Raw genomic sequence first — 57,206 nt, forward strand, 5'->3', positions numbered from 1 at the left:
CGCCGTAGAAGAACGCCACCCCCGGTGTCATCAGCAGCACCAGCGCGGTCGCGGTGATCACCCACGAGACGTTGCCTGTGGCATCCATGTCGAACCTCCTCCGTTTAACGAACGAGGTCAGTCTGGGCGCGTCATGTTTCGGGCGGCCGCGCGTCATGTTGCCGGCACGTTACGTGCCGGCTCGTGGTGTGACGATCGTGTTACTCGGCCGCGGAGTGGGTCAGCGCGTTGAGACGCGAGATGGCGCGCAGGTACTTCTTGCGGTACCCACCGGCAAGCATCTCATCGCCGAACACCGTGTCGAGCGCCACGCCGGTGGCGACGATCGGCAGCTGCGCGTCGTAGACGCGGTCGACGAATGCGACGAACCGCAGCGCCTCGGACTGATCGGTGAGGGTGCGCACGTCGCGAAGCCCTACCAGAGAGAGTCCGTCGATGAGGCGGATGTAGCGCGACGGATGCACCTGGGCCAGGTGATGGATGAGCGCGGGGAACTCGTCGTCGGACGCGGCTCCAGACGACGCCGCGGCCTCGATCGCCTTGGCGAAGCGCGCGTCGTCCGAGACCACTGCGCTGCCGTCGATCGCGCGCTGACGGTAGTCGACGCCGTCGATCCGCAGCGTCTCGAAGCTCTCGGACATGGCGTGGATCTCACGCAGGAAGTCCTGCGCCGCGAAACGCCCTTCGCCCAGTGCGTTCGGCGGAGTGTTCGAGGTCGCGGCCAGCTTCGTGCCCGACGAGACCAGTTCACCCAGAAGCCGGGTCATCACCATGGTGTCGCCCGGGTCGTCCAGCTCGAACTCGTCGATGCACAGCAGATCCGCGCCGCGCAGCAGGTCGACGGTGTTCTTGTAGCCGAGTGCCCCGACGAGAGCGGTGTACTCGATGAACGAGCCGAAGTACTTCCGCCGGGCGGGAAGCGCATGGTAGACGGATGCCAGGAGGTGGGTCTTGCCGACGCCGAACCCGCCGTCGAGATAGACGCCAGGCTTCATCGGAGCCTCTTTGGGGGCGCGACGGAAGAGCCCGGCCTTCTTCACCGGAGCCGCTCCGCCGCCGGCGAAGCGCTGCAGCAGCTGCTTCGTCGCCTCCTGCGAGGGGTAGCGGTCGTCTGAGCGGTAGCTCTCGAACGTCGCATCGTCGAACTGCGGCGGGGGTACGAGGCTTGCCAGCATCTCGGTTCCGGTCACGACGGGCGTGCGCTCGGTGAGGTGCACGACGCCCGTGCTGATCTGCTGGGTCATCACGTTCCTGAAGTCATAGTCTTACGATCCTGATGCGGGTGCGCGCCAGGGGATCTATCGTCATAAGGGACGGCTCAACTTTACGCCGTCGCCATGCCCACCCGATCCTGACCCCTGAGGAGCATCCGTGGCCGTCGATCACGACACGTCATCCGCCAAGTTCGCCGAGTACGCCGCACCAGGGCGGCTCGTCAGCACCGAGTGGCTGGCCGCCCATCTCGACACCCCCGGCCTCGTGGTCGTGGAGTCGGACGAGGACGTGCTGCTCTACGAGACCGGCCACATCCCCGGCGCGGTGAAGGTCGACTGGCACACAGAGCTCAACGACCCGGTCGTGCGCGACTACGTCGACGGTGAGGGCTTCGCAGAGCTGCTGAGCCGCAAGGGCATCTCACGCGACGACACCGTCGTGATCTACGGCGACAAGAACAACTGGTGGGCTGCCTACGCCCTGTGGGTTTTCTCGCTGTTCGGCCACGAAGACGTCCGTCTGCTCGACGGCGGCCGCGACCGCTGGATCGCCGAGGGCCGCGAGATCACCACCGCGAAGACCGAGCGGCCGGCCACCGAGTACCCGGTCGTCGAGCGCGACGACTCGACCCTGCGCGCCTACAAGGACGATGTGCTCGCCTTCATCGGCACGGGCCCGCTGATCGACGTGCGGTCGCCCGAGGAGTACAACGGCGAGCGGACCACCGCGCCCGCCTACCCCGAGGAGGGCAGCCTGCGCGCCGGCCACATCCCGACGGCGCAGAGCGTTCCGTGGGGCAAGGCGGTCGCCGAGGACGGCGGCTTCAAGACCCGTGCGGAGCTCGAGTCCATCTATCGCGACGGCGCAGGCATCCAGGACGGCGACGACGTGATCGCCTACTGCCGCATCGGAGAGCGCTCGAGCCACACCTGGTTCGTGCTGCAGCACCTGCTCGGGTTCGAGAACGTGCGCAACTACGACGGCTCATGGACCGAGTGGGGCAGCGCCGTGCGCGTGCCGATCGTCAGCGGCAGCGAGCCCGGCTCGCTCTGAGCGCCGGGCTCGCCGCAGGGTGGGATGATGGCAGGGATGACTGACACGCACGTCCCCGCCACTCTTGCCGAGTTCCGCGATGAATTCCTCGAGCTCCCCGAGCCCGATCGACTCGAGCTGCTGCTCGAGTTCGCGAACGAGCTCCCGCCCGTCTCCGATGAGATCGCGAGCCACCCCGAGATGTGCGAGCGGGTGGCGGAGTGCCAGTCCCCCGTCTACATCTACATCGAGGTCACCGACGGCGTCGTCGCCATGCATGCGACGGCGCCGCCGGAGGCCCCGACGACGCGCGGCTTCGCCAGCATCCTCGTGCAGGGGCTCACAGGCCTCACTGCCGAGGAGGTGCTGGCGATCCCGAATGACTACCCGCAGAGCATCGGCCTGACACGCCTCGTGTCGCCGCTGCGGATCGGCGGCATGACCGGGATGCTGATGCGCGCCAAGCGACAGGTCGAGGCGAAGCGCTGAGTCGCGGGCCCCTCACGCAGAGCCGTTCCGCGTCAGGCCAGACCCTTGGCCGTCATCCACTGGTCGATGGCCGCCGTCCACCCGTCCTGGTCGTAGTTCCAGATCTTCGTATGCCGCGCCACCCGGAACTCGGGCATGGTCACGAGATCGGGTCGCGCCTCAGCCAGCGCGTGCGAGGCGTCGGCAGGCACGAATCCGTCGTCTTCGCTGTGCAGGATGAGGATCGGAGCGCTGAGCTCTGATGCCCTCGCGACCATGTCGAGCCTGTCGAAGGGGATCGCCTCCTCGGCGCCGCTGAGCCGGGCGAGGAAGGTGTTCCCCAGCGCGCTCATCGCGAGTCCGGGCAGCGGCTCGCGCAGACCCGACTCGCGCGCCTGGAAGCGCAGCACGGTGCGCCAGTCGACGACCGGCGACTCGAGCACGATTCCGGCGATGGCGTCCCGGTGCCCGGACGACACGGCCGTCTGCAACACGATCGCTCCGCCCATCGACCAGCCCATGAGAACCACCCGCTCAGCGCCGTGGCGGAGTGCGTGACCGATCGCCGCATCGACGTCTCGCCATTCCGACGCGCCGAGAGCATAGCTGCCGCCGCGCGAGCGAGGCGCCTCGCCGTCGTTGCGATACGAGACGACGAGCGTCGGCAGACCGAGCGCATGCATCACGGGAACCGCGCGCAGGCACTCCGACCTGAGCGTTCCCCGTCCGTGCACCTGGATCACCCAGGTCGACGAGTCGGCGGGGAAGAACCACGCGGGGCAAGGCCCCGCCGGTGATCCGATGAGCACGCTCTCCCACGGCAGGTGCAGCTCGCTCGGGGTCACGTGGTACCAGCCGCTGAAAGCGGCGTCGCGGTCTACGCGTGCTCCTGGCTCGATCTGGGTGAGCAGCTTGCGGCGGACTCTGGTCCGGTCTGCGCTGAGCACCGCACCCAGCTTCACGTAGCCGTACGTCCCCGTGGTGAAGAGGCCGTACCGACCCGGCAGCTCGGTGTCCGGCGTACGTGAGAGCTCTATCGTCTGCGCCCCCGTGTCGACGGCGAGGATCTGCGTGTCGTTGCGACGCACCGACGGCGTCACCACCCGCCGGGCGGTCGCGAGGACCGCTGCGCCGGCCGCGATCCCCGCGGCGACGACAGCAGGGACGGCGAAGGCTACGGCGTGCCTGAGACTCTTCATCGCCTCCCGACTCTAGCCTGTCCACGTGAGCGCACACCCGGAGGCCGCAGCGCTGTTCGACGCAGCGGCGGCAGAGCTTCGTGAGACGGCGTTCCGCGCCGACATCGTCGTGCGGGAGATCCCGTCTCCGGCCGGCCTCGCGCCGTTCGCGCTGGCGCTGGCCGCCGATGTGCGTCCGGACGACCACGGCGACTCGGTCTACGGCACCGGTCGCTTCGTGCTGCTTCACGATCCGGATGAGCCGGATGCCTGGGGCGGTGCCTGGCGCATCGTCGCGTTCGCACAGGCGCCGCTCGAACCCGAGATCGGCACGGATCCACTGCTCGCGGACGTCACCTGGTCGTGGCTCGTCGACGCCCTCGACTCCCGACAAGCGCACTATCACTCGGCATCGGGGACGTCGACGAAGATGCTCTCGAAGGGCTTCGGCGCGCTCGCCTCCGAAGGCGACGGAGCGCAGATCGAGCTGCGCGCGTCGTGGACACCGGATGCCCCACTGCGCCCGCATGTGGAAGCATGGGCTGAGCTGGTCGGGATGCTCGCAGGTCTCCCGCCGGGTTCAGAGGATGTCGCCGTGTTCGGCGCGAGAAAGGGCGCACGTGGCTGAGTACTCCGTGATCGACGACCGGGCGGAGTTCGAGAAGGCTGCGGCAACCCTGGCGAAGGGCACCGGCCCCGTCGCCGTCGACGTGGAACGTGCTTCCGGGTTCCGGTACTCCCAGCGCGCCTACCTCGTGCAGGTCTATCGCCGCGATGCCGGCGTGTTCCTCTTCGACCCGCCCGCGATCGGCGATTTCACCGCGCTCCAGGCTGCCATCGGAGAAGCCGAGTGGGTCTTCCACGCGGCGAGCCAGGACCTCCCCTCGCTGCGCGAGCTCGACCTGGTGCCGGCGCGCATCTTCGACACCGAACTCGCGTCGCGCCTGCTCGGCAGCGACGGCTTCGGTCTGGCCGCCGTGGTCGAGCACGCACTCGGGATCACCCTCGCCAAGGCTCACTCCGCCGCCGACTGGTCGACGCGGCCGCTGCCCGACCCCTGGCTCGAGTATGCGGCCCTTGACGTGCTCCATCTCGTCGATGTCCGGGATGTGCTCACGGCTGAGCTCGAGGCGGCAGGCAAGACCGAGATAGCCGCCCAGGAGTTCGAGGCCACCCTCACGCGTCCGCCCAAGCCCCCGCGCGAAGAGCCGTGGCGGCGTCTGAGCGGCCTCCACAAGGTGCGTGGCGCCCGTCAGCTCGCCGTCGCCCGCGAGCTGTGGACGGAGCGCGAGCGGTATGCGGAAGAGGTCGACGTGTCGCCAGGCCGTCTCGTGCCCGACCGCTCGCTGCTGGCTGCGCTGCTCGCCGCGCCCCGATCGAAGCAAGAGCTCGCGGGCCTCAAGGAGTTCAACGGCCGCGCCAGCCGCACTCAGCTCGATCGATGGTGGGGTGCGATCGAAAGGGGTCGCACCACCGACGATCTGCCACGCGAACGCGTGCCCAGCGACGCGCTCCCTCCGCCCCGCGCCTGGGCAGACCGCAACCCCGAGGCCGACCTGCGCCTGAAGGCGGCTCGCCCCGTCGTGGAGGCGATCGCAGAGGGCCTGCACATGCCCACCGAGAACCTGCTCACCCCCGAGCACCTTCGCCGGGTCGCATGGCAGCCCCCGGCCGAGCTCACCGCGGACGCCGTCGGCGCGGCACTCGTCGAGCTGGGCGCACGCCCCTGGCAGGTTGCGCATACCGCACAGAAGATCGTGGATGCTTTTGTAGAGGGACCGCAAACCGCCGTCGAGGGCTTCCCGACCGCTTCGTAGGTTCGATCCAACCGATTCCAAGCGGTCGGAGCGCGATCCTAGGCTGGGTGGGAACCCCAACCTATGGAGGCAGAGTGGCCGAGATCTCGGACGTCTACTTCGTCGATGGAGTGCGCACCCCCTTCGGGCGCGCCGGCGAAAAGGGCATGTACTGGAACACCCGCGCTGATGACCTCGCCGTGAAGGCGACCATCGGCCTGATGGAGCGCAATGCCGCAGTGCCGGCAGACCGCATCGACGACGTCGCCATCGCCGCGACCTCGCAGACCGGCGACCAGGGTCTCACCCTCGGCCGGTCGGTCGCCATTCTGGCCGGGCTTCCGCAGACGGTTCCCGGTCTCGCCGTCGAGCGCATGTGCGCCGGCGCGATGACCAGCGTCACCACGATGGCGGCGTCGATCGGCATCGGCATGTACGACTTCGCTCTCGCCGGCGGTGTCGAGCACATGGGCCATCACCCGATCGGCGGCAACGCCGACCCCAACCCGCGGTTCGTGGCGGAGAAGATGGTCGACCCCGGTGCCCTCAACATGGGTGTCACCGCAGAGCGCATCTTCGACCGGTTCCCGCACCTCACCAAGGAGCGCTCCGACCGCTTCGGCATGCTGAGCCAGCACAAGGTGCAGGCCGCATACGACGCCGGCAAGATCCAGCCCGACCTCGTATCGGTGGCGATCAAGGGCGCCGACGGCGCCTGGGGCCTCGCGACCGAAGACGAGGGCCGCCGCCCGCAGACCACGATGGAGGATCTCGCCGCACTGAAGACGCCGTTCCGACCGCACGGACGGGTCACCGCCGGCACCTCCTCGCCCCTCACCGACGGCGCGACGATGTCGCTGCTCGCAGGCGGCGGCGCGGTGAAGGAGTTCGGCCTCACCCCGAAGATGAAGATGGTCTCGTTCGCCTTCGCCGGTGTGCAGCCCGAGATCATGGGCATCGGCCCCATCCCGTCGACCGAGAAGGCCCTGAAGAAGGCAGGGCTCACCATCTCCGACATCGGGCTCTTCGAGCTCAACGAGGCGTTCGCCATCCAGGTGATCTCGCTGCTCGATCACTTCGGGATCGCCGACGACGACCCGCGAGTCAACCAGTGGGGCGGTGCGATCGCGCTCGGGCACCCCCTCGCGGCATCCGGAGTCCGTCTGATGATCCAGCTCGCCGCGCAGTTCGCGGAGCGCCCCGACGTTCGCTACGGCCTCACCGCCATGTGCGTGGGCCTGGGGCAGGGCGGCTCGGTCATCTGGGAGAACCCGTTCTACGACGGCAAGAAGAGGAAGTGACGCGTAATGGCTGACACGATCCACGAGCAGTACGCCGGCGTCGACTTCACGCCGCTTTCCGCACTCGCCGACGGTGAGGTGATCACGCACTCCCCCGTGCGCGACATCCGCCTGGCCTCCGGCAAGGTGCTCGCCCTCATCACGCTCGACAACGGCCGAGACCACACGCGCCCGAACACGCTGGGTCCCGCCACCCTCACCGAGCTCGGCGATAGGCTCGACTCGCTCAAGGCTCGTGCTGCCGCAGGTGAGATCCAGGCCGTCGGCATCACCGGCAAGCAGTACATCCTCGCCGCCGGCGCCGACCTCTCCGACATCAGCAGGGTCGGCTCGAAAGACAACGCCCGCCTGATCGCGCAGCTCGGCCACAAGGTGCTCGGCTCGCTGTCTGAGCTGGGAGTTCCGACCTTCGCCTTCGTCAACGGTCTCGCGCTCGGCGGAGGAATGGAGATCGCGCTGAACTCCACCTACCGCACCGTCGACGCATCGGCGGCGGCGCTGGCCCTGCCCGAGGTCTTCCTCGGCATCATCCCCGGTTGGGGCGGCGCGTACCTCGTGCCGAACCTGATCGGCATCGAGAAGGCCCTCGAGGTCGTCGTCTCGAACCCGCTCAAGCAGAACCGCATGCTCAAGCCGCAGCAGGCTTTCGAACTCGGACTGATGGACGCCATCTTCCCGGCGGCCAACTTCCTCGAGAACTCGCTCGCCTGGGCGGACTCGGTGCTCGGAGGCAAGAAGGTCGAGCGCCGCAACGAGCCGGGTAAGATCGAGCGCACCGTCAAGTGGCCGATCGCGATCAAGATGGCCCGAGGCATGCTCGAGTCGAAGATCGGCACGATGCCCCGCTCGCCCTACGTCGCACTCGAACTGCTCGAGAAGGCCAGGAGCGGCACCAAGGCCGAAGGCTTCGCCCGCGAGGACGAGGCCCTCGCCGATCTCGTCACCGGCGACCAGTTCGCGGCGTCGATGTATGCGTTCGACCTGGTTCAGAAGCGTGCCAAGCGTCCCGTCGGAGCCCCCGACAAGGCTCTCGCGAAGAAGGTCACCAAGGTCGGCATCATCGGCGCTGGCCTCATGGCCAGCCAGTTCGCGCTGCTGTTCGTGCGCAAGCTGCAGGTCCCTGTGCTCATCACCGACCTCGACCAGGCGCGCGTCGACAAGGGCGTGGCCTATATCCACGACGAGATCGGCAAGCTCGAGGCCAAGGGGCGTCTCGACGCCGACACCGCCAACAAGCTGCGCTCGCTCGTCACCGGAACCACCGACAAGACGCAGTACGCCGACTGCGACTTCGTCATCGAGGCGGTGTTCGAAGAGGTCGGCGTGAAGCAGCAGGTGTTCGGAGAGATCGAGAAGATCATCGCCGACGATGCGATTCTCGCGACGAACACATCGTCGCTGTCGGTCGAGGAGATCGGCTCGAAGCTCGCTCACCCCGAGCGTCTGGTCGGCTTCCACTTCTTCAACCCGGTCGCGGTCATGCCGCTGATCGAGATCGTGAAGACGCCGCACACCGCCGAGGCCGCCCTGTCGACGGCGTTCGTCGTCGCGAAGGGACTGGGCAAGAACGCCGTGCTGACGGCCGACGCACCGGGCTTCGTCGTGAACCGGCTGCTCGCCAAGGTCATGGGCGAGGCGGCGCGCGCCGTCTACGAAGGCACCCCCGTCGCCGATGTCGAGAAGGCCTTCGGCCCTCTCGGTCTGCCGATGGGACCCTTCCAGCTCATCGATCTCGTCGGCTGGAAGGTCGCTGCACACGTGCAGGACACGATGGTGCGTCACTTCCCCGAGCGCTTCTATGCGAACGAGAACTTCCACGCTCTCGCCGAGCTGGACGCGGTGGTCGAGAAGGACAAGGGCGGTCGCGTCACCGGGTGGACCAAGAGCGCCGAGAAGGTTCTCAAGGGACACGTGGGCAGCGCCCCGGCATCCGCCGAGGCCATCCTTCAGCGAGTGCAGGACGGTCTCGCCCAGGAGATCCGTCTCATGCTGGACGAGGGCGTCGTGCCGGAAGTCGAGGACATCGACCTGTGCCTGATCCTCGGCGCCGGCTGGCCCTTCATCGACGGTGGCGCGTCGCCGTACCTCGACCGCGAGGGCGCGTCCGAGCGGGCCTTCGGCGGAACGTTCCACAACCCGCCGATCCGCGGGATCGCGCACAGCTGACGACTGCGCACAAAGGGGCCGCGCCTTCGGGTGCGGCCCCTTTTCGCAACTGCGCCGAACGCCGGGCCAACAGCGGATGAACAGCCGTCGCGATCGACGCGATTCCGGGTTCAGCCCGACCGGAGCGAGGCACGATGGAGGGCATGGACATGATTCTCACGATGATGGGTGGGAAGGGCATGTCGGGCCTGCTGAAGACGGGCACGGCGATCCTCACCGTCCTGCTGGTTGTGCCTGCCCTGCTGCGGCTGTTCGTCGTGACGGTAGACGAGGGCTGGGCCGCCATCCGCACGCGCAACGGCAAGCCGATCATCCGGAATCGCCCGCAGCGGCGACCCTCACGAGGCAGCGGTGCCGTCGGAGAGGTGGTCGTGCTGCATCCGGGCACCCACGGCGCGTTTCCCCTGTTCTACTGGTACAAGCTCGTCGACGTGCGCTGCAGGGCCACAGATCTCCCGGTTCGCGAGATGACGGGAGCGAACGGGCGCCAGCACCGCGTGCATGCCTCGTTCGAATGGCGCCCGATACCCAGCGGCCGCGATCTGCGGGTCTTCGAGCTCGACGTGGTCAACGTGAAGGAGCGCGCGTCGAACATGGTGGGCGCGGCGCTTCGAGACATCGTCCGCGGGATCGACGCGGTCGAGCTGCCGCACAACGACGAACTGAGCACTCGCGTGCTGTCGGCGTGCTCCGCAGACGTGCGCGAGGCCTGCGGCGTCGAGATCGTCCGAGTGATGATCACCGGCGATGCGCTGACCGACGGCTACCTGCTCGCGGGCGCGCTGCGTGACGGCGACCGCGCATCGTCCGGCGTCGCCGCTCTGCATGCGCTCAACTGAGAGGCATCATCGCCGCGGCACCATGACCACGAGGGCGTCGGGCAGTATGCCGATCTCGCACTCCCCTGCCCCGGTCCGCTCGCCGTCGGCGTAGACCACCAGGTCAGGAGCCGACACACGCACCCGCCGGCAGCGGACGCGCTCCACTTCGGGACGGGTGAGGTGCCTCCCGCGCAGCAGCAGCGGGAAGAGTCGAAGCAGTCGCGATCTGCTGAGCGGCGCGACGTGGACGGCGTCGAGCAGACCGTCGTCGGCACGTGCGCCGACGCACATCGGCATCCCGCCGCCGTAACTCGATGTGTTGCCGACGGCGAAGAGCGTCCCTGGCAGGCACACGGGCGGCGCACCGTCGATCGCGATCCGGAACCGGGTGGGGTGCAGCCGGAGCAGCTCTATGACCAGCGCGAGGTGGTACCTCAGGCGACCGCCCGGCCACCGGAGGCGGTTCGTGCGCTCGCTGACCTTCGCGTCGAACCCCATCGCGGCCACGGTGAGGAAGACGCGCGTGCGACCGTGCGAGGTCACGGTTCCGAGATCGGTCAGACGCCGGATGCCGGTGAGCACGGCCATCGCAGCCTCCGGAGGCGGCACATCGGCGATGCCGAGCGCGCGAGCGAAGTCGTCTCCTGTTCCGGCCGGCACGATCGCGACAGGCAGTCCTGCGTCCGCCACCAGGTCGACGATGCCGGCGAGCGTGCCATCGCCTCCGACCACCACGATGCCGTCCCAGTGCTGCCTCAGCGCAGCGATCACCAGCTCGCGCGCGCGATCTGCGGTCTCGGCCGTCACCGCATGCACGAACGCACCATGGGAGCGCAGCCCCTCTGCCGCACGATCGCCGGCGTGCGCTCCTCGGCCTCTGCCTGAGCGCGGGTTGATCACGAGCAGAAGGCGGGGCGCCCCGCTGCCCATGGCAGTGGCGTTCAGCGGCTCTCGCGCAGCGGGAGCTCGATCGCCCCGGTCTGCCCGGGAGCCTTCGCCACGGGGATGCGCGTGCCGCCGACCTGGGCGACGATGTCGGCCGTGATCTTGTCGACCGTGAGGCCGGCATCCTCGAGGATCTGCTCACGCGAGGCGTGCTGGAGGAACTGGTCGGGCACGCCGAGCTCGTCGACGCCGGTGTCGATGCCGGCCTCGCGAAGCACCTGACGCACCCGGGTGCCGATGCCGCCCACGCGGATGCCGTCCTCGATCGTGATCACGAGGCGATGACGCGCGGCGAGCGAGACCACAGAGGGCTGGACTGGCACGGCCCACCGGGGATCGATGACGGTCGCGCCGATCCCACGCTCGCGCAGGCGCTCGGCGATCTCGACCGCCATCTCGGCGAACGAGCCGATGGCGACGATCAGCACGTCCTCGTCATCGCCGCGGGCGAGTACGTCCGTGCCGTCCGACAGGCGCTCGACGGCGACCATCGTGTCGGGGACTTCGCCCTTCGGGTAGCGGATGACCGTCGGCGCGTCGTCGATCGCGACCGCCTCGGTCAGAGCTTCGTGCAGACGCTCCGCGTCGCGCGGGGCAGCGATCCGGATGCCCGGAACCATCTGCAGCATGGCGAGGTCCCAGACGCCGTGGTGGCTCGGGCCGTCGGGTCCGGTCACGCCGGCACGGTCGAGCACGAAGGTCACGCCTGCGCGGTGCAGCGCGACATCCATCAGGACCTGGTCGAATGCGCGGTTCATGAACGTCGCGTAGATCGCGACGACGGGATGCAGGCCGCCGAATGCGAGGCCGGCCGCTGAGGCGACGGCATGCTGCTCGGCGATGCCGACGTCGTACACGCGGTCGGGGTAGCGCTCTGCGAATGCCGCGAGTCCTGTCGGCCGCAGCATGGCTGCCGTCATGGCGATCACCGTGCGGTCGCGACCGCCGATCTCGACGAGCGCGTCGGAGAAGACCGAGGTCCATGAGGTGCCGGACGACGATGAGAGCGCGCCACCCGTCTTCGGATCGATGCGACCGACGGCGTGGAACTGGTCGGCCACGTCGTCGAGCGCCGGCTGATAGCCACGGCCCTTCTCCGTGATGGCGTGCACGATCACCGGCGCGCCGTAGTCCTTCGCGAACTGCAGAGTCTCGATCAGCGCACCGACGTCGTGGCCGTCCACCGGACCGAGATACTTGATGTCGAGATTGGAGTACAGCGCCACGTTGTTCGTGAATCGGGACAGGAATCCGTGGGTCCCGCCACGCACGCCGCGGAACACGGCACGCCCCAGTGGTCCGAACGCTCGGAAGAGCCGGTCGGACTTGCGGTGCATCTCGCGGTACACGCCCGCGGTGCGCACGCGGTTGAGGTAGCGCGACATGCCGCCGATCGTCGGAGCGTACGACCGCCCGTTGTCGTTCACGACGATCACGAGGTTGCGCTCGTTGTCGTCGCTGATGTTGTTGAGCGCCTCCCAGGTCATCCCTCCCGTCAGCGCCCCGTCGCCGACGACAGCGACGACATGGCGGTCGCTGCGCCCGGTCGCCGTGAGGGCGCGGGAGATTCCGTCAGCCCAGCTGAGCGAGCTCGACGCGTGCGAGGACTCGACGACATCGTGAACGCTCTCCGAGCGCTGAGGGTAGCCTGCGAGCCCGCCCCGCGAGCGGAGGCTCGAGAAGTCCTGACGGCCCGTCAGCAGCTTGTGCACATACGACTGGTGACCGGTGTCGAAGATGATCGGGTCCTCGGGCGACGAGAACACCCGGTGCAGAGCGATCGTCAGCTCGACGACGCCGAGGTTCGGTCCGAGGTGCCCGCCGGTGCGGGCCACGTTCTCGACGAGGAAGGCCCTGACCTCGGCCGCCAGCTCGACCAGCTCATCGTCGGAGAGGCGATCGAGGTCTCGGGGGCCGCTGATGCTCGGCAGGATCGGCATGGACGTCCTTCCGCGTCATGGGGCGCTCGCCGGAGACGACGTGCGCATCAGAACATTCTAACCGGGGATGCGACACGGGCCCGGATGCCGAAGCATCCGGGCCCCTGTCGTGGAGCGATCAGACGAGCGAACGCAGCACGTACTGCAGGATGCCGCCGTTGCGGTAGTAGTCCGCCTCACCGGGGGTGTCGATGCGGACGACCGCGTCGAAGGTGATGGGCTCGCGGCCCTCTGCGGAGAACTCGCTGGGGGTCGCCGTGACCTTCACGGTCTTCGGGGTGACGCCCTCGTTGAGCGCCGTCAGACCCTCGATCGAGATGATCTCGGTGCCGTCGAGCCCGAGCGTCTCCCACGTCTCGCCGGCGGGGAACTGCAGCGGGACGACGCCCATGCCGATGAGGTTCGAGCGGTGGATGCGCTCGAAGCTCTCGGTGATGACCGCCTTCACGCCGAGAAGGTTGGTGCCCTTCGCAGCCCAGTCGCGCGAAGACCCGGAGCCGTACTCCTTGCCGCCGAAGATCACCAGCGGCACGCCCTGGTCCTGGTAGTTCTGCGAGGCATCGTAGATGTACGCCTGCGGACCACCCTCCTGCGTGAAGTCGCGCGTGAAGCCGCCCTCGATCTGCTGGCCGTCGTTGACGGCCTTCACGAGCGCGTTCTTCAGGCGGATGTTCGCGAAGGTGCCGCGGATCATCACCTCGTGGTTTCCGCGACGCGAGCCATAGGAGTTGAAGTCGCGCTGCTCGACACCGTGCTCGGTGAGGTACTGCGCGGCCGGAGTGCCCGCCTTGATGTTGCCTGCAGGCGAGATGTGGTCGGTGGTGACAGAGTCGCCGAGAGTCGCCAGCACGCGAGCACCGGTGATGTCGGTCACGGGTGCCGGAGTGAGCTCCATGCCGTCGAAGTACGGGGCCTTGCGCACGTAGGTCGAGGCGTCGTCCCACTCGAAGATCGGGCCCGTCGGCGTCGGCAGGTTCTTCCAGCGCTCGTCACCGTCGAAGACGGTCGCGTACTGCTTGATGAACTGGTCGCGCGAGATCGACGAGTCGATGATCTCCTGCACCTCTTCGGGTGCGGGCCAGATGTCCTTGAGGAAGACGTCATTGCCCGCGTCGTCCTGACCCAGCGGGTCGCTCTCGAAGTCGAAGTGCATCGAGCCGGCGAGGGCGTAGGCGACGACCAGCGGCGGGCTGGCGAGGTAGTTCATCTTCACGTCGGGGCTGATGCGTCCCTCGAAGTTGCGGTTGCCCGAGAGCACCGCGGTCACGGCGAGGTCGTGCTCGTTGACGGCGGCCGAGACCTCCTCGATCAGCGGACCGGAGTTTCCGATGCAGATGGTGCAGCCGTAGCCGACCGTGTAGAAGCCGAGACCCTCGAGGTCCTTGTCGAGACCCGACTTCTCGTAGTAGTCGGTGACGACCTTCGAGCCGGGGCCGAGCGTGGTCTTGACCCACGGCTTCTGCTTCAGCCCCTTCTCGCGGGCCTTGCGGGCGAGAAGACCAGCGGCGATCATGACCGACGGGTTCGAGGTGTTCGTGCACGAGGTGATGGCCGCGAGGGTGACGGCACCGTTGTCGAGAATGTACTTCTGCCCGTCGGGGGTGGTCACCTTGACAGGGTTGGATGCGCCGTGGGTGCCGCTGGATGCGAGCACGCTCTGCTCGTGCGCGGTCTCGTGCTGATACGAGACGCCCTCTTCAGAGACGTGCTCGTGCTCGACACCGGGGGCGTTGCCCGGGTCGGATGCCGGGAACGTGCCCTCGACCTCGACCGAGCCCTCGGTCACCGAGGTGTAGCTCAGGATGTCCTTCTCGAACTGGCTCTTGGCCTCGGCGAGCAGGATGCGGTCCTGCGGGCGCTTCGGACCTGCGATCGAGGGGACGACGGTCGACAGGTCGAGCTCCATGTACTCGGAGTACGAGGGCTCCTTGTCGGCGTCGTGCCACAGTCCCTGCACCTTGGCGTACTGCTCGACGAGCTCGACGGCGTGCTCGTCACGGCCGGTGAGCCGCAGGTAGTCGAGCGTGACGTCGTCGATCGGGAACATGGCCGCGGTCGAGCCGAACTCGGGCGACATGTTTCCGATGGTCGCGCGGTTGGCGAGCGGAACGGACGCGACGCCCGCGCCGTAGAACTCCACGAACTTGCCGACCACGCCGTGCTGACGCAGCATGTCGGTGATCGTCAGCACGACATCGGTCGCGGTGACGCCGGCGGGGATCTCACCGGTGAGCTTGAAGCCGACGACGCGCGGGATGAGCATCGACACGGGCTGGCCGAGCATGGCCGCCTCTGCCTCGATGCCGCCGACGCCCCAGCCGAGCACGCCCAGGCCGTTGACCATGGTGGTGTGCGAGTCGGTTCCGACACAGGTGTCGGGGTAGGCCCGCAGCACGCCGTCGACGGTGCGGTCGTAGATGACCTTCGCGAGGTGCTCGATGTTCACCTGGTGGACGATGCCGGTGCCCGGGGGCACGACCTTGAAGTCGTCGAAGGCGGTCTGACCCCAGCGCAGGAACTGGTAGCGCTCGCCGTTGCGCTGGTACTCGATCTCGACGTTGCGCTCGATGGCGTCGGGACGGCCGAACAGGTCGGCGATGACCGAGTGGTCGATCACCATCTCCGCCGGCGACAGCGGGTTGATCTTGCTGGGGTCTCCGCCGAGGGCCGTGACGGCCTCGCGCATCGTGGCGAGGTCGACGATGCAGGGCACGCCGGTGAAGTCCTGCATGACCACACGCGCGGGCGTGAACTGGATCTCGGTGTCGGGGTCGGCACTCGGCTCCCACGAACCGAGCGCCTCGATCTGCGCCTTCGTGACGTTGGCGCCGTCCTCGGTACGCAGCTGGTTCTCGAGAAGCACCTTCAGCGCGAAGGGGAGCTTCTCATGACCCGCGACCGTGTCGATGCGGAAGATCTCGTAGTCGGTGCTGCCGACCGTCAGGGTGCTCTTGGCACCGAAGCTGTTCACCGTGGACACGAATCCGTCTCCTTCTGATCGAATGGACGCGACAGGCGCTTCCATCTTGCTCGCCGAGTGATCGCCACGGCTAGCAAGGTTGGCCTTACCAGTCTGCGTCGGGCGACCGCTCGAGGGAATGAGCAATTTATCTTGACGTCAAGATAAATCTAGCAGAAGAGGAGCTCGCGGTCCGCTATGCGGCGCGCCGATAGAGCGCTCGGACCACAAGCCAGGTCACGGCGACCATCGGAGCGAACAGCGGCAGTCCCATGACGAGCTTGAGGGTGCCGAGGAGCGTCACCTGATCGGTGAGATAGAGGGGCAGCTGCACCGCGAGCCGCACGAGGAAGAGGGCCCCCCACGCCAGCCCCAGCCAGAAGAAGGCCCTGCGCTTGCGGCGGTCCGACCGCCACGCGGTGCCCTCCCCCATCAGGAAGCCGACGGCGAGCCCGATGATCGACCAGCCGACGAGCGCGGCGACGATCATCACCGTGCCGTACACGGCGTTGGTGATCAGCCCGGGAACGAAGTTGTCGGCGCCGCGGCCCGTCCACAGCGCGAGTCCGGCGGCCGCTGCAGCCGCCACCAGCCCGCCGAGCGCAGCCGACGGGGGCGACTTCTGCGCGAGACGGATGACGGTGAACACCGCCGCGATGCCGACCGAGACGCCGAGCGAGAGCAGCAGCGGTTCGGGCTGGATGGTGAAGAGGATGACGAAGGCGAGGCTGGGGAGGACCGACTCGACGATCCCGCGCCAGCCGCCCATCGCGCTCCAGACGATCGCCTGGGTGCTCTCCTCGGTCTGGGAGGTGAGACCGGCTCTGCGCGCAGCGCCGCCCAGAGCCGCACCGATCATCTCCGCCGCGGTCGGCTCCGCACCGCCGCCGCCCGCATCGGCGTTTGCACGGCGAGCGTCGTCCCGGCCGTCGGCCTCGGTCACGCCGAACCCGGCGTGGCGGGCATCTTGAGCGGGATGAGGTCGCGCGGGGGCATCGGCGAGCCGCCGCGCACCACGACGATCGAGCGGAACAGATCCTCGACCTGCTCGGCCGCGGTGGGATCGGACGCCGCGTCACCGCCGATCACGCCACGCAGGAACCATCGGGGTCCATCGACTCCGACGAACCGGGCGAGGCGCATGCCCGAGCCCTCGGCGGCCGTCGCCGGAACCTCTGCCAGCAGCTCCTTGCCGAGCGGGCCCTCGCGCTCCTCCACGCGGCCGCCCTGGGTGCGGATCTGGTCGCGCAGCTGCACACGGGTCTCGTCCCACAGCCCGCGGCTGCGAGGTGCGGCGAAGGGCTGCACCTGCAGCGACGATCCTGCATAGTCGAGGCCGACGGCGACGATCCTCTTGCTCTGCTCCTCGACCTCGAGCCGCAGGTTCAGGCCCTCGCGGGGCAGCACCTTGATGCCGCCGAGGTCGATGTAGGGGCGGACAGGGTTCGCCTCGCTGTCGTCGAACGGGCCCGCGGTCGCACGATCGGCCGGCGCGGACTTCAGCGTGGGTTCGATCTCTTCAGTCATTCGCTCTTTCCCTGGGTATAGCCGGTGGACCCGAAGCCGCCGTCGCCGCGAACGCTCTCGGGCAGTTCGTCGACCGGCTCGAAGCGGGCCTGCACGACGGGCATCACGATCAGCTGTGCGATCCGGTCACCGACCGCCACATCGTACGCTTCCCTGCTGTCGGTGTTCAGCAGGCTCACCTTGATTTCGCCCCGATAGCCGGCATCGACCGTTCCCGGGGAGTTCACGACCGTGATCCCGTGCTTGGCTGCGAGCCCGCTGCGCGGCACGACGAATGCCGCGAAACCCTCCGGCAGCGCGATCCGCACCCCGGTGCCGATCAGCGCGCGCTGGCCCGGTGCGAGACGCACGGCCTCGGTCGACACGAGATCAGCCCCTGCATCGCCGGGGTGCGCGTAGAACGGGACGTTCGCGGAGATAATGGGAACGGCAACGGAATGAGTCACCCCATGAGGCTAATGCAGAACACGCGCCCCGATACCCGTGAGACCTACCGCGAGCGGCTGGCTCCCGGGCTGTGGCTCCTGGTCACGATCGCCCTCGCCGGGCCGATGGTCTCACTCGTGCTGACCCCGCTCGATCCGAGTCTCGCTCTGGTCGTCGGCGGCGCGGTGTCGCTCGTGCTGGTGATCCTGAGCGTCGCTCTGTCGCCGACGATACGCGTCGCCGACGGAGTCCTGCACGCAGGACGCGCGCACATAGATGCGCGCTGGCTCGGCGACCCCGAGTACTTCTCGGGCGAGGACGCGAGGGCCCGTCGCACGCACGCGATCGACAAGGACGGATGGAACCTGCTGCGCGGAGGCATCGACGGCGTGGTCGTCGTCCCGATCACCGATCCGGATGACCCGGTGACGAGCTGGACCATCTCGTCGCGTACTCCCGATCGTCTCGCGGCGGCGATCCGGACGGCCCGGGACGAGCATCGCTGACCGCTCCCCCACGACGCAGAACGCGCCCCGAGCCGTCAGGCCGGGGCGCGTGCGTGTCGGTTGTCAGGCGGCGCATTCCTTGCAGATGGGGCCGTCCGCACCGTCGTGGTCGAGCTGCGAACGGTGCTTCACCAGGAAGCAGCTCATGCAGGTGAACTCGTCCTGCTGCGCGGGCAGCACGACGACATCGAGCTCCATGTCGGAGAGGTCAGCGCCGGGGAGCTCGAAACCCGTGGGGTTGTCGGAGTCCTCGACGTCGCCGGCGCCGGACTGGGTGCTCGGCACGCGCTCCTTGAGGGCTTCGATCGACTCGGAGTCGTCTTCGCTCTTGCGAGGGGCGTCGTAATCGGTTGCCATGCGGTGATTCTCCACTTCCGTGGTGCGTGTGGGTCTGGGTGGGGGGATCCGATTTCGGGTGATCGGCGGGCCATAGTTTGCACGACTGCGTTCCATTTAGCAAATGCCTCTTGACCCGCAGGGGGAAACTCGCGGCGCGCCCGCGATATTCCCCGCCCGATCAGGGTGGTCGTGACACCATGAATGCACACCCATCAGAGGGGCATTGGCATGGAAAACGTCACCATTGTCGGAACGGAAGCGGGAGTCCTCGTCCTCGCCACCGAGTCCGGACAGCGCTTCGCGCTGCCCATCGACGACGTGCTGCACCGTGAGGTGCGTCGCGCGACCCGCGAGACCGACCCGGCGCCCGCGCGGCTCGCTGCGAGCCCGCGCGACATCCAGGCGCAGATCCGCGCCGGCCTGTCGGCCGCCGAGGTGGCGGCGCTGCTCGGCGTGAGCGAATCCGACGTCGCGCGCTTCGAGGGGCCCGTCCTCGCTGAGCGCGAGCACATCGTCAACCAGGCACTCGCCGTTCCCGTGCTGATCGGCAGCGAGGTCGAACCCGACGCCCAGCCCACTTTCGGCACGGCGGTGCGCGCGAAGCTCGCCGACCTCGAGGCCTCCGATGAGCGCTGGGCCAGCTGGAAGGACGAGTCGGGCTGGACCGTCAAGCTCGAGTTCACCGCCAACGAGGTGGCGCACGACGCGCGGTGGGCGTTCGATCCGCGCCGCAGCACTCTCTCGCCGATCAACGCCGACGCCACGCAGCTGTCACGTCAGGGCTCTCTGCCCGAGGGGCTGATCCCCCGCCTGCGTGCTGTCGACGCCGAGCGCGTCTCCCCGTACAAGGACGACAGCCGCTTCGACTCCGGCGCCTTCGGGCCTCGCCTGCTCCCCCAGCCGGAGGAGGCCGAGGAGTCGACCGTCGAGCACTCCAGCGCTGCCGCTCACGATGCCGCGGCGCGACGCGCACCGGATGAGCATCGCACCAGCTCGGAGACCGCCGACCTGCTGGAAGCGCTTCGTCGCCGTCGAGGACAGCGTGAGTCCGCGCCCCTCTTCGACGACTCCGAGGGCGACGAGCCGTCGCCCATCGCGCTCTTCGACGGCCTCGACGAACCCCAACAGGAGCCCGAGGCCACTCCGGCCCCTGAGCCTGCCGAGCAGCCCAGCGCCCGCCGCAAGCGACGCAACGCCATGCCCTCCTGGGACGAGATCGTCTTCGGAGCCCGCACAGACGAGTGAGCGGTCGCCGTGATCAGCGGCGGAAGGCTCCCATCCGAATGAACGGCACCCGCCATTCCTCCGGAGTGAGAGCGCCGTGCTGTCCGATCATGCCCCGCCCGCGCTGGTCCTCGGCCTCCGCGTCGTAGAGCGCGACGTTGCCGCACGCGACGACGAGCATGTCGCCGATGCGCTCCCTCACGGCATCCGAGTTCACCGGGCCGAACAGACCGGCGTCGATCGCCTCCGTTCGGCTGAGCACGTCAGCGGAACCCTCGAGGTCACGCCGCCAGCGGGCGAGCAGCCCCGTGTGATCCGCGTCTGGTTCTGCATAGACGTGCAGCATGCGGGGTTCCCCGCCGATGTGCCGGATGCCGTCGTGCCATCCTCCCGACGCGTCGAGCACCAGCTGGCGGTGGTGCGGGACGTCGATCATGCCGTGATCGGCGGTGACGAGCACCCCCACCCCATCGGGAACCGGCCGGGCGAGCGCGGCGTCCACGTCCTCCAGCGCGGCGACCCAGTCGGCGGAGGCGATGCCGTGACGGTGGCCCGCCTTGTCGACCTCGGGCAGATAGCAGTACACGATGGCGCCGTCGTTCGCGTCGGCCAGCTCCCATGCCAGCTCCACGCGGTCGGCGGCGCTGCGCGCGGCGTGGAACCGGGCTCCGCGCAGCGTCGCGCGCGAGAACCCGCTTCCCTCGTATGCCGGGATGCCCACGGCGAAGGCGGGATGGCCGGCGGCCTGGGCCTGCTCGAACACGGTCGGACTCGCCTGCCACTGCAGCGGGTCGATGCCGTCGTCATCCCAGCCGGAGAGCAGGTTGACGAGTGCGTCGCCTTGCGGATCCCGAACCCGGTACCCGACCAGCCCGTGCTCACCCGGCGCGACCCCGGTGAGCAGACTCGTGAGCGCGGCGGCCGTCGTCGTAGGGAAGACCGACCCCGCCACATCCTTCTTCGCCATGGCGGACGACAGCGTGCGCGCATGCCCTGCGTGCGCGCGCAGCGGCACCACGCCGAGACCGTCGACGACCACGAGGACGACGGATCGTGCCGAGGTGAGATCCGCGGATCCGTCGCGCAGCGCCGCGAGCAGCTGAGGCGCCACCCCGCTGATGTTCCGCGTCGAATCAAGGCTGGTCGGTAGGATGAGAGGCATCCGGGTCAGTCTCGCACAGGTGACCCGACGCACCGCGCCCGAGCGCCGTCGCGAGCCCGCCCCGAGCGACCAGCAGGAAGTCCATGCCAAAGCCCTCGCCATCCGAGCCCGTTCAGGAGCGCATCCAGGACATCGACCTGTCCCAGGAGATGCAGGGCTCGTTCCTCGAGTACGCCTACTCCGTCATCTACTCGCGTGCCCTCCCCGATGCCCGCGACGGACTCAAGCCCGTGCAGCGACGCATTCTCTATCAGATGGCGGAGATGGGCCTTCGACCCGATCGAGGGCACGTGAAGAGCGCCCGCGTCGTCGGCGAGGTCATGGGAAAGCTGCATCCTCACGGCGACTCCGCGATCTACGACGCCCTGGTGCGCCTCGCACAGGACTTCGCCCTGCGGGTGCCGCTCGTCGACGGCCACGGCAACTTCGGCTCGCTCGATGACGGACCCGCCGCCTCCCGCTACACCGAAGCGCGCCTCGCGGCATCGGCGCTGGCTATGACCGAGAGCCTCGACGAGGACGTCGTCGACTTCGTGCCCAACTACGACGGGCAGTTCCAGCAGCCCGCCGTGCTCTCCGCAGCGTTCCCGAATCTCCTCGTCAACGGCGCCAGCGGCATCGCCGTCGGCATGGCGACCAACATGGCCCCGCACAACCTCATCGAGGTCGTCGCCGCAGCCACCCATCTGCTCGAGAACCCCGATGCGTCGACCGCCGAGCTCATGGAGTTCGTGCCAGGGCCCGATTTCCCCTCCGGCGGCATCCTCATGGGGCTCGACGGCGTCAAGGACGCCTACGAGACGGGCCGCGGTGCCTTCAAGCTGCGCGCCAAGACCTCGATCGAGCCGCTGGGGCCGCGCAAGACCGGCATCGTCGTCACCGAGCTGCCGTATCAGGTGGGCCCCGAACGCGTCATCGAGAAGCTCAAGGACGCCGTCGGTGCCAAGAAGCTGCAGGGCATCAGCGACGTGCAGGACCTCACTGATCGCAAGAACGGCCTGCGTCTCGTCATCACCGTGAAGACCGGGTTCGACCCGGCAGCCGTGCTCGAGCAGCTGTTCCGCTTCACCCCGCTCGAGGACTCGTTCTCGATCAACAACGTCGCGCTGGTCGACGGTCAGCCCCGAACCCTCGGACTCAAGGAGCTGCTGCGGGTGTACCTGCAGCACCGCATCGAGGTCGTCACGCGTCGCAGCCGCTACCGCCTGGCCCGACGCAACGAGCGCCTGCACCTGGTTCGAGGACTTCTTCTGGCCATCCTCGACATCGACGAGGTCATCCAGGTCATCCGCTCCTCCGACGACTCCGAGACCGCGCGCGCCAGACTCCAGCAGGTGTTCGAGCTCGACGAGGTGCAGGCCGAGTACATCCTCGAGTTGCGCCTGCGCCGCCTGACCAAGTTCTCGCGCCTCGAGCTCGAGGCCGAGCGTGACAAGCTGCTCGCGGAGATCGCCGAGCTCGAGACGCTCCTCGCGGATCCCGCACTCGTCCGCGCACAGGTCGCCAAGGAGCTCGACGCCGTGGCTGAGCAGTTCGGCACGCACCGTCGCACGCTGCTCCTCAACGCGGCGCCGCCGAAGACCCGCACGACCAAGTCGGCGGCCGACCTGCAGATCGCCGACGCCCCGACGACCCTGCTGCTGTCGACCACGGGCCGAGCCGTCCGCGTCGATCTCGAACAGGGCGCGACCATCACGACGCCCGCCCGCCGCAGCAAGCACGATGCGATCCAGGCGCGACTCGAGACGACCACGCGCAGCGAGATCGGTGCCGTCACCACCGCCGGCCGGGTCGTGCGCTTCACGCCCGTAGACATCCCCGCGGTTCCTGCCACGTCGGTCGGGCTGGGAGCGGGAGTCCCCATCTCCGACTATCTCGGCATCACGGACCGCACCGAGCGGGGCGTCGCTCTGATCCGCTTCGACGACGACACTCCCCTCGCTCTGGGCACGAAGGACGGCGTGGTCAAGCGCATCGTCCCCTCCGCGCTCCCGGTGCGCCCCGAGCTCGAGATCATCGGGCTGAAGCCGAAAGACGTCGTTGTGGGTGCCGCGCCGGCACCCGATGACACGGAGCTGGTGTTCGTCACCTCGGATGCGCAGCTGCTGCACTTCCCTGCGTCGAGCGTTCGCCCCCAGGGCGCGCCCGCCGGCGGGATGGCGGGCATGAAGCTGAGCGCGAAGGGCCAGGTCATCTCGTTCACCGTCGTCGCGTCAGCCGACGACGCCGTGGTCGTCACGGTCTCGGGTTCCGAGGGGACTCTCGCGGGGGCGGATGCCGGACGCGCGAAGGTGTCGGCGTTCGCCGAGTTCCCCGCGAAGGGCCGTGCCACGGGAGGAGTGCGTGCGCACGCCCTACTCAAGGGCGAGGACGGCCTGCGACTCGCCTGGGTGGGCGTCGAACCCCGCGCCATCGGCACAGACGGAGCAGCGCGTGTGCTTCCGCCGTCGGGGGCGAAGCGGGATGGCTCGGGTCAGCCGCTCGATGCGGTGATCGGGTCGGTCGGCACCGTCATCGGCTGACACGCGCTGGAGCTCACTCGGCGCCGTCCGGCCTGTTCAGGCGCGCCGGAGGGCGCCCGACGCGCTGAATGTCAGGCGTCGATGGATTCGCGGCTGAGCCGATCGCTCGAGCTCATGATGAACTCGCGGCGCGGGGCCACCTCGCTGCCCATGAGGAGCTCGAAGGTGCGCACGGCGGCGTCGGCCGACTCCGCATCCTCGATCGTGACCCGACGAAGCAGACGACCGGACTTCTCCATCGTCGTATTCGCCAGCTGATCGGCATCCATCTCTCCGAGGCCCTTGTAGCGCTGGATCGGATCCTGCCAGCGCTTGCCCGCCTTCTGCAGCTTCGCCAGCAGCGCGTGCAGCTCGGCCTCGGAGTAGGTGTAGATGGTCTCGTTCGGCTTCGAGCCGGGGTTCATCACGATCACGCGATGCAGCGGCGGCACGGCGGAGTACACGCGCCCGGCTTCGACGAGCGGCCTCATGTAGCGGAAGAAGAGGGTGAGCAGCAGGGTCCTGATGTGCGCGCCGTCGACATCGGCATCGCTCATGAGGATGACCTTGCCGTAGCGGGCAGCGCTGAGATCGAACGAGCGGCCGGAGCCGGCCCCGATCGTGGTGATGATCGCGGCACACTCGGCGTTGCCGAGCATGTCGCTGATCGACGCCTTCTGCACGTTGAGGATCTTGCCGCGGATCGGCAGCAGCGCCTGGAACTCGCTGTTGCGCGCGTGGCGGGCGGTGCCCAGCGCCGAGTCGCCCTCGACGATGAACAGCTCGCTGTGCTCGACGTCGTTCGAGCGGCAGTCGACGAGCTTGGCCGGCAGCGACGACGATTCGAGAGCGGTCTTGCGGCGCTGCGTCTCTTTGTGCGCACGAGCGGAGACACGCGCCTTCATCTCGGAGACGATCTTGTCGAGCAGCATCGACGCCTGGTTCTTGTCGTCGCGTCTGGTCGAGGCGAAGCGCTCGGCGAGCTGCTTGCGCACCACCTGGGCGACGATCGTGCGCACGGCGGGTGTGCCGAGCACCTCCTTCGTCTGCCCTTCGAACTGCGGTTCGGGGACGGTGACGGTGAGCACGGCGGTCAGACCGGCGAGCACGTCATCCTTCTCGAGCTTGTCGTTGCCGACTTTCAGACGGCGGGCATTCTGCTCGACCTGGGTGCGCAGTGTCTTCAACAGCTCCTGCTCGAAGCCCTGCTGGTGCGTGCCGCCCTTCGGTGTCGCGATGATGTTCACGAACGAGCGGACCGTCGTGTCGTAGCCGGTGCCCCAGCGGAGGGCCACATCGACCTCGCACTCGCGTTCGACCTCGGTCGCCTTCATGTGCCCGTCGGGCTGCAGCACGGGAACCGTCTCGGTGAACCGGCCGCTGCCCTGGATCCTCCAGGTGTCGGTCACCGGCGCATCGGATGCGAGGAACTCGACGAACTCCGAGATGCCGCCCTCGTAGAGATACGACGTGATCCGAGGCTCTGCGGGCGCTTCTCCCTCGGACGACGGGGTCGAGAGCGGGCGCTCATCGCGGATCTGAAGCTCGAGCCCCGGCACGAGGAAAGCGGTCTGACGTGCGCGCGTCTCGAGCTCGGACAGCTGGAACGCCGCATCCTTCGTGAAGATCTGGCGGTCGGCCCAGTAGCGCACGCGGGTTCCTGTGACACCCTTCGCGACCTTGCCGACGACGCGCAGCTCGCTGCGCTGCTCGAACGGGGTGAACGGGGCGTCGGGACGGGGCTCGCCGTCGTCGGCGAACACACCGGGTTCACCGCGGTGGAACGACATCGCATACGTCTTGCCGCCGCGATCGACCTCGACGTCGAGACGCTCTGACAGGGCGTTCACGACGGACGCGCCGACCCCGTGCAGGCCGCCGGAGGCCGCATACGATCCGCCGCCGAACTTGCCGCCGGCGTGCAGCTTCGTGTAGACGACCTCGACGCCGGTGAGGCCGGTGCGCGGCTCGACGTCGACAGGCACGCCGCGACCGCGGTCGGCGACCTCCACGCTGCCGTCGTCATGCAGCGTGATGTCGATCTTCGCGCCGTTGCCGGCGACCGCCTCGTCGACGGAGTTGTCGATGATCTCCCAGAGGCAGTGCATGAGGCCCGGGGAGCCGTTCGAGCCGATGTACATGCCGGGCCGCTTGCGCACGGCCTCGAGGCCCTCGAGAACCTGGAGATGGTGGGCGGAATACTCGGCAGTCACAATGATCGATTCTATTTCGGGGCGCCGACGCCGCCGTCCACGACACTCCCGGCCCCGCAAGTGCGAGCGGTGTGCGTACGCGCACAGCGAAACACGCCGCGATACGGGCATGCACACAGGCAGCGCGTGGTTGTATTGAGCACGATCTCAAAGGATCTGATCGCTGAGGAGGCACCGAGATGAACGCCACGACTGAGCGCGAGACCGTCGAGTACCGCCTCACCGCGATGGACCGCTGCGACTCCTGTGGAGCGCAGGCCTACATCGCCGCCGAGGTCAACGGCACCGAGATGCTGTTCTGCGCGCACCACGGACGCAAGTACGAAGAGAAGCTGCGCGCCGTCGCCACATCGTGGCACGACGAGACCGCCCGTCTCATCGAGGCCTGAGCGCGGCCGCCGGGCGCGGCGCGTCAGTCGACGACGACGCGCCGCACGCGCGGCGACAGTCGCAGGGCGATCTCCTCGCCGATGGAGCCGATGCGCTCGCCGAGCGCCGTCACGTCGGCTTCGCCGTGTTCGCCCGAGCCGTGGATCCGCACCCGATCGCCGACCTGGGCGAAGTCCCAGCTCTCCACGACACTGCTGTGCGCTCCGATATCGATGAGACGTCGCACGCCTCCCGGTGTCGACACGCTCTGGCCTACGAGGGTGGACGGCAGCCCGTGCAGAGCTCCCAGGCCGATCTCCACACGATCGGCGTCCACGCGGTCGACGGATGCGGTGAGCGTGGCGATGGGCGCGACGCCGGGGATCTGCGGGCCGTCACCCGAGCGGATGCCGTAGCAGAACGCCCCGATGCGGCTGAGAGTCCCACGGAGCTCGGGGCGCCACCACGACGCCGCAGACGCCGTCAGGTGCTCGGCTTCGAGCTCGGCCCCGGCTTCGCGGAGTTCGGCGGTCGCTGCGCGGAAGACGGCCGCCGAGTCATCGTCGTCGGCGTCACTGGCCTCGCTCAGGTGGCTCCAGATACCCACGACACGAATGGCGGAGCGCTGCTGCGCCTCCATGGCCTTCTTCACGAAACCTGACCACTCCTCGGGTCGCACACCGTTGCGGTGCAGCCCGGTGTCGATCTTCAGATGCACGCGCGCGGTCAGGCCGAGGCGGGCGGCTGTCTCGATGACGCGCTGCAGATATCCGACCGTGCCGACGCCGAGGTCGATGTCGGCAAATATCGCCGAAGCGACCTCCTCACCGGACGAGATGGCCCAGGCGAACACCCGCGCATCATCTCGCAGCGCGCGGATGCGCAACGCGGTGGCCACATCGTACGAGCCGAACCAGCGCACATCATCAGCGGCCTTCACCACCCAGTCGAGACCATGACGGTACGCGTCGTCCTTCACGACGAGCATCACCTCGCTCGGCGCGACCTGTGCGGCGACGGCGGCGATGTTCGAACGCAGCGCAGACCGCGAGATCGTGAGCTCGGGCACGGAGTTCATGCGGTGTGCTCCCTTCGCGCGTTCATGCCGGCCACGGTGACCAGCTCGGCCGCGGTGAGACCGGTGATGCTGCTCCATTCGGCGAGGTGCTGTGCGGCAGGACCGTCTCCGCCGAAGTAGGTGACCTCGTCACCCTCCTCGATCAGCGCGTCGCCGATCTCGACCACGCACACGTCCATCGCGACGCGTCCGACGATCGGATGCAGGCCGCCGCGGATCTCGACGTGGGCCCTGTTGCCCAGCGAACGCACGATGCCCTGCGCGTACCCGCCCGTGACGAGCGCGACACGCGTCCTGCGCGAGGCGCGGTACAGATAGCCGTAAGACACGCCGTCGCCGATATCGAGAGGCTTGGTGGAGAGCACCGCGCCCGTCAGGCGCAGCGCCGGTCGCACTCCGGATCCGGGCAGGCCGAACAGGATGCTCGAATCCGCGTCGGGCGACGCGTTGCACGTGGCCTGCATCCCGAGCTCCGTCAGAGGAGCCAGGTCGACCTGGTCGACGAGCACGGCGGATGCGCCGGCGTCGAGCACGATCCGAGCCGCCTCGACCACCCCGTGGCCCCAGGCATCCGCCCTCAGGTCGATCACCGACCCGCCCCGCGCCAGCACCGCCTCGGCGCCGGACCGGAGAGCCTCCTTCGACACCAGAGCGCGCGGAAGACTGCTGCTGGCGGTTGGGCTCACACATCCACAGTACCGCTCGCACGTAGACTGGAATCTTCCGACACCGACTGGAGATGTGCATGCCAGCCAAGGGCCTGGGCCTCGCCCCCCGCCTTCGTTACCTCGTTCAGCGCGCCACCCGAATCGACGTCGGGTCCGTCCTCACCCGCGCGAGGGAGGTGCGTGCAGAGCACGGCAAGCCGGTGCCCGCCGTCGTCGCCGACATGATCTGGAGCGCCGCGCGGCACAACGTCGGCTTCCAGGACTACGTCGACTTCGACTTCGCGATCCTGTCGAAGGCAGAGCGCGAGACGTACATGACCCACCCCATCTCGAACCAGTACTCGCAGCGCTTCGACGCCCCCGAGTACCGGCACTTCTTCCACGACAAGATCGAGTTCAACAAGGTGTTCGACGCCTATCTGCGTCGCGAGTGGATGATCATCGACGAGTCGAACGCGGATGCCGTCGAGCGGTTCGTCTCGAAGCACGGAACCGTCATCGCCAAGACGCCCATGGGTCAGGCAGGCAGCGGCGTGCGCCGCTACCACGCCGCCGACGTCACCGACTGGAAGGCGTTCCACCGCGACCGCCTCGAGCACGGCGAGCTTCTGCTCGAGGAGGTCATCGTGCAGCACGCAGACCTCGCCGCCGTCTGCCCCGGCACGGTCAACACCACGCGCGTGACCGCGTTCTTCGATGGAACGCAGACGCACATCCTGGCCATCGCCCAGAAGTTCGGCCGAGGCGAGGTCAGCGATCAGATGAGCTTCGGCGGTTTCTACACCATGCTCGACGACGACGGCCACGCCCGCTCCGCAGGCTATGACTCGCACGGTCACGTGCATGTCGACCACCCCGACTCGGGCTTCCGCATCGCCGACTTCCAGCTGCCGCTGATGGATCAGCTGCGGGCATTCGTCGACGAGGTCGCACGCGTCGTGCCTCAGGTGCAGTACGTCGGCTGGGACTTCGTCATCACTCCGAACGGCCCCGTGCTCGTGGAGGGGAACTGGGGCGCCGGCGTGTACGAGAACAAGCCGTCCGTGTCGGGCATCCGCACCGGCCACCGCCCTCGCTATCGCGCGGCCATCGGCCACTGACATACGAGAAAGGCCCGGGCACATGCCCGGGCCATTCTCGTATGTCGGCGCCGCCTGAACGTCAGGCGCGACGGATGACGCCGAGGGGCGTCGACTGGTGTCCCTGACCGAGGGGATTGTCGCCCAGGATCTCGACCAGACGCTGCTCGCCCGCACGATCCAGTGTCGAGCCGAGGATGTTGCCGCCGATGTCGTTGATGTCGACGACCGCGACGTCCACACCCTCGACGCCCAGGAGCCCCTGAAGCGCGCGAGCCACTTCCTGAGGTTTCTCCGGCCCGAGCACGACAGCCTTGTTGTAGGGCGGGATGGTGCCGGAGGTCGGTCCGTCGATCGCCCGAGCCTTGTCGCCCGCGATGCGGTAGAAGTCGCCCTTGCGGCCGAGCGCCTTCGTCACGGCCGAGACCGCGGCGGCGAACAGTATGCGCGGAGTGCCGCACTCGCGCAGCGCCATCTCCATGGTCTCCGGCATGCCGAGCCCGATGCCGTACGGCGTTCGGGTCACGTACTTCGACAGGAAGCGGGCCAGTGGCCGCGGCTGGATCTCATCGAGGCGGAACGACCGCCCCTGCGTGATCGCGACGATCTTCTCGGTGACGAAGAGGATGTCTCCGTCGCGCAGGTGCGCCGGAGCGTACTCGCGGATGAACTCCTCGAGAGAGTCGCCCGGCATGACCACCCGGGTGCGGATCGGGATGCGCTGATACGACGTGCCCCCGACCTCGACGGTGAGGGCCTTGCCCTCGTTGGCCTCCGACATCATTCGAGGTAGTCCCGCAGCGACTGCGAACGGCTCGGGTGACGCAGCTTCGCCATCGTCTTCGACTCGATCTGGCGGATGCGCTCGCGCGTGACGCCGAACGTGTCGCCGATCTGGTCGAGGGTCTTCGGCTGACCGTCGCCCAGCCCGAAGCGCATCCGGATGACGCCGGCCTCGCGCTCGGACAGCGAGTCGAGCAGCTGCTCGAGCTGACGCTGCAGCATGGTGAAGCCGACGGCGTCGGCAGGAACCACTGCTTCGGTGTCCTCGATGAGGTCGCCGAACTCACTGTCGCCGTCCTCGCCGAGGGGGGTGTGCAGCGAGATGGGCTCGCGACCGTACTTCTGCACCTCCACGACCTTCTCGGGGGTCATGTCGAGCTCGCGCGAGAGCTCTTCAGGCGTGGGCTCGCGGCCCAGGTCCTGCAGCATCTGGCGCTGCACGCGCGCCAGCTTGTTGATGACCTCGACCATGTGCACCGGGATGCGGATCGTGCGGGCCTGATCGGCCATGGCGCGGGTGATCGCCTGACGGATCCACCAGGTGGCGTACGTCGAGAACTTGAAGCCCTTGGTGTAGTCGAACTTCTCGACGGCGCGGATGAGTCCGAGGTTGCCCTCCTGGATCAGATCCAGGAACTGCATGCCGCGGCCGGTGTAGCGCTTCGCGAGCGAGACGACGAGACGCAGGTTCGCGCCCAGCAGGTGGCTCTTCGCGCGCTGACCATCACGCGCGACCCACTGCAGGTCGAGTCCGAGCTGGCTCGACTTCTCTGCCGCCGACATGGTCGACAGCTTCTCCTCGGCGAAGAGACCCGCCTCGATGCGCATCGCGAGCTCGACCTCTTCGGCCGCGTTCAGCAGAGCGACCTTTCCGATCTGCTTCAGGTAGTCCTTGACCGGGTCGGCCGTGGCACCGGTGATCTGCGTGGAGTAGACGGGGACGTCGTCCTCGTCCTTGGAGGTGAGGACGATCGCGCCGGTCGGCAGCGGCTCGGTGAAGGCGGGCTTCTTGTCGCCCTCCTCCTCGTCGGCGTCCTCGGTCTCGACGGCCTCGTCTTCGACCTCGGCGGACTCGTCGTCCTTCTTCTTCGCCGTGCGGCGGGCAGGCGCCTTCTTCGCGGGAGCCTTGGCGGCCGCCTTCGTCGCCTTCTTGGGCGCCGCCTCAGCGGCGTCGACCGTCTCGACCTCGGCGGACTCGGTCTCGACAGCGGTCTTCGTCTTGGTCGTCCGGGAGTTCTTGCTCGTGGCAGGAGTCACGTTTCGCCTTTCACGGAGCGGTGCACACGCTCCGAGCTGTTTCGGACACTAGTAAGACCCTTGTCAAGTCCATTCGCGAGGAATGCCTGTTGACAACGGGTCAGGCATCCATTATCACACACACCGGCGACTGGTTGCTCCTCTTCGCGGGATCCGCGCGTCGGCTCAGCGCTGCTTGTCGTCGTCCCCCGGACGCCGCGTGGCCAGATAGCGCTCCAGCTCGGCGGCGAGCTCGTCGGCGCTCGGCAGATCTCGCTCGTCGAACCCGGCCTCCTCTCCGGCCTCCTCGCGCCCCGCCATATAGGCGTCGTAGCGCTGCTCGAGCCCATGCAGCATCTGCATCAGCTCCTCGCTGCCCTGCACCTGCTCGGTGACGCGGGCGTGGAATTCCTCGCCGCGCTCATGGACGGCATCCATCCGCAGCACGAGCCCGGTGCCCGCCATCAGCTTGTCTGCGGCGGTGACGACCGTGTCGGGATACTCGGTGTCGGCGAGGTAGTGCGGCACGAGCAGCACGAACCCCGCGACGCGCACGTCGCTCTCGATCAGTCGGAACTCGAGCAGATGCGCGGCGGTCGCAGGCACCTGCGTACGGGGGCGCCACACGGAGTGCACCGCCGTGAGGTCGCGGCGGTTGCCGCTGACCGTCACACCAAGCGGGCGGGTGTGCGGAACGGGCATGGCGATCGAGTGCACCCAGGTCACGGTCGACACCTGGAGCGCCTCGACGAAATCGACGACCGCACCGGCGAAGGCGTTCCACGCGAAGTCCGGCTCGTAGCCCGACAGCAGCAGGAACTGCTGCCCGAGCGCGTCGTGCGCGATGGAGAGCTCGAGCCTCGACGGCCGGTACTCGGTGAGGTGGTCCTGGTCGAACAGCACGATCGGGCGCCTGGCGCGGTAGTCGAGCAGCACATCGTTGTCGAAGACCGCGAGCGGGGTCGGATCGGTGGTGGCGTTCAGGTGGTCGATCAGGCCGGCGACCGCGCTGCCCGCGTCGGTGAAGCCGGTGAGCAGGATGACCAGGGGCAGGCCGGTCGGCACGTCCGGCGCACCGGGGACCGACTCGAAGAGGTCTGCAGGTGACGGCATGTGTCCATGCTACGAGGCGCGTCCCGGCCGGGGGCGGCGAGGTGAATGCTCAGAGCGAACACGGCTTCGCCCGCACGGCGTCGCGCGCGTCGCCGTCCATAGGATGGAGGCATGACGCTTCCCGTGATCTCGCACACGACCGATCCGTTCCCCGGAGGCACCGCAGACGCCGCAGTGCTCGTCATCCCCGATCCCTCCACCGCCGCTGACTCACTGAGCGCGTTCGAGGGCCTCGCCGACACCCTGGCAGGCATCGGGTACAAGGGAACCCCTTCCGCATACACGCGCGTGCACCTGCCGACAGTGACGTCGACGCCGCTCGCCGTCGTCAGCGCCGGCAAGCAGCCCGACGCCGCCGCCGTGCGCGATGCGGTCGCCACCGCCGTCCGATCGCTGACCGGCTTCGCGACGGTGTCGATCGGCTTCGCCGGCGACCTCGACCAGTACGCGGACGCCGCCGCGGAGGGCGCCCTGCTCGGCGGCTACCGTTTCGACGACTACCGGTCCGAGAAGAAGCCGAGCCGGGCCGAGACCATCATCCTGCACGCAGCAGCCATCGGCGACGGTGCCCTCGAGCACGCTCGCACGGTGGCTGACGCCGTCGCCCTCGTCAAGGACCTCGTGTCGGTGCCCGCCGAATGGCAGAGCCCCGCGCAGCTTGCCGACGAGGCCGCGAAGGCCGTCGCCGACCTCCCGGTCACGGTCGAGGTCCTCGATGAGAAGCAGCTCGAGGAGCAGGGCTACGGCGGCATCCTCGGCGTCGGCCGCGGCTCGGATCGACCCCCGCGCCTGGTCCGCCTCGACTACTCCCCCTCGGACGCCGTTCGCCACATCGCGCTCGTCGGCAAGGGCATCACCTTCGACACCGGCGGACTCTCGCTCAAGCCGGCGACCGGCATGGTGGGCATGAAGTTCGACATGGCGGGGGCCGCGACGTCGCTGGCGGCACTCCGCGCGATCGCCGCACTCGGGCTCCCGGTGCGCGTCACCGCCTTCCTCTGCATCGCCGACAACATGCCCTCCGGCCGCGCCACCCGCCCCGGTGATGTGCTGCGGATGCTCGACGGCCAGACGGTCGAGGTCCTGAACACCGACGCCGAGGGCCGCCTGGTCATGGCCGACGGCCTCGTCGCCGCCAGCCGGGAGAACCCCGATGTCATCATCGACGTCGCGACTCTCACCGGGGCGATCATCGTCGCCCTCGGGATGCGCCACACGGGCGTCATGGGCGACGACGATGCGGTCGCCGAGTACCTGGCCGCCGCCGAGTCGGTCGGCGAGGACGCCTGGGCTCTGCCGCTCCCGGAGTTCATGGAGGAGAGCCTCGACTCGCAGATCGCGGACATGATCAATGCGAACATGGGCGACCGCTCCGGCGGGTCGCTGTTCGCCGGGCTCTTCCTGCGGCGATTCATCGGCCGGACGACGGATGCCGACGACGCACCGCGCATCCCCTGGGTGCACCTCGACATCGCAGGGTCCAGCGAGCACAAGGGCGCACCCTACGGCTTCACCGAGAAGGGACCGACCGGCGCCGCCGTCCGCTCCCTCATCGCGTTCGCACGCGCATCGGTCACGGAGTCCTGATGGCCACGCACGAGTTCGACATCGTCATCCTGGGCGGAGGCAGCGGCGGGTACGCTGCAGCTCTCCGCGCCAGCGAGCTGGGCAAGAAGGTTGCCCTCATCGAGAAGGACAAGGTCGGCGGAACCTGCCTTCACCGCGGCTGCATCCCCACGAAGGCCCTGCTGCACGCCGCCGAAGTGGCGGACCACGTCCGTTCTGCCGCCTCGGTCGGCGTGACGGCGACCCTGGAGGCCGTCGATGCGGCGGGCGTGCGCGCGTACCGCGAGGGCATCGTCGCCAAGAAGTTCAAGGGACTCGAGGGCCTGATCAAGGCCCGCGGCATCACCACGGTGAGCGGGGAGGGTCGTCTGGAGGCCGACCGCTCGGTCGTGGTGGGCGACGACCGCTACGTCGGCGGAGATGTGATCCTCGCGACCGGCTCGTACAGCCGCTCGCTGCCTGGTCTCGAGATCGGCGGCCGCATCCTCACCAGCGAGCACGCGCTCGCTCTCGACGAGGTGCCGAGCAGCGTCATCATCCTCGGCGGCGGTGTCATCGGCGTCGAGTTCGCCAGCGTCTGGAAGTCGTTCGGCGCCGAGGTGACGATCGTCGAGGCCCTGCCCCACCTCGTGCCCAACGAGGACATCGCACTGAGCATGGGCCTCGAGCGAGCGTTCCGCCGCCGCGGCATCACGTACTCGCTCGGCACGCGGTTCCAGAAGGCCGAGCAGGACGACAGCCAGGTGACGGTGACGCTCGAGGACGGCAAGACCTTCAGCGCCGACTACCTGCTCGTCGCCGTCGGTCGCGGTCCCGCCACGGCAGGACTCGGGTTCGAGGAGGCCGGAGTCGGCCTGGAGCGAGGTTTCGTGACGGTCGACGAGCAGCTGCGCACGGCCGTTCCCGGCGTATGGGCGGTCGGTGACATCGTGCCGGGTCTGCAGCTCGCGCACCGCGGGTTCCTGCAGGGCATCGCGGTCGCAGAGCGCATCGCCGGCATGGAGGTGCCGACGCTTCCGGAATCGCAGATCCCCCGCGTCACCTACTGCAGCCCTGAGGTGGCCTCGGTCGGCATCACCGAGGAGGCCGCCGTGGCGGCCCACGGCGCCGACGGCGTCGTCTCCTACGAGTACAACCTCGCCGGCAACGGCAAGAGCGAGATCATCGGCACGGGCGGCACCGTCAAGGTGGTGCGACGCAAAGACGGCCCGGTTCTCGGCGTGCACATGCTCGGCGACCGCGTCGGCGAGCTCATCACCGAGGGTCAGCTCGCGGTCGCCTGGGAGGCGCACCCCGAGGACATCGCACCGCTCATCCACGCGCACCCGACGCAGAGCGAAGCGCTGGGCGAGGCTTTCCTCGCACTCGCCGGAAAACCGCTGCACGCGCTGTAGGAACGCACAAATATCCGTAGACTCCCAGGTCACTAAGCTGGGGGCATCACAATTTTCCGAAGGAGACTCGACATGAGCACAGCCGTGGTCCTTCCCGCACTCGGGGAGAGCGTCACCGAGGGCACGGTCACTCGCTGGCTGAAGCAGGTCGGCGACACCGTGCAGGCCGATGAAGGCCTGCTGGAGATCTCGACCGACAAGGTCGACACCGAGATCCCGTCCCCCGTCAGCGGCGTCATCGAGGAGATCCTCGTCGCCGAGGACGAGACCGTCGAGGTCGGCGCGCTGCTCGCGCGCATCGGCGACGGCAGCGGCGCAGCATCCGGCGGCGACGCGCCCGCAGCGGAGGCTCCGGCCGCCGAGGAGGCACCCGCTCAGGAGGCGCAGTCCACGGCTGCTCCTGCCGAGAACGAGGTCGAGGCCTCGCAGGCATCCGACCAGGCCGAGGCGCCCGCCCCCGCTGCATCGGGAGATGCGACGGACGTCGTCCTCCCCGAGCTGGGCGAGAGCGTCACCGAGGGCACCGTCACCCGCTGGCTGAAGCAGGTCGGCGACGATGTCGCGGTCGACGAGGCTCTGCTCGAGATCTCGACCGACAAGGTCGACACCGAGATCCCGTCGCCCGTCGCGGGCACGCTGCAGGAGATCCTGGCTGACGAGGACGAGACCGTCGAGGTCGGCGCTGTGCTCGCCCGCATCGGCTCCGGCGCTCCGGCTGCCGCGGCACCCGCCGCAGAGGCTCCCGCGGCTGAGGCTCCCGCGACCGAGGCTCCCGCCGCTGAGGCACCGGCCCCCGCAGCTCCGGCACCCGCGGCCGAAGCAGCTGCTCCGGCACCGGCAGCCAAGGAGCAGGCGCCCGCCGCAGAAGCTCCCGCTCCCGCGCCCGCAGCTCCGGCGGCTGAGGCATCCGCCTCGGCCGACTCCGACTCGCTGTACGTGACTCCGCTCGTGCGACGCCTGGCCAGCCAGCAGGGTATCGACCTGTCGACCGTCACCGGCACCGGTGTCGGAGGACGCATCCGCAAGGAGGACGTCCTCAAGGCGGCGGAGTCGAAGTCGCAGGCTCCTGCCGCTGAGGCCGCAGCTCCGGCGCCCGCGCCGCTCGAGGTCTCGCCGCTGCGCGGCACCACGCAGAAGATGTCGCGTCTGCGCAAGGTCGTCGCCGAGCGCGCGGTCGCATCTATGCAGCAGACCGCGCAGCTGACCACGTTCGTGGAGGTGGACGTCACGAAACTCGCCGCGTTCCGCAGCGCGAAGAAGGACGAGTTCAACCAGAAGACCGGCGCGAAGCTGTCGTTCCTGCCGTTCTTCACCCTGGCAGCAGCCGAAGCGCTGCAGGCGTTCCCGATCATCAACTCGACCGTCGACGGCGACTCGATCGTCTACCCGCCGAGCGAGAACATCTCGATCGCAGTCGACACCGAGCGCGGCCTGCTGACCCCCGTCGTGCGCGATGCGGGAACCAAGAACATCGCCCAGCTCGCGCAGGAGATCGCCGACCTGGCGGCTCGCACGCGCGACAACAAGCTGAAGCCCGACGAGCTCGCCGGCGGCACCTTCACGGTGACCAACACGGGTTCGCGCGGCGCGCTGTTCGACACTCCCCTGGTGTTCCTGCCTCAGTCGGCGATCCTCGGCACCGGCGTCGTCTTCAAGCGCCCCGGCGTCGTGACGGTCGACGGAGTGGATGCCATCGCCGTCCGCTCGTACGTCTACCTGGCGATCTCGTACGACCACCGCACGATCGACGGCGCGGACGCTGCACGCTTCCTCGGCGCGATCAAGACCCGTCTCGAGTCGGCGGAGTTCACGGCGAACCTCGGGATCTGAGCCCGCTCAGTCCTCATCCGATGGCTGGTCCGCGACGTCATACACGTCGCGGACCAGCCATCGGTCTTTCTGCCGTACGAGCACGAGCATCTGCTCGCCACGATCCCCCGACGGACCGAGTCGCAGCACGCTGACGTCGCCGTAGTCCTCCACAGCGGTCACCGGGCGCTTCACGTCCGTTCCGGCGAGGCGCTTCTGCACCAGGGCGCCGGAGCCATCGACGACGGCGTCTTCGCACACGGCGTCCCCGGCTTCCTCGCAATCGGCGACGTCCTCCAGCAGAGCGACCGCCCGTTGCTGCGCCGAGCCGTCCTTCAGCGCATCAGGGGTCGGCGACGGATCCGGCGTCGACGCTGCACCCGGGGGCGATCCGTCCGCCTCGGGAGTGGCAACCGCCGCCGGTGACGCCCCCGGCGATGCGGTCGGCCGACTGCCGCCCTCCGACGACCGCTGATCTGCCGTCGCGCCGTTCGGATGCTCGGTCGCCGCCGAATCCGAGTCCGAGGGCGGCCACATCAGCCCGCCTGCGAGCACGACCGCGGCAGCTGCTGCGCCGGCCAGCAGCACGCGCCCCCGCCTGACCTTCGCCCCGTGAGCCGCCTTCTGACCGCCGAGCCGGAGCCAGACCCTGCGTCGACGGGGCAGGAGCTCGATCACGCGCCGGCCCGCGCCGACGGCCAGGTCGGCGATCCGGGCCCAGACCTGCCGGGCAGCACCCGGCTGCTCCCCCGGCGCACCGACATCGACGGGCTGCCGCGAGCGATGCGTCTCGATCGTCACGACCGATGCCGAAGCGAACTCCTCACGGCTGAGCGGACGCGGCGCCGCGAGCTCGGTCAACTCGCTCTCCCAGCGCTCGGCCGACCGCACCACCACGCGCCAGTCCCCCGCGGCACCGGCGATCTCACCCAGCAGGCGATCCATCGCGCGGTCGGAGCTGCCTTCACGCAGCCGTGCGACGATCGCGACGGCCTCCTCTGCACAGCCGGCGCCCTCCCCCGGAGCGAAGATCGGGCATGCCTCGCCCGTCAGCCACCACCTGCCGGATACGCTGCGGTCGGCTACCTCCACGACCCCCCGCAGCATGCTTCCCACGAGCGTCACGGTCTCCCCTGCTGACAGAGGGGCCTCCGCCGCCGCTCGGCGCCCGAGGAACACCTCGACCCTGTCGGCGCACCACGGCAGCACCGCGTCGTGCCCATCTGCCCTGCGCACCACATCGCGCACGCCGACGACGTGCTCGGCGCCCGCGAAGGCCCACAGCGCGTCCGGTACCGTCTCAGCGTCCACTCGGACGCCCCGCCGCTCGCCGTCGGTGATCAGCTCGCCGCCGTACGCGGAGTCCTGCCGATCGAGCATCCGGATAGCCCGATGTGCACCCGGTGTCAGCACTGCCGTCTCATCCATCCCTCCATCCCAGCGCGCGTCATCCGGCGACGGAGCCGAAACCCGCGCTCTGGGGACGAAATCCACCTCGCAGCAGGCTGTGCAGGAAGAACGGTCGGCCCGGGAATCGGTAGGCTGTATGCATGGCAAAGAGTGCTCCCGTCACCGAGAAGCGGCCCGGCTTCTTCTCGCAGATCCGTTCCCTGTTCCGTTTCACGCGGGACGTGTACGGCTGGCTGCCGTGGGCGCAGATCGCCATCCTCATCGCGGGCGTGCTCATCGGCCTGATCATCGGCTTCCTCATCAGCGGCGCCTCGGTGCTCGGCCTCATCCTCTGGGGCTTCACGGGTCTCATGTTCGGCGTGCTCGGCGCCATGTTCCTGATGACCCGGCTGTCGACCACGGCGATGTACGCGAAGATCGATGGGATGCCCGGCGCGAGCGGACACGTGCTGAGCACCAGCCTCGGCCGGAACTGGTCGGCATCCGACACCCCCGTGGGCATCAACCCCAAGACCCAGGAGGCCGTCTACCGCGTGGTCGGCCGTGGCGGCATCGTGATCGTCGGCGAGGGCGCTCGGGGCCGCCTCACGCGCCTGATCAACGAAGAGCGGCAGAAGGCGCAGCGCGTCGCGCACGGCGTGCCTGTCACGGTGCTCTATGTGGGCCACGGCGATGACGACGTCGCCATCGCCGACCTGTCGAAGACGATCAAGAAGCTTCCGAAGGCGATCGACAAGGCCACGATGGCCGCGGTCATCCGCCGCATCGAATCGGTGTCGCAGTCGCTCTCGTCGCTGCCGATCCCGAAGGGCATCGACCCGACGCGCGTGCGATCGCAGCGCCCGCGCTGATCGCTCCGGATACAGAGAACGGCCCCCGTCCACGACGGGGGCCGTTCTCGTCTCGTCACTCGCCGAGCGGCTCCTTGGGCAGCCGGCGCACGCGCGGGCGCCGACGGCGCTTCTCGGGGATCATCGAACGCATCTCCTCGAGCTTGCCGAAGCACAGCAGTCGATCCTCCGCCTCGAGCTCGACGTGCTTGCGCGGGTTCGGGATCACGCTGACACCGCGGTGCAGGGTGAGCACGGTGATGTCGCGATCCCAGAGACCGAGGTCGCCGAGCTTCATGCCGACCTGCTCCGCACCCGAGTGGATGAGCAGCTCCGCGACACCGTAGCCGGTCGAGACGCTGAGCCTCTGACGGATGTCGATGTCGGGGAACGCGACCTGGTTGGCGATGTAGTCGATGATCGCGCCGGCGACATCGAGGTTCGTCGCCGCCTCGATGCCCTGCAGACCGGGCGACGAGTTGACCTCCATCACCAGAGGGCCGTCGTCGCTCTCGAGCATGTCCACGCCGGCGACGCGAAGCCCCATGATCTGCGCCGAACGCACGGCGGTCTGCTCATAGATCGGGTCGAGGGTGACGGGTTCGACGCGACCGCCCCGGTGGACGTTGGAGCGGAACTCATCACCGTCCGCCACTCGGCGCATCGCCGCGACGACGCGGTCTCCGACGACGAGCGCCCGGATGTCGCGCCCACGGCTCTCGGCGATGAACTTTTGGATGAGCACGTTCTGCTTCGTCGAGTGCAGGGTCTCGATGATGGCCTCTGCGACCTTCACCTGCGGGGCGAGGATGACGCCGATGCCCTGGGTGCCCTCCAGCAGCTTGATGACCACGGGGGCACCGCCGACCCGCTCGATCGCGGGACGCACGTCGGCGCGATTGCGCACGAAGGCGGTCGGCGGCATGGCGATGTTGTGCCGCGACAGGATCTGGTTGGCGCGCAGCTTGTCACGTGCGCTCGAGATGCCATTGGCGGTGTTCGGCGTGTACACGTCCATCTGCTCGAACTGCCGGACCACGGCCGTGCCGAAGTATGTGATGGAGTTTCCGATGCGCGGCAGGATCGCGTCGTAATCGCTCAGCTGCCTGCCGCGGAAAAAGAGGTCTGGGGCGTCCGCGGTGAGGTCGATCGCGAAGCGCAGCGTGTTCAGCACCTTCACGTTGTGTCCGCGCTGCTGCGCGGCGGCACGGAGACGCTGCGTCGAGTACGACTGCGGGGCACGCGAGAGGACGGCGATCTTCACAGATTTTTCCTGCCAGGATGTAGGAGTGACACGGTCCTCTCATTCAAACACGTCCACGGGATGGCGAGAGTGGGTCGGGCTGCCGGAGCTGGGGATCGATTGGCTCAAGGCCAAGATCGACACCGGCGCCCGCACGTCATCGCTGCACGCGTTCGACGTCGTCGAGTTCGAGCGCGACGGCGAGGAGTGGGTGCGCTTCACGGTGCACCCGTGGCAGGACAGCACGGACGACGCCGTCGTGCACGAGACGCGGGTGCACGACCGACGCGCCGTGCGCAGCTCGTCGGGGCACACCGAGCACCGCATCGTGATCACGATGCCCGTGCGCCTGGTGGGCAGGGATGTCGAGGCGGAGGTCACCCTGACCAACCGCGATGAGATGGGGTTCCGGATGCTGATCGGGCGCGAGGCCCTCCGCCAGGGGTTCCTCGTCGACCCGGCTCGATCGTTCCTCGGCGGTCGCGCTCCGCGCGAGATGCGCCGCCGGAACCGCGGCGGCTAGAACGGCCCTCAGCTCACCCGCGGACCAGCACAGTGCCGGCGATCTTGTCGTGCAGGCCGCGCTGATCCGCATCCCAGATCACCGCAGGGATCACGAACACCAGCAGCAGCGTCCTCACGATCGGACGCCACAGCCCCACCCAGGCGCCATCGAGACGCTGAACGCGCATGCCCAGCATCCGGTGCCCAGGGCTGCCGTTCGCCGTCGCGAGGAACACGATCTGCAGCACGGCGAACACCATCATCGGAGCGAACTGGCGCCAGCCCGCCTCGGCGGGCAGCGACAGCGGGTCGTAGGAGAGGAAGCCGATGGCGATGATCGTGGCCGCGAAGTAGTCGATCAGCAGTGCCGAGATCCGGCGGCCGGGTCGGGCGATGCTTCCCGGTCCTGAGACGGGCATTCCGAGGCGTTCGCCGGGGTAGTCACTCACCCGTCCAGCCTACCGAGCGGCTGTAACATGCCCGAAACACGGCGGACACGGCGAGGAAATGCCGTCGACATAATCTGCGTAAGGTTGATGCAACCGATACCCGATCAGGAGTCGTACATGTTCACAGAGCCCGCAGAGGTCATCCGCTACATCGAAGAGAACGACATCAAGTTCCTCGACATCCGATTCACCGACCTTCCCGGGGTCCAGCAGCACTTCAACATCCCTGCGTCGACGGTGGACGAGGACTTCTTCCGTGACGGTCAGCTCTTCGACGGATCGTCCATCCGTGGATTCGCGAGCATCCACGAGTCGGACATGCAGCTGATCCCCGACGTCACCACCGCGTACATCGACCCGTTCCGCGCTGCGAAGACGCTGGTGATGGTGTTCGACATCTACAACCCGCGCACCGGCGAGATCTACAGCAAGGATCCGCGTCAGGTCGCCAAGAAGGCCGAGAAGTACCTGGCGTCGACCGGGATCGCGGACACCGCGTTCTTCGCCCCCGAAGCCGAGTTCTACATCTTCGACGACGTGCGCTACTCGGTCACCGCAGGCGAGAGCTTCTACAAGGTGGACTCCGAGGAGGCCGCATGGAACGCCGGCCGCGAGGAGGAGGGCGGCAACCTCGGCAACAAGACGCCCTTCAAGGGCGGCTACTTCCCGGTCGCCCCGGTCGACAAGACCGCCGACCTGCGCGACGACATGACCCTGCGGCTGATCGACTCGGGCTTCCAGCTCGAGCGCTCGCACCACGAGGTCGGCACCGCGGGCCAGCAGGAGATCAACTACCGCTTCGACACCATGGTGAGCGCGGCAGACGACATCCTGAAGTTCAAGTACATCGTCAAGAACACCGCCGAGGAGTGGGGCAAGACGGTCACGTTCATGCCCAAGCCCCTGTTCGGCGACAACGGCTCGGGCATGCACACCCACCAGTCGCTGTGGCTCGACGGCAAGCCGCTGTTCTTCGACGAGGCCGGTTACGGCCAGCTCAGCGACATCGCCCGCTGGTACATCGGCGGCCTGCTGAAGCACGCACACGCGGTGCTCGCCTTCACCAACCCGACGCTCAACAGCTACCACCGCCTGGTGAAGCACTTCGAGGCTCCGGTGAACCTGGCGTACTCCGCCGGAAACCGCTCGGCCGCCATCCGGATCCCGCTCACCGGATCGAACCCGAAGGCGAAGCGCATCGAGTTCCGCGTGCCGGACGCCTCGTCGAACCCGTACCTCGCGTTCGCCGCACAGCTGATGGCCGGCCTGGACGGCATCAAGAACCGCATCGAGCCGATGGAGCCCATCGACAAGGACCTGTACGAGCTTCCCCCGGAGGAGGCAGCGAACATCCCGCAGGTGCCGAACTCGCTGCTCGACTCGCTCGAGGCGCTCCGTCAGGACCACGAGTTCCTGCTCGAAGGCGGCGTGTTCACGCAGGAGCTCATCGACACGTGGATCGAGTACAAGTACAACAACGAGATCCTGCCGATGGCCCAGCGCCCGCACCCGTACGAGTTCGAGCTCTACTACGGCTGCTGAGCGATACCCTTCGCGGTGCGTCGCGTCGCCACCCGACCGACGCACCGCGCTGCGCTGACGCCCAGGCGGTCAGCGCAACGCATCCGCGACCGCGTCCCACCACCGGGCTGAGTCGGCGCGATGATCATCACGGCGCGCCGCGGCGCCGAGGCTGACGGACGCGGTCGACGCGGTGAGCTCCGCGAGCCGTTCGGGCGCATCCGGGAGCGCATCGAGGTCGACGACGGCGTCTTGACCCCAATGACCCAGCGCACCGGTGAGCTTGATGCGGGTGTAGGCGTCGGCGGCGAGAGCGAGGACTGGAACACCCGCCGGCGCGGCGAACACCGCGGGGTGATAGCGGCTGGTCACGAGAAGCCGCGATGTGCGAGCCAGGCGCGCGGCCGTGACGGAGTCGCCGCTGGGGACCACCTCGCTCGCATTGCGCATGCGCGCCCGCACCCGCTCGTGCAGCGCGGCATCGCCCGAGGGCTCGGAGTCTGCGGACTCGGGACCGAAGTGCGCGTGGAAGACGACGGGTCCGACGGTGTCGGCAGCACGGTCGAGCAGCGCGGCGATGGCGCGCTCGGTCGCGTCCGCCGGGCGTCCCGCGAACCAGCCGGACAGGCTGACGAGCACGCGCTCCGAGGCGTCCGGCCCGTCACCGCTGCTCGGCCCCTGTGCGAGGAACGAGGCGTCGTCGACCCCGGCGTGAACCTGGGCGCCCCACCCGCGTGCGAGCGTCGCCGAGGCGGGCTCGCGCACGCCGGTGAACACGGCGGAACGGGCCATGTCGGCGACGCGCTCGGCATCGCCTGCCTCCAGGTCCGGCCCGAAAGTCTGTCCTGACACCACGACAGGCAGGCCGCGGGCCCGGGCCATCGCGGCGAGCGTGGTGCGTTCGTGGATGTGCACCGGCCAGCGCGATGCCAGATTGCCACCGCCCGCGATGAGCACGCCCGACGACTCGTCGAGCGCATCCAGGACCGGCTGCGCAGGATCCCCGGCGTCGAGCCGGATCCGGCCGGCAGCCGCATCCGTGAGCAGCACCGAACGGCGAACTGCCGTGTCTTGCTCCAGGCCGGCAAAGCCGAGACGAGGCACGCACGGCACGTCGTAGCGCGCGGCGGACTCCTCCGGCGCGGAGGAGACGCCGATGAGCCCCAGGCCTCGGACGGCGAGTTCGTCGCGCGCCGCTTGGAACATCGCTTCGTCGCCGATGTGGATGATGCCCGACAGCACGCCGATGTCGCCGATGGTGAGAACGCTCACGCCTGTCCTTCGCTCGTGATCCGGAGCCGACGATCGGCGCCTTGTCAACCGTAGGCTCATTTTTCCTCGCCGCAGTACGCTTCCCCTCAGTGCCTATGTCGGCGCTCGTTCGGAGGGGCAACATGGGTATCCAGACCGCGATGGACCGCATCACCGAGTCTGCGTCGATCGTCGAGGCGATACGCGCCGGCGACGATCTGGCCTTCGAGGCGGGGCGCGATCCCGGCGTGCGCACGCTGCGCGTGCTCTCGGCAGCCATCTCCGGCGACGACGACCTCGCGGCGATCGCTGCCGTGCACGCTCTGGCGGAGATGAATGACGAGGAGGCCGCCAGACTGCTGTCGAGCCTGCTGTCATCGCCCCGCCCCTACATCGTCGAGCACGCCGCCCACGCACTCGGACGCCGACCGGCGAGGCCCGAGGCCGTCGGGCGGCTGGTGCGCCTCGTCGCGGAGGGCGGCCTCGGCGGCATGCTCGCCCAGCACACACTCGAGAAGTGGTCGACAGGTGCGGCCGAACTGCTCGCGGTCGCTCTGGAGTCGGCGTGCACCGGCACCCTCCCCGACGAAGCACGCGCACGGCTGGTCGAGACGATGGGCCTCGTGCGCCACCCGCTCGCCGTACGGTCTCTGCGGACATGGGCGACCGACACCTCCGGGCCGGCGAGCGTTCGCCACGCGGCTGTCGCTGCGCTGGGACAGCGACGTCAACCTGCCGCGATCTCGGCGCTCGAAGGCATCGTCATCGAGGGAGGGGTGCTCGGTGATCTGGCCCGCCTGGCCCTCATCGACGCGGAGCCGGCGTCGACTGCGCGCGGCGGCGGCGAAGGTCTCACTGTCGCGCAGCTCTTCCTCCACGCCGACGTGGACTCGACGCTGTCAGCGGCCGGCGCCGGCGACAACGGCGGCATCGCAACGCTGCTCGTGCGTCTGGGCGATGCGCTCGTGGCCGAGACCTCGGCCGTTGAGCGGGTGCTGACCCTCTCCCGCGGCACGGCTGCGCAGGCCGCGCCCGACCTGCTGGAGGTCTCAGGCGGCGGGACCGGCCACGTGTACGGCCACATTCCCCTCGATGCGCCGCCGGTGAGCTCCGCGTCCGCCTGGCCGTTGCGCGTGAGCGTGCGCCGTGGCATCCGGCGGCTCCTGCGGGCCGCGGGGCGCGTCGACGTGCTGCACCTTCGAATGGCGGATGTCGGCAGCCTCGCGGCCGCCGATGTCGCGCGTGAACTCGGGATCCCCACGGTCTTCACGGTGGCCCCCGATCCGCACAGCGTCCTCTCGGCGCTCGAGCGCGCGGGCACGCTCACCCGAAAGGACTTCGGCCAGGCCGACCTCGCCGAGCACTACTGGTTCCGCACGCATCTGGTTCAGAGCCTCGCCGCCTCTGCTGCCCATTCGGTGTTCTTCCCGCGACCCGAACTCGAAGGGGACATGCAGGCGCTCCTGGGCATCGACATGTCATCCCACCCCGAGCGTCACACCGTCGTCGCCGAAGGTGTGGATCTCGCGGTCGTCGACCGTGCGGTCGAACGCGCTCGACTGGTCGCGGATGGCGCCGAGCCGACCGGAGCGCTCGCCGAGCTCGCCGGCCTGCTCGATGCTCTACCCGAAGAACGGCGAGGGTTGCCGCTTCTGGTCACGGTCGGGCGGATGCATCGTGTCAAGGGCACGGCCACGCTGGTGAGGGTCTGGGCCGAGGGACCGCTCGCAGATGCTGCCAACCTCCTGGTGGTCGGCGGCGACCTCGAGCATCCGTCAGCGGACGAGCGCGAGCAGCTCGATCTCATCCGTGCTGTCATCCCCCCGGCACAGCACGCGACGCGCGGCCTGCTGCTGCCTGGCCATCGATCCAACGACGACGCGGCGGAGTGGCTCGCCGCCGCGCGTTTCGGCGTCCCCGGGCGTTGCGCCGCCGACGGGGTGTACGTGTGCGCGAGTCTGAAGGAGGAGTTCGGTCTGGCTATCCTCGAGGCGATGGCCACCGGCCTGCTCGTCGTCGCACCCGACAGCGGCGGTCCGGCAACCTATGTCGACGACGGCGAGAGCGGGTTCCTCACCCAGACCGGGGACCCGGTCGCGCTCGCCGCCGCGATCGGGCGCGCTCTCGAACGCGCAGCCACCGGCGATGACGGAGCCGCGGCGCGCGGGCGGGCCCTCGTCGCTGACCGCTTCACCATCCAAGCCATGGCCGCGAAGCTCGCGCCCGTGTACGAATCGGTGGCGAACAGTGAAGCCGAGCTGCAGCGCGCCGCGGAGGAGCTGGTATGACACTGCTGATCATCAGCCCTGACTACGCTTCGCACCTGCTTCCGCTCGCCTCCCTGGGCACGGCGTGGCGGGACGTCGGCCACGAGGTCGTCGTGGCGTCGGGCCCCGCCACCGCGGCCATCGTCGCGGACTTCGGCTATCGCCGGACGGACCTCCGGCTCGGCCGAGGCACGAACGCGGGTGTCATCCGCAGCTCCGAGCAGCAGGCCGAGGAAGCCGCGTCGCTCGAGGGCTTCTTCGCCGCGACGCGCAGGGGCATGGTCTCGACCCTCGCCTATCAGGCGGCCGAGCGTCTCACGGATCTCATGTGGCAGCCGGTCGACCGGGCACGAGCGACACTGCGAGTCATCGAGGAAGTCTCCCCCGACGCCATCCTCGTCGACCACCTCGCCTACAGCGCCCGGGTCGCCCTGCACGCTCGCGGAATCGCCTACGGCGATGTCGTGCTGGGCCATCCGAGTGCGCTGCCAGTCGCCGGCGAGGTCTACGGCTATCCGCCCGCATGGCCGACGGCCTTCTCACCGAGCGCCGACGCGCTCGCCGAGCTGCGCGTGCTGTGCGAGGAGGTGTCTCGGCGCTTCACGAAGCAGTGGAACGACGCGACTGCAGCCATCGAGCCGCACGCGCAGCCCGTCGCCGATGCATTCGCGCTGCACGGAGACACCGTGCTCTACAACTACCCGGCCGAGCTCGCCGCAGGCGACGGGCGGGCCCTGCCGCCGCACCGCTTCCTCGGATCGACGCCGCGTGACGAGCCCGTCGCCCCCGGAATCGAAGAATGGATGGCCACCGGGGAGCCCTACGTGTATGTGAGCTTCGGGAGCTTCCTGTCGGTCCGCGGCGACGTGCTCGCGCGTGTGGCCGCGGCTCTGCGCGCCGCCGGTCTGCGCGCGGCCATCGCGACGGGCACCACCGAGGCTGCGGAACTGGGACCGATCCCCGACGACTGGCTCGTCGCGGAGTACCTGCCGCAGGTGCGTCTGCTCTCGTCCGCTGCAGCGGCAGTGACGCACGGAGGCAACAATTCCGTCACCGAGGCGGTCGCGAACGCCGTTCCTCTGCTGGTGCTGCCTTTCTCGACCGATCAGTTCGCGGGCGCCGCTGCCATCGAGCGCACGGGGATGGGTCGCGTCCTGGATCCGAACGCGGCGTCGATCGACCAGCTCACCGTGGCCCTGCGGGATATCGTCGACGCGGCGTTCCCCGGCCGCTCGCTCCTGGGAGCGGCGGCCGCTGAGCAGAGGGCGCATCCGGGCCCGGCGATAGCCAGATCCGTGGTGTCTGGGGGTCAGAGCACGGTGTCGGGAACGGGCACCACGCCCACCAGCCGGGCCATCGCCGACGGAGAGCCGGCGGCCGCACGGTAGTCGTCCATGCGAGCCGCATTGGCGTCGTAGGCGGCCCCTGCCCGCACCTCGCCGACGTGATGAAGCGCGTACACGCGACCACGGTGGCGGATCGGCGGTGCGCCGAGAAGGGTCGAGTGGGCGAGGAACCATGCGGCATCCTCGAAGCCCCACCCTCGGAAGCCCTCATCCTGACCGCCGTGGCTCGCCCACGCACGCGGGGTCGCCACGTACACGCCGGAGCACGCGCCGTCGACGTACTGCTCGACCGTGCAGTCCTCGAGCGGGACGCCTGTGGCGTGGTCGGCCGATCCTGTGCGTCCGAGCCAGCGGTACTCGTCGTACGGCAGGTGGACATAGGGACTCTCCGCCGCGGCTCGGATCGCCGCGATGAGCGGCTCGCGCTCGGGGATGGTGTCCGCATCCCCCACGACGACCACCTCGTGCGCGGCGGCGCTGCGCATCGCGGCGTTGCGGCACGCAGCCAGCACGAACGGCACGTCGCCGGTGTCGACGGTCTCGAGCGGGACGTCCGGCAGCGCCTCGCGATACCAGGCGACCACCCGTTCGAATGCGTCGACGCGCGAGGGAGCAGGCCGCCAGGGAATCACGATGCGAACGAGGGGAAGCGGTGTGTCGAGGAGCGTCATGGCCCTCCTTTCCCACCGAGCCTAGGCCAGGCCGGGACCAGTTCCCGACGCTGACCCCGCCTGCCTGTCGGTCAGCAGAGCACGCGCAGCGCGCCGGGCTGCACGCGCACGGCGATTGTCGAGACGTCGCCCGCCTCTTCGCCGTCGATCTCGAACGGAACAGGGACGGGAAGACTGACGGCGATCGACTCGCCGGTGAGATGCTGGGCGAAGTCGATGCTCACCGTCTCATCGTCACCGCCGAGCAGACGCCGGATGCCGTTGTCCCACACGACCGTGCGCAGGGTCTGCAGCCACTGCGTGGCGTTCTCGGCGCTGATCATCAGCAGGTCGAGACGGCCGTCGTCGACCACCGCGTCAGGAAGCAGGGTCACGCCGCCCTGGATGTCGCCGCAGTTGCCGATGAGCAGCGTGTGCCCGCTGAAGGTCTGCTGCTCGCCGTCGTCGAGCGTGATCTGGAAGTCGACCGTCTCCGAGGCCTCGAAAGCGCGTCCCATCGCCGCGACGTAAGCCAGCCACCCGGCCTTGTTCTTCAGATCGTCGTCGGTCTCGGCCAGCATATGGGCGTCGAGGCCGAAGCCGACCATGACCAGGAACCCGACCTCGACGTCGGCGTCGTCGGTGCGCGTCCAGCCCATGTCGATGCGACGCTCGTTGCCTGCGGCGATGACGTTCAGCGCCTTCGGGATGCTGCCGAGAGGAATCCCCAGGTTGCGCGCGAGGAGGTTGCCCGTGCCCTGCGGCACGATGCCCAGCGCCGGCCCGTCCTCCCCCGCCGACGCGAGGATCTCGGCGACCGTGCGCACAGTGCCGTCCCCGCCGACGGCGAGAACGACATCACAGCCGGCCTGCACGGCCTCGGTCGCCATCGCACGCCCAGGATCGTCCGCCTCGGTCTCCCACCACATCAGCTCGGTGTCCTCGGGCACGGCGGCGGACACAGCATCCCGAAGCGCGTCCCCGTCGATCTTGGTCGGATTCCACACGATTCCGAAGCGCTGCGCCATCTCACTACCCTCAATCTCGGCTGAGCCTCAGCCGTAGAACTGCTTCTCGAACACCCGCCGCGCCCGGCGCGTGACACGGAGGTAGTCCTCCTCGAGCACGGTCGCGGCGCGGTCAGGATATCCCAGAAGACGACCGACGCCGTCGAGTTCGCGGATCTCGGCAGGAAGCACATCCTTGGTCTGCCCCGTGAGCAGCGTCATCGCCGAGCGCAGGCGACTGGCGAGCACCCAGGCCTCGCGCAGTCGCTCAGCGTCGTCCGCGGGGATGAGGTCAGCGAGAACCGCGGCGTCCAGTGCCTGCAGCGTCGAGGTGGTGCGAAGATCCGGCACACGGTGGCCGTGCTGCAGCTGGAGCACCTGCACCATCCACTCGACGTCGCTGAGGGTGCCCGGTCCGAGCTTGAGATGCCGGCGTGGGTCTGCGCCCTGGGGCAGCCGCTCGCCTTCGACGCGCGCTTTGATGCGCTTGATCTCGCGCACGTCCTGCAGCGACACGCTCTCGGGATAGCGGATGCTGTCGGCGAGCTCCGTGAACCGGCTGATGAGCTTCTGGCTGCCTGCGACTCCCCGCGCGCGCAGCAGGGCCTGCGCCTCCCACGACAGCGACCAGCGGCGGTAGTACTGCGTGTAGGCCTCGATCGTGCGAACCATGGGTCCATTGCGACCCTCGGGCCGCAGGTCGGCGTCGAGATCGAGCGGCACACGCTGATCGGCGAGGTGCTCGCGCAGGCCCACGACGATCTTCGCCGCGTGCCGCTGCGCCCGCTGCGGGTCGACGCCGTTCGGGTCGTAGATGAACAGCACGTCGGCGTCGGAGCCGAAGCCCAGTTCGGCGCCTCCGAAGCGCCCCATCGCGATGATCGAGAAGTCCATCGCGTCGTCCTCCGGCGGCACGACCTCGCGCCGAACCGCGCGCAGGGCCGCCTGGATGGTCGCCTCGGTGATCTCAGTCAGAGCTCTCGCCATCTCGTCGACGCCGACCTGCTCGAGCACGGCCGCCATCGCGGTCCGCAGCAGCTCGCGCCGTCGAAGAGCACGCACCGCTCGCAGCGCGGCCTTGGTCGTCGCATGCCTGGTCTGGATCGCCCTGGCCTCCTCGTCGAGGGCCGCGCCGCCACGCGGTCGCAGGGCCGCCGGCGTGTCGAGCCAGGCCACCGACTCGGGGATCCACTCCATGAGCTCTCCGACGTAGCGCGAGCTGGAGAGCAGTCGGGTGAGGCGCTCGGCAGCACCGGAGGAATCGCGCAGCATGCGCAGGAACCAGTGCGTGTCGCCCAGCCGCTCGCTGATCCGCCGGAACGCGATGAGCCCGTAGTCGGGGTCGGTGCCGTCGGCGAACCACCGGAGCATCACCGGCATGAGGTGCTTCTGGATGGTCGCCTTGCGGCTGAGGCCGGATGTGAGCGCAGCGATATGGCGCAGCGCACCGGCGGGGTCGCGGAAGCCGATCGCCGCAAGTCGGGACCCTGCCTGCGCGGTCGACAGCGTGCGCTCCTCAGCCGGAAGCGAGGCGACGGCCGACAGCAGCGGGCGGTAGAACAGCCGCACGTGCTGGTCGCGCACCGCCCGACGCACCTCGTCCCACACCTCCTGCAGGCCGGAGGCGCTGTCTGCCAGCGCCGTGGCTCGGGCGAGGCGACGCATGCCCTCGTCATCACGCGGCATGAGATGGGTGCGGGTGAGGTCGTGCAGCTGCAGCCGGTGCTCGAGCAGGCGCAGGATGCGGTACTGCTCCCCGAACGCACCGGCCTCTGCGCGTCCGATGTATCCGCCCTCAACGAGCGCATCCAGCGACTCGAGCGTGCCCCGCGTGCGGATGCTCTCATCGCTGAGCCCGTGCACCAGCTGGAGCAGCTGGACGGTGAACTCGATGTCCCGCAGCCCGCCCGGACCGAGCTTGATCTGGAAGGGCACGTCTTCTGAGGGGATGTGCTCGGTCACGCGCTCGCGCATGCGCTGCACGCTCTCGACGAAGTCCTCGCGCTCCGCACTCGTCCAGACCTTCGGCTGGACAGCCGCGATGTACGCTGCTCCGAGCTCGGGATCGCCCGCGAGAGGGCGTGCCTTGAGCAGAGCCTGGAACTCCCAGCTCTTCGCCCAGCGGTCGTAGTACGCGACATGGGATGCCAGGGAGCGCACGAGCGCACCCTGCTTCCCTTCGGGGCGAAGAGCCGCATCGACCTCCCACAGGGGCGGCTCCACGTCGATGCCGCTCAGCGTCGTCATGACCTCCCGTGCGAGCCGCGTGGCGATGTCGATGGCCTTCGCCTCCGACACGATCGCCTCGTCCGCCGTGCCCGCAACGAAGATGACGTCGACGTCGCTGAGGTAGTTGAGCTCGCGGGCGCCCGCCTTGCCCATGCCGATGATGGCCAGCCGGGTCGCGGCGATCTCCTCGCGTGTACCGGCGCGCCCGGAATCGTCGAGCACCGTGCGCGCGACGGCGATCCCGGCCTCCAGGGCGGCCGCGGCCGCATCGGCCAGGGCAGCGGAGACCTCCGCGATCGCGGCGGTCGCGGATTCCGCCGCCAGATCCGCGGCCGCGATCTCGCTCAGGCAGCTGCGGTACTCCACGCGGAGGGCGCGGAGGGGGTCGGCCGCGCGGGCGAACCCGTCGTGTGCGTCGACCGCCGCCAGCATCCGCGCTGTCAGCTCGGCTGCTTCTGGCAGATCGCTGCGCAGGAGCGTCTCAGCGCGCAGGCGCGACGGGTGTCGTTCGAAGAAGGCGCCGAGTGCACGGGATGCGCCGAGCAGCCGCCACGCCGCCTCTCGCGCCGCGGGGTCGGAGAGCACATCGGTCACCTGGGCCGGGTCGCGACGCGCCACCGTCACGAGGCCGCGCACCGCGGCATCCGGGTCCGCTGCAATCATGCCATCTGCGAGCACGGCACGTTCGAGGCCCGTCAGCTCGGCCAGCTCGGTCAGGTCCGCCGAGGCCGACGTCAGCTCGACGAAGCCGAGCCGCGCGAGCGCGGACAGCGACACGGACGCATCAGGTCGCGCCATCGCCGCGCCTCAGAGCAGTCCGAGGTTGCTCTTGAGCTCGAACGGCGTCACCTGACCGCGGTAGGCCTCCCACTCCTTCTGCTTGTTCAGCAGGACGTAGTTGAAGACCTGCTCGCCGAGGGTCTCGGCGACGAGCTCGGAGTCCCTCATGTAGTCGAGCGCGTGGTCGAGGCTCGCGGGAAGCGGGGCGTACCCGAGCGCGCGGCGCTCCGAGTCGCTGAGCGACCACACGTTGTCCTCGGCCTCGGGCGGCAGCTCGTACTCCTCCTCGATGCCCTTCAGCCCTGCCGCGAGCATGAGCGCGTACGCCAGGTAGGGGTTGGCCGCGGAGTCGAGAGCGCGGTACTCGATGCGCGTCGACTGGCCCTTGTTCGGCTTGTACATCGGCACGCGGATGAGCGCCGAGCGGTTCGCGTGCCCCCAGGTGACGAAGCTGGGCGCCTCGTCGCCGCCCCACAGCCGCTTGTACGAGTTGACGAACTGGTTCGTGACCGCGGCGATCTCGTTGGCGTGACGCAGCAGGCCTGCGATGAAGCGGCGGCCGGTGAGCGAGAGCTGATACTCGGCGCCCGCCTCGTAGAACGCGTTCACGTCGCCCTCGAACAGCGACATGTGCGTGTGCATGCCACTGCCCGGATGGTCGTTCAGCGGCTTGGGCATGAACGTCGCGTACACGCCCTGCTCGATCGCGACCTCTTTGACCACGGTGCGGAAGGTCATGATGTTGTCGGCGGTGGTGAGCGCGTCCGCATAGCGCAGGTCGATCTCGTTCTGACCCGGACCGCCCTCGTGGTGGCTGTACTCGACCGAGATGCCGAGGTCCTCGAGCATCCGCACGGCGCTGCGGCGGAAGTCGTGCGCGGTGCCGCCTGGCACGTTGTCGAAGTACCCGGCGTTGTCGACGGGGACAGGGCCCTCTGCTCCGAGCTGCGAGGACTTGAGCAGGTAGAACTCGATCTCGGGGTGGGTGTAGAACGTGAAGCCGGCATCCGCCGCCTTCGCCAGCGCTCTGCGCAGCACGTTGCGCGGGTCCGATACCGCGGGGCGGCCATCGGGCGTGGTGAGGTCGCAGAACATGCGGGCGGTCGGATCGACCTCGCCGCGCCACGGCAGGATCTGGAACGTCGACGGGTCGGGCTGCGCGAGCAGGTCGGACTCGTAGGTGCGGGTCAGGCCCTCGATGGCCGAGCCGTCGAAGCCGATGCCCTCCGCGAAGGCGCCCTCGACCTCAGCCGGAGCGATCGCGACAGACTTGAGCGTGCCGATCACGTCGGTGAACCAGAGCCGGACGAACTTGACGCCGCGCTCCTCGATGGTGCGCAGCACGAAGTCGCGCTGCTTGTCCACCGTCACTCCCCCGACTCGAGGGAGCTGCCGCCGGCGCGCGAGCCGGAGCCCCACGAGTCGTCTGCCGCGTCCTCCTCGGCCCATGCCCTGGAGCGCTCCTTGAGCGTCTCGGGAGCCCGAGCGGCATCCGCCTCGGTGTCGAAGGGCCCCACCCGGTCGACGGCCGCCGACTGCATGCCGAACTCGACCTCCCCGGTGCTGAGGTTGTACCAGTACTTCTCGTCGCCGTCGGACATGTCAGCTCCTTCGTCGGGATCTCGTCACGATCCTAATCGCTGGGCCGAGCATCGATAGGCTATTCGCCATGGCACAGGCAATCGGCGTCGACATCGGCGGAACGGGCATCAAGGCGGGCATCGTCAATCTCGACACGGGCACACTGGATTCCGATCGGATCCGGATCCCCACGCCGCAGGGTGCGCACCCCGCCGATGTGCTCGAGACCGTCCGCGAGGTGCTCGACACCCTGGGCGTCAGCGACTCGTCCCTGCCCCTCGGCGTGGCGTTCCCCGCCATCGTGAAGTACGGCAAGACCCTGTCCGCGGCGAACATCTCGAAGGAGTGGGTCGACTTCGAGGCCGAGAAGTTCTTCGAAGACGGTCTGGGCCGCCACATCACGTTCGTGAACGACGCCGACGCGGCCGGCGTCGCCGAGGCGCGTCACGGCGCCGCGCGCGACGCCAGGGGCCTCACGATCCTCACCACGCTCGGCACAGGCATCGGCTCCGCCTTCCTGTACAACGGCGTGCTCGTGCCCAACACCGAGCTCGGCCATCTCAAGCGCGACGGCGAGTCGATCGAGCGCTGGACCGCGTACTCGGCGATGGAGCGCGAGAGCCTGTCGTGGGAGGACTGGTCGGCGCGCCTTCAGGAGTTCTACTCGCACGTCGAGTTCCTGTTCAGCCCCGACCTGTTCGTCGTCGGCGGAGGCGTCTCGAAGCACCCCGACAAGTTCCTGCCGCTGCTCGATCTGAAGACGCCGATCGTCGCAGCCGTTCACCGCAACGCCTCCGGCATCATCGGCGCAGCGACGCTCTCGGCTGACTAGCCACCACCACGAAGGGCCCGGTCTCTCGACCGGGCCCTTCGTGCGTTCGGGGCGAGTGGGCCGGCCTGTACGCCGGGTTCTGTTCAGGAGTACTTCGCTCCCTTGACGGCCATCTCTCTCGACGACACGTTGCCGTGTCGTTCCAGCGACCTACCCGAGGACTCGGCGAGCCGCGTCAACGTCCTCTGTCTGGTCTTGCTCCGGGCGAGGTTTACCTGGCGGAGCGCGTCACCGCGCTCCCCGGTGGTCTCTTACACCACCCTTTCACCCTTACCGCCATCACGAAGATGGCGGCGGTCTTCTCTCTGTGGCACTGTCTCGCGGATCACTCCGGGTGGGTGTTACCCACCGCCCTGCCCTGTGGAGCCCGGACGTTCCTCGGTGCGCTCACGCGCCACGCGACCGTCCGGCCGACCCACTCGCCCCTCGATTCTACGCGCCCTTGGACGCGTCCTCCGCGATGTGCACGTCGAGCGGCACGTCGATCGAGAAGCCAGGGAAGAGGCGTGCGGTTGCGGCATCCGCCGCATCCCGCACGATCGCGGCGACCGCGTCGGCCTGGCTCGCCGGAGCGTGCACGATCACCTCGTCGTGCAGGAAGAACGCGAGGTGAGCCCGGTCGCGGAAGACCGGCCCGGACGCCGCTGCGGCATCGGATGCCGGTGGCAGCGCCATGAGTCGGTGACGGATCTCGGCGAGCCAGAGCAGAGCCCATTCGGCCGCCGTGCCCTGCACGACGAAGTTGCGGGTGAAGCGCCCCCGGTCGCGGGCTCTGCTTCGTGCCCTGCTCTCTTCCGCCCCCGCGGCGTCGGGCCCGCTCGCCTGCGACTGGGCGAGGCGCCACGCGTCATCGGGTCGGGGTGAGCTGCGACCCAGCAGTGTGCTCACGACGCCGCCCTGTTCGCCGGTGCGTGCGGCGGCATCCACGAGTCCCATCGCCCTCGGATAGACGGTCCGCAGCCGGGGCACCAGCTGCCCGCTCTTGCCCGTCGTCGCTCCGTACATCGCACCGAGCACCGCGTACTTCGCCTCATCGCGCGTCGCCACCGCGCCGGAGCGCACGACGCCCTCGTACAGGTCGCGGCCCCGCGCGGCCTCGACCATCGCCCCGTCGCGCGACATGGCCGCGAGCACCCGAGGCTCGAGCTGCGCGACGTCGGCGTCGACCAGCGTCCAGCCGGCGTCGGCGCGCACGGCGCCGCGCAGCTGCCGCGGGATCTGCAGGGCTCCCCCGCCCGACGATGCCCATCGCCCTGTCACGACCCCGCCGGTGAGGTAGATCGGCCGGAAGCGCTCGTCACGCACCCACTCGTCGAGCCACGCCCATCCGTTCGCGGTGAACAGGCGCGCGAGCTTCTTGTACTCCAGCAGAGGTGCGACGACCGGATGCTCTACCCGCGCCAGCTCCCAGCGCGACGTCGAGTCCACGAACACCCCCGCGCGGTGCAGCGCCCGCAGCAGCCGCGGCGGGCTGTCGGGGTTCAGAGCGGGATCATCCAGGTGGCGTCCGATCTCGGCTGCGAGAGCCGCCATTCGCGCGGGCCGCGCGCCGCGCATGGGCCGCGCGCCGAGCTGCTGCTCGAGGATCCGGTGGTGCGCCGCCGTGCTCCACGGCAGGCCGGCCGCTGTCATCTCCTCGGCGATCAGGGCGCCGGTCGACTCCGCCGCGCACAGCAGGGCCAGCCGCGAATCAGGCGCCGCATCGAGTGCCGTGAGCTGCGCGCGCCACTGCGTGCGCACCTCGGCGATGTCGCCGTCACGGCTCGGCTCGGCATCCCCGACGTCGAAGAGCCCCGGCTGCGCGAGCGCGTCGTCGCCGTCGTCGGTGCGGATCCAACGGCGTGACGCCGGCAGCGGCTCGGGCAGCGACGCGGTGTCACGCAGAATCGCGTGGCAGAGCAGCAGATCATGCGCCCGACGCAGTCGGATCCCTGCGGCCAGGAGCGGAGGGTAGAAGGTGCGCAGGCTCCGCACGGTCCATCGGGGCGAGAGCTGTGCCTCTATCTCGCCCACCCGGAGCGCGAGATCGTCGTCGGCGACGTGACGGAGCACGGGCTCCGCGTCGGCCTGCGCGTACGCGGCGATGACCCAGCCGCCCCCGTCGCGCGCCACCAGGGCATGCGAGGGCTCAGGCGGTCGGGTCACAGCATCCGGTCTATCACCGGCATCCGACATCGACGAGGTTCCGATGACAGGCGCCGCGAGCGGACGCTCGTCACAGACCGGACTCCTCGGTGCGCACGAGGATCCCACCGCACTCCGGGCACGACACGACGTCGTCGGCGGCAGCAGCGCGCACGGCGTTCAGCTCGCTGCCCGCGAGCACCATCTGGCATCCCTCGCAGATGCGACGGCGCAGCAGGCCGACACCGATGCCGCCGCGCGCGGCGCGGCGGGTGTACTCGGCGAGCAGCTCGACGGGCACGCTCTCGGCGATCGCGGCGCGATCACGGGCGAGGTGCTCGCCCTCAGTGGATGCGGCGGCCATGTCG

At 69.0% G+C, this 57,206-nt stretch carries 49 protein-coding genes and 1 other RNA gene (2 of these 50 running past the window's edge); 21 read left to right on the plus strand and 29 right to left on the minus strand.

Annotated features, from left to right (window positions below; all coding sequences use genetic code 11):
- Both AB0N59_RS11835 and zapE read right to left on the minus strand, forming a co-directional pair.
- Window positions 1-88, minus strand: the start of a protein-coding gene (locus AB0N59_RS11835) for an ammonium transporter (RefSeq protein WP_363483250.1). It extends 1,172 nt beyond the left edge of the window; only the first 88 of its 1,260 coding nucleotides appear in the window; the start codon lies at window positions 86-88; its stop codon lies beyond the left edge, outside the window.
- A 112-nt stretch (window positions 89-200) separates the two neighbouring features.
- Window positions 201-1,244, minus strand: a complete 1,044-nt coding sequence (zapE, locus tag AB0N59_RS11840) for a cell division protein ZapE (protein ID WP_363483253.1) — start codon at window positions 1,242-1,244, stop codon at window positions 201-203.
- 127 nt (window positions 1,245-1,371) lie between these two features.
- Here zapE and AB0N59_RS11845 point away from each other — a divergent pair, with 127 nt between their 5' ends.
- Entirely contained in the window at window positions 1,372-2,268 is an 897-nt protein-coding gene (locus AB0N59_RS11845) for a sulfurtransferase (RefSeq protein WP_363483256.1), read from the plus strand.
- Window positions 2,269-2,304: 36 nt separating this feature from the next.
- The gene (locus AB0N59_RS11850; RefSeq protein WP_363483259.1) at window positions 2,305-2,736 is read left to right on the plus strand and encodes a SufE family protein; all 432 of its coding nucleotides are present in this window, start codon (window positions 2,305-2,307) and stop codon (window positions 2,734-2,736) included.
- Between the two features lie 32 nt (window positions 2,737-2,768).
- On the opposite strand, the gene AB0N59_RS11855 is transcribed toward AB0N59_RS11850, so the two are convergent.
- Window positions 2,769-3,914 carry an alpha/beta fold hydrolase gene (locus AB0N59_RS11855; RefSeq protein WP_363483262.1) on the minus strand — a complete coding sequence of 382 codons (1,146 nt, stop codon included), beginning with the start codon at window positions 3,912-3,914 and terminating at the stop codon, window positions 2,769-2,771.
- A 25-nt stretch (window positions 3,915-3,939) separates the two neighbouring features.
- Here AB0N59_RS11855 and AB0N59_RS11860 point away from each other — a divergent pair, with 25 nt between their 5' ends.
- From AB0N59_RS11860 to AB0N59_RS11880, 5 genes are all read left to right on the plus strand, one after another.
- Window positions 3,940-4,521, plus strand: coding sequence for a DUF3000 family protein (locus AB0N59_RS11860; protein WP_363483265.1), 582 nt, complete (start codon window positions 3,940-3,942; stop codon window positions 4,519-4,521).
- Window positions 4,514-5,710 carry an HRDC domain-containing protein gene (locus AB0N59_RS11865; RefSeq protein WP_363483268.1) on the plus strand — a complete coding sequence of 399 codons (1,197 nt, stop codon included), beginning with the start codon at window positions 4,514-4,516 and terminating at the stop codon, window positions 5,708-5,710. The genes AB0N59_RS11860 and AB0N59_RS11865 overlap by 8 nt, the downstream gene beginning before the upstream one ends.
- 74 nt (window positions 5,711-5,784) lie before the next feature.
- Window positions 5,785-6,990: a thiolase family protein gene (locus tag AB0N59_RS11870; protein WP_363483271.1), complete on the plus strand. Its 1,206-nt coding sequence runs from the start codon at window positions 5,785-5,787 to the stop codon at window positions 6,988-6,990.
- Between the two features lie 6 nt (window positions 6,991-6,996).
- Complete coding sequence (locus tag AB0N59_RS11875; protein ID WP_363483274.1) at window positions 6,997-9,156, plus strand: 3-hydroxyacyl-CoA dehydrogenase NAD-binding domain-containing protein; 2,160 nt, start codon at window positions 6,997-6,999, stop codon at window positions 9,154-9,156.
- Between the two features lie 143 nt (window positions 9,157-9,299).
- Window positions 9,300-9,995: an SPFH domain-containing protein gene (locus AB0N59_RS11880; protein WP_363483277.1), complete on the plus strand. Its 696-nt coding sequence runs from the start codon at window positions 9,300-9,302 to the stop codon at window positions 9,993-9,995.
- A gap of 6 nt (window positions 9,996-10,001) precedes the next feature.
- On the opposite strand, the gene AB0N59_RS11885 is transcribed toward AB0N59_RS11880, so the two are convergent.
- The 6 genes from AB0N59_RS11885 to dut all read right to left on the minus strand — a co-directional run bounded on the left by AB0N59_RS11885 (window position 10,002) and on the right by dut (window position 17,794).
- On the minus strand, window positions 10,002-10,907 hold the full coding sequence (locus AB0N59_RS11885) for a diacylglycerol kinase family protein (protein WP_363483280.1): 906 nt from the start codon (window positions 10,905-10,907) through the stop codon (window positions 10,002-10,004).
- A gap of 11 nt (window positions 10,908-10,918) precedes the next feature.
- Complete coding sequence (gene dxs, locus AB0N59_RS11890) at window positions 10,919-12,862, minus strand: 1-deoxy-D-xylulose-5-phosphate synthase (protein WP_363483283.1); 1,944 nt, start codon at window positions 12,860-12,862, stop codon at window positions 10,919-10,921.
- 118 nt (window positions 12,863-12,980) lie between these two features.
- Window positions 12,981-15,842 carry an aconitate hydratase gene (locus AB0N59_RS11895; RefSeq protein ID WP_363483286.1) on the minus strand — a complete coding sequence of 954 codons (2,862 nt, stop codon included), beginning with the start codon at window positions 15,840-15,842 and terminating at the stop codon, window positions 12,981-12,983.
- A gap of 175 nt (window positions 15,843-16,017) precedes the next feature.
- The gene (locus AB0N59_RS11900; protein WP_363484231.1) at window positions 16,018-16,680 is read right to left on the minus strand and encodes a DUF3159 domain-containing protein; all 663 of its coding nucleotides are present in this window, start codon (window positions 16,678-16,680) and stop codon (window positions 16,018-16,020) included.
- Between the two features lie 80 nt (window positions 16,681-16,760).
- On the minus strand, window positions 16,761-17,348 hold the full coding sequence (locus AB0N59_RS11905) for a DUF3710 domain-containing protein (protein ID WP_363483289.1): 588 nt from the start codon (window positions 17,346-17,348) through the stop codon (window positions 16,761-16,763).
- Window positions 17,345-17,794, minus strand: a complete 450-nt coding sequence (gene dut / locus AB0N59_RS11910) for a dUTP diphosphatase (protein ID WP_363483292.1) — start codon at window positions 17,792-17,794, stop codon at window positions 17,345-17,347. Before dut ends, AB0N59_RS11905 begins: the two co-directional genes overlap by 4 nt.
- Window positions 17,795-17,797: 3 nt before the next feature.
- Here dut and AB0N59_RS11915 point away from each other — a divergent pair, with 3 nt between their 5' ends.
- Window positions 17,798-18,280, plus strand: coding sequence for a DUF3093 domain-containing protein (locus AB0N59_RS11915; RefSeq protein ID WP_363483295.1), 483 nt, complete (start codon window positions 17,798-17,800; stop codon window positions 18,278-18,280).
- 63 nt (window positions 18,281-18,343) lie between these two features.
- Here the strand turns inward: AB0N59_RS11915 and AB0N59_RS11920 are convergent, their stop codons facing one another.
- The gene (locus tag AB0N59_RS11920; protein ID WP_071640407.1) at window positions 18,344-18,637 is read right to left on the minus strand and encodes a DUF4193 domain-containing protein; all 294 of its coding nucleotides are present in this window, start codon (window positions 18,635-18,637) and stop codon (window positions 18,344-18,346) included.
- A gap of 210 nt (window positions 18,638-18,847) precedes the next feature.
- On the opposite strand from AB0N59_RS11920, the gene sepH reads away from it, so the two are divergent.
- The gene (sepH, locus tag AB0N59_RS11925; RefSeq protein ID WP_363483298.1) at window positions 18,848-19,864 is read left to right on the plus strand and encodes a septation protein SepH; all 1,017 of its coding nucleotides are present in this window, start codon (window positions 18,848-18,850) and stop codon (window positions 19,862-19,864) included.
- 13 nt (window positions 19,865-19,877) lie between these two features.
- On the opposite strand, the gene AB0N59_RS11930 is transcribed toward sepH, so the two are convergent.
- Entirely contained in the window at window positions 19,878-21,005 is a 1,128-nt protein-coding gene (locus AB0N59_RS11930) for a nucleotide pyrophosphatase/phosphodiesterase family protein (RefSeq protein WP_363483301.1), read from the minus strand.
- An 83-nt stretch (window positions 21,006-21,088) separates the two neighbouring features.
- Here AB0N59_RS11930 and AB0N59_RS11935 point away from each other — a divergent pair, with 83 nt between their 5' ends.
- The gene (locus AB0N59_RS11935; protein WP_363483304.1) at window positions 21,089-23,527 is read left to right on the plus strand and encodes a DNA topoisomerase IV subunit A; all 2,439 of its coding nucleotides are present in this window, start codon (window positions 21,089-21,091) and stop codon (window positions 23,525-23,527) included.
- Window positions 23,528-23,598: 71 nt separating this feature from the next.
- On the opposite strand, the gene AB0N59_RS11940 is transcribed toward AB0N59_RS11935, so the two are convergent.
- A complete protein-coding gene (locus tag AB0N59_RS11940) occupies window positions 23,599-25,719 on the minus strand; it encodes a DNA topoisomerase IV subunit B (RefSeq protein WP_363483307.1) in 2,121 nt (706 codons plus the stop codon).
- A 179-nt stretch (window positions 25,720-25,898) separates the two neighbouring features.
- Between AB0N59_RS11940 and AB0N59_RS11945 the strand changes: the two genes are divergently transcribed.
- Window positions 25,899-26,108 (plus strand): hypothetical protein, encoded by a 210-nt coding sequence (locus AB0N59_RS11945; RefSeq protein ID WP_099196012.1) that lies wholly within the window; start codon window positions 25,899-25,901, stop codon window positions 26,106-26,108.
- Between the two features lie 23 nt (window positions 26,109-26,131).
- On the opposite strand, the gene AB0N59_RS11950 is transcribed toward AB0N59_RS11945, so the two are convergent.
- Together AB0N59_RS11950 and AB0N59_RS11955 are read right to left on the minus strand one after the other, a co-directional pair.
- Window positions 26,132-27,166 (minus strand): alanine racemase, encoded by a 1,035-nt coding sequence (locus AB0N59_RS11950; RefSeq protein ID WP_363483311.1) that lies wholly within the window; start codon window positions 27,164-27,166, stop codon window positions 26,132-26,134.
- On the minus strand, window positions 27,163-27,852 hold the full coding sequence (locus tag AB0N59_RS11955) for an alanine racemase C-terminal domain-containing protein (protein ID WP_363483314.1): 690 nt from the start codon (window positions 27,850-27,852) through the stop codon (window positions 27,163-27,165). The genes AB0N59_RS11950 and AB0N59_RS11955 overlap by 4 nt, the downstream gene beginning before the upstream one ends.
- 59 nt (window positions 27,853-27,911) lie before the next feature.
- On the opposite strand from AB0N59_RS11955, the gene AB0N59_RS11960 reads away from it, so the two are divergent.
- Window positions 27,912-28,934 (plus strand): sugar-transfer associated ATP-grasp domain-containing protein, encoded by a 1,023-nt coding sequence (locus AB0N59_RS11960; RefSeq protein ID WP_363483317.1) that lies wholly within the window; start codon window positions 27,912-27,914, stop codon window positions 28,932-28,934.
- Window positions 28,935-28,995: 61 nt separating this feature from the next.
- On the opposite strand, the gene AB0N59_RS11965 is transcribed toward AB0N59_RS11960, so the two are convergent.
- From AB0N59_RS11965 to AB0N59_RS11975, 3 genes are all read right to left on the minus strand, one after another.
- A complete protein-coding gene (locus AB0N59_RS11965; protein WP_363483320.1) occupies window positions 28,996-29,697 on the minus strand; it encodes a coenzyme F420-0:L-glutamate ligase in 702 nt (233 codons plus the stop codon).
- Window positions 29,694-30,953 (minus strand): RNA polymerase sigma factor, encoded by a 1,260-nt coding sequence (locus AB0N59_RS11970; protein WP_363483323.1) that lies wholly within the window; start codon window positions 30,951-30,953, stop codon window positions 29,694-29,696. Before AB0N59_RS11970 ends, AB0N59_RS11965 begins: the two co-directional genes overlap by 4 nt.
- A 165-nt stretch (window positions 30,954-31,118) precedes the next feature.
- Window positions 31,119-32,045: a PAC2 family protein gene (locus AB0N59_RS11975; RefSeq protein WP_363483326.1), complete on the minus strand. Its 927-nt coding sequence runs from the start codon at window positions 32,043-32,045 to the stop codon at window positions 31,119-31,121.
- Window positions 32,046-32,156: 111 nt separating this feature from the next.
- On the opposite strand from AB0N59_RS11975, the gene AB0N59_RS11980 reads away from it, so the two are divergent.
- From AB0N59_RS11980 to sucB, 3 genes are all read left to right on the plus strand, one after another.
- Window positions 32,157-33,632 carry a leucyl aminopeptidase gene (locus AB0N59_RS11980; RefSeq protein WP_363483329.1) on the plus strand — a complete coding sequence of 492 codons (1,476 nt, stop codon included), beginning with the start codon at window positions 32,157-32,159 and terminating at the stop codon, window positions 33,630-33,632.
- Entirely contained in the window at window positions 33,632-35,005 is a 1,374-nt protein-coding gene (lpdA, locus tag AB0N59_RS11985; protein WP_363483332.1) for a dihydrolipoyl dehydrogenase, read from the plus strand. Before AB0N59_RS11980 ends, lpdA begins: the two co-directional genes overlap by 1 nt.
- Window positions 35,006-35,077: 72 nt before the next feature.
- Window positions 35,078-36,835: a 2-oxoglutarate dehydrogenase, E2 component, dihydrolipoamide succinyltransferase gene (gene sucB / locus AB0N59_RS11990; protein WP_363483335.1), complete on the plus strand. Its 1,758-nt coding sequence runs from the start codon at window positions 35,078-35,080 to the stop codon at window positions 36,833-36,835.
- 6 nt (window positions 36,836-36,841) lie between these two features.
- Here the strand turns inward: sucB and AB0N59_RS11995 are convergent, their stop codons facing one another.
- Window positions 36,842-38,242 carry a hypothetical protein gene (locus AB0N59_RS11995; protein WP_363483338.1) on the minus strand — a complete coding sequence of 467 codons (1,401 nt, stop codon included), beginning with the start codon at window positions 38,240-38,242 and terminating at the stop codon, window positions 36,842-36,844.
- 122 nt (window positions 38,243-38,364) lie between these two features.
- On the opposite strand from AB0N59_RS11995, the gene AB0N59_RS12000 reads away from it, so the two are divergent.
- Window positions 38,365-39,075, plus strand: coding sequence for a DUF4191 domain-containing protein (locus tag AB0N59_RS12000; protein ID WP_363483341.1), 711 nt, complete (start codon window positions 38,365-38,367; stop codon window positions 39,073-39,075).
- Window positions 39,076-39,130: 55 nt separating this feature from the next.
- Here the strand turns inward: AB0N59_RS12000 and AB0N59_RS12005 are convergent, their stop codons facing one another.
- A complete protein-coding gene (locus AB0N59_RS12005; protein WP_204973725.1) occupies window positions 39,131-40,318 on the minus strand; it encodes a RimK family alpha-L-glutamate ligase in 1,188 nt (395 codons plus the stop codon).
- Window positions 40,319-40,343: 25 nt separating this feature from the next.
- Between AB0N59_RS12005 and AB0N59_RS12010 the strand changes: the two genes are divergently transcribed.
- Window positions 40,344-40,820, plus strand: a complete 477-nt coding sequence (locus tag AB0N59_RS12010) for an ATP-dependent zinc protease (RefSeq protein ID WP_363483345.1) — start codon at window positions 40,344-40,346, stop codon at window positions 40,818-40,820.
- 13 nt (window positions 40,821-40,833) lie between these two features.
- Here AB0N59_RS12010 and AB0N59_RS12015 read toward each other — a convergent pair whose 3' ends face one another.
- On the minus strand, window positions 40,834-41,220 hold the full coding sequence (locus tag AB0N59_RS12015) for an RDD family protein (protein WP_363484234.1): 387 nt from the start codon (window positions 41,218-41,220) through the stop codon (window positions 40,834-40,836).
- Window positions 41,221-41,367: 147 nt separating this feature from the next.
- Between AB0N59_RS12015 and glnA the strand changes: the two genes are divergently transcribed.
- The gene (glnA, locus tag AB0N59_RS12020; protein WP_363483348.1) at window positions 41,368-42,792 is read left to right on the plus strand and encodes a type I glutamate--ammonia ligase; all 1,425 of its coding nucleotides are present in this window, start codon (window positions 41,368-41,370) and stop codon (window positions 42,790-42,792) included.
- A 69-nt stretch (window positions 42,793-42,861) separates the two neighbouring features.
- Here the strand turns inward: glnA and AB0N59_RS12025 are convergent, their stop codons facing one another.
- Window positions 42,862-44,043, minus strand: coding sequence for a polysaccharide pyruvyl transferase family protein (locus AB0N59_RS12025; protein ID WP_363483351.1), 1,182 nt, complete (start codon window positions 44,041-44,043; stop codon window positions 42,862-42,864).
- 122 nt (window positions 44,044-44,165) lie between these two features.
- On the opposite strand from AB0N59_RS12025, the gene AB0N59_RS12030 reads away from it, so the two are divergent.
- Together AB0N59_RS12030 and AB0N59_RS12035 are read left to right on the plus strand one after the other, a co-directional pair.
- On the plus strand, window positions 44,166-46,310 hold the full coding sequence (locus tag AB0N59_RS12030; RefSeq protein WP_363483354.1) for a glycosyltransferase: 2,145 nt from the start codon (window positions 44,166-44,168) through the stop codon (window positions 46,308-46,310).
- On the plus strand, window positions 46,307-47,677 hold the full coding sequence (locus AB0N59_RS12035) for a glycosyltransferase (RefSeq protein ID WP_363483357.1): 1,371 nt from the start codon (window positions 46,307-46,309) through the stop codon (window positions 47,675-47,677). Before AB0N59_RS12030 ends, AB0N59_RS12035 begins: the two co-directional genes overlap by 4 nt.
- Here AB0N59_RS12035 and AB0N59_RS12040 read toward each other — a convergent pair.
- From AB0N59_RS12040 to AB0N59_RS12060, 5 genes are all read right to left on the minus strand, one after another.
- Window positions 47,599-48,306: a hypothetical protein gene (locus AB0N59_RS12040; RefSeq protein WP_363483360.1), complete on the minus strand. Its 708-nt coding sequence runs from the start codon at window positions 48,304-48,306 to the stop codon at window positions 47,599-47,601. The genes AB0N59_RS12035 and AB0N59_RS12040 overlap by 79 nt on opposite strands.
- A gap of 71 nt (window positions 48,307-48,377) precedes the next feature.
- Complete coding sequence (locus AB0N59_RS12045) at window positions 48,378-49,313, minus strand: diacylglycerol kinase family protein (RefSeq protein ID WP_363483363.1); 936 nt, start codon at window positions 49,311-49,313, stop codon at window positions 48,378-48,380.
- A gap of 27 nt (window positions 49,314-49,340) precedes the next feature.
- Window positions 49,341-52,319: a bifunctional [glutamine synthetase] adenylyltransferase/[glutamine synthetase]-adenylyl-L-tyrosine phosphorylase gene (locus AB0N59_RS12050; RefSeq protein WP_363483366.1), complete on the minus strand. Its 2,979-nt coding sequence runs from the start codon at window positions 52,317-52,319 to the stop codon at window positions 49,341-49,343.
- Window positions 52,320-52,328: 9 nt separating this feature from the next.
- The gene (locus AB0N59_RS12055) at window positions 52,329-53,666 is read right to left on the minus strand and encodes a glutamine synthetase family protein (RefSeq protein WP_363483369.1); all 1,338 of its coding nucleotides are present in this window, start codon (window positions 53,664-53,666) and stop codon (window positions 52,329-52,331) included.
- A 2-nt stretch (window positions 53,667-53,668) separates the two neighbouring features.
- Entirely contained in the window at window positions 53,669-53,902 is a 234-nt protein-coding gene (locus tag AB0N59_RS12060; protein ID WP_204973738.1) for an SPOR domain-containing protein, read from the minus strand.
- Window positions 53,903-53,970: 68 nt separating this feature from the next.
- Between AB0N59_RS12060 and ppgK the strand changes: the two genes are divergently transcribed.
- The gene (ppgK, locus tag AB0N59_RS12065) at window positions 53,971-54,714 is read left to right on the plus strand and encodes a polyphosphate--glucose phosphotransferase (protein ID WP_363483372.1); all 744 of its coding nucleotides are present in this window, start codon (window positions 53,971-53,973) and stop codon (window positions 54,712-54,714) included.
- A gap of 52 nt (window positions 54,715-54,766) precedes the next feature.
- Here the strand turns inward: ppgK and rnpB are convergent.
- From rnpB to AB0N59_RS12080, 3 genes are all read right to left on the minus strand, one after another.
- An RNA gene (gene rnpB, locus AB0N59_RS12070) (RNase P RNA component class A) lies at window positions 54,767-55,132 on the minus strand.
- A gap of 14 nt (window positions 55,133-55,146) precedes the next feature.
- Window positions 55,147-56,859 (minus strand): bifunctional 3'-5' exonuclease/DNA polymerase, encoded by a 1,713-nt coding sequence (locus tag AB0N59_RS12075; RefSeq protein WP_363483375.1) that lies wholly within the window; start codon window positions 56,857-56,859, stop codon window positions 55,147-55,149.
- A 70-nt stretch (window positions 56,860-56,929) separates the two neighbouring features.
- A protein-coding gene (locus AB0N59_RS12080) for a C4-type zinc ribbon domain-containing protein (protein ID WP_363483378.1) crosses the window boundary here: on the minus strand, window positions 56,930-57,206 show its end. It continues 458 nt past the right edge of the window; only the last 277 of its 735 coding nucleotides appear in the window; its start codon lies off the right edge, out of view — the gene reads right to left on this strand; the stop codon is at window positions 56,930-56,932.

This window comes from Microbacterium sp. NPDC089321 (genome assembly GCF_040684935.1).
Taxonomy (GTDB): Bacteria; Actinomycetota; Actinomycetes; order Actinomycetales; family Microbacteriaceae; genus Microbacterium.

Excerpts from the sequence above, each read along its gene's own strand:
- AB0N59_RS11885 (WP_363483280.1), bottom strand. The coding sequence starts at position 10,907 with ATGGGCAGCGGGGCGCCCCGCCTTCTGCTCGTGATCAACCCGCGCTCA.
- zapE (WP_363483253.1), bottom strand. The coding sequence starts at position 1,244 with ATGACCCAGCAGATCAGCACGGGCGTCGTGCACCTCACCGAGCGCACG.
- ppgK (WP_363483372.1), top strand. The coding sequence starts at position 53,971 with ATGGCACAGGCAATCGGCGTCGACATCGGCGGAACGGGCATCAAGGCG.
- AB0N59_RS12000 (WP_363483341.1), top strand. The coding sequence starts at position 38,365 with ATGGCAAAGAGTGCTCCCGTCACCGAGAAGCGGCCCGGCTTCTTCTCG.
- glnA (WP_363483348.1), top strand. The coding sequence starts at position 41,368 with ATGTTCACAGAGCCCGCAGAGGTCATCCGCTACATCGAAGAGAACGAC.
- AB0N59_RS11960 (WP_363483317.1), top strand. The coding sequence starts at position 27,912 with ATGCCAGCCAAGGGCCTGGGCCTCGCCCCCCGCCTTCGTTACCTCGTT.
- AB0N59_RS12045 (WP_363483363.1), bottom strand. The coding sequence starts at position 49,313 with ATGGCGCAGCGCTTCGGAATCGTGTGGAATCCGACCAAGATCGACGGG.
- AB0N59_RS11875 (WP_363483274.1), top strand. The coding sequence starts at position 6,997 with ATGGCTGACACGATCCACGAGCAGTACGCCGGCGTCGACTTCACGCCG.
- AB0N59_RS11950 (WP_363483311.1), bottom strand. The coding sequence starts at position 27,166 with ATGAACTCCGTGCCCGAGCTCACGATCTCGCGGTCTGCGCTGCGTTCG.
- sucB (WP_363483335.1), top strand. The coding sequence starts at position 35,078 with ATGAGCACAGCCGTGGTCCTTCCCGCACTCGGGGAGAGCGTCACCGAG.
- AB0N59_RS11965 (WP_363483320.1), bottom strand. The coding sequence starts at position 29,697 with ATGATGTCGGAGGCCAACGAGGGCAAGGCCCTCACCGTCGAGGTCGGG.
- AB0N59_RS12035 (WP_363483357.1), top strand. The coding sequence starts at position 46,307 with ATGACACTGCTGATCATCAGCCCTGACTACGCTTCGCACCTGCTTCCG.
- AB0N59_RS11930 (WP_363483301.1), bottom strand. The coding sequence starts at position 21,005 with ATGCCTCTCATCCTACCGACCAGCCTTGATTCGACGCGGAACATCAGC.
- AB0N59_RS11855 (WP_363483262.1), bottom strand. The coding sequence starts at position 3,914 with ATGAAGAGTCTCAGGCACGCCGTAGCCTTCGCCGTCCCTGCTGTCGTC.
- AB0N59_RS11980 (WP_363483329.1), top strand. The coding sequence starts at position 32,157 with ATGACGCTTCCCGTGATCTCGCACACGACCGATCCGTTCCCCGGAGGC.
- AB0N59_RS11995 (WP_363483338.1), bottom strand. The coding sequence starts at position 38,242 with ATGGATGAGACGGCAGTGCTGACACCGGGTGCACATCGGGCTATCCGG.
- AB0N59_RS12060 (WP_204973738.1), bottom strand. The coding sequence starts at position 53,902 with ATGTCCGACGGCGACGAGAAGTACTGGTACAACCTCAGCACCGGGGAG.
- AB0N59_RS12030 (WP_363483354.1), top strand. The coding sequence starts at position 44,166 with ATGGGTATCCAGACCGCGATGGACCGCATCACCGAGTCTGCGTCGATC.
- AB0N59_RS11975 (WP_363483326.1), bottom strand. The coding sequence starts at position 32,045 with ATGCCGTCACCTGCAGACCTCTTCGAGTCGGTCCCCGGTGCGCCGGAC.
- AB0N59_RS11920 (WP_071640407.1), bottom strand. The coding sequence starts at position 18,637 with ATGGCAACCGATTACGACGCCCCTCGCAAGAGCGAAGACGACTCCGAG.
- lpdA (WP_363483332.1), top strand. The coding sequence starts at position 33,632 with ATGGCCACGCACGAGTTCGACATCGTCATCCTGGGCGGAGGCAGCGGC.
- AB0N59_RS11850 (WP_363483259.1), top strand. The coding sequence starts at position 2,305 with ATGACTGACACGCACGTCCCCGCCACTCTTGCCGAGTTCCGCGATGAA.
- AB0N59_RS12050 (WP_363483366.1), bottom strand. The coding sequence starts at position 52,319 with ATGGCGCGACCTGATGCGTCCGTGTCGCTGTCCGCGCTCGCGCGGCTC.
- AB0N59_RS11900 (WP_363484231.1), bottom strand. The coding sequence starts at position 16,680 with ATGATCGGTGCGGCTCTGGGCGGCGCTGCGCGCAGAGCCGGTCTCACC.
- AB0N59_RS11905 (WP_363483289.1), bottom strand. The coding sequence starts at position 17,348 with ATGACTGAAGAGATCGAACCCACGCTGAAGTCCGCGCCGGCCGATCGT.
- AB0N59_RS12015 (WP_363484234.1), bottom strand. The coding sequence starts at position 41,220 with ATGCCCGTCTCAGGACCGGGAAGCATCGCCCGACCCGGCCGCCGGATC.
- sepH (WP_363483298.1), top strand. The coding sequence starts at position 18,848 with ATGGAAAACGTCACCATTGTCGGAACGGAAGCGGGAGTCCTCGTCCTC.
- AB0N59_RS11935 (WP_363483304.1), top strand. The coding sequence starts at position 21,089 with ATGCCAAAGCCCTCGCCATCCGAGCCCGTTCAGGAGCGCATCCAGGAC.
- AB0N59_RS11880 (WP_363483277.1), top strand. The coding sequence starts at position 9,300 with ATGGACATGATTCTCACGATGATGGGTGGGAAGGGCATGTCGGGCCTG.
- AB0N59_RS11915 (WP_363483295.1), top strand. The coding sequence starts at position 17,798 with ATGAGGCTAATGCAGAACACGCGCCCCGATACCCGTGAGACCTACCGC.
- AB0N59_RS11945 (WP_099196012.1), top strand. The coding sequence starts at position 25,899 with ATGAACGCCACGACTGAGCGCGAGACCGTCGAGTACCGCCTCACCGCG.
- AB0N59_RS12040 (WP_363483360.1), bottom strand. The coding sequence starts at position 48,306 with ATGACGCTCCTCGACACACCGCTTCCCCTCGTTCGCATCGTGATTCCC.
- dxs (WP_363483283.1), bottom strand. The coding sequence starts at position 12,862 with ATGCCGATCCTGCCGAGCATCAGCGGCCCCCGAGACCTCGATCGCCTC.